51 protein-coding genes and 1 pseudogene are annotated in these 56,276 nt (G+C 69.6%); 26 read left to right on the top strand and 26 right to left on the bottom strand.

Features of this window, described 5'->3' with window-relative positions:
* The first annotated feature begins 76 nt into the window (after window positions 1-76).
* From AB0D48_RS21560 to AB0D48_RS21550, 3 genes are read left to right on the top strand one after another with little or no spacing between them, the layout of a single operon-like run.
* Window positions 77-490 carry a DUF6507 family protein gene (locus tag AB0D48_RS21560; protein WP_362399097.1) on the top strand — a complete coding sequence of 138 codons (414 nt, stop codon included), beginning with the start codon at window positions 77-79 and terminating at the stop codon, window positions 488-490.
* Window positions 487-3,324 (top strand): hypothetical protein, encoded by a 2,838-nt coding sequence (locus tag AB0D48_RS21555; RefSeq protein ID WP_362399093.1) that lies wholly within the window; start codon window positions 487-489, stop codon window positions 3,322-3,324. Before AB0D48_RS21560 ends, AB0D48_RS21555 begins: the two co-directional genes overlap by 4 nt.
* An 11-nt stretch (window positions 3,325-3,335) precedes the next feature.
* On the top strand, window positions 3,336-4,187 hold the full coding sequence (locus tag AB0D48_RS21550; protein WP_362399091.1) for an immunity 49 family protein: 852 nt from the start codon (window positions 3,336-3,338) through the stop codon (window positions 4,185-4,187).
* Between the two features lie 382 nt (window positions 4,188-4,569).
* On the opposite strand, the gene AB0D48_RS21545 is transcribed toward AB0D48_RS21550, so the two are convergent.
* Window positions 4,570-5,142, bottom strand: a complete 573-nt coding sequence (locus tag AB0D48_RS21545; protein WP_362399089.1) for an alpha/beta fold hydrolase — start codon at window positions 5,140-5,142, stop codon at window positions 4,570-4,572.
* Window positions 5,143-5,318: 176 nt separating this feature from the next.
* The gene (locus AB0D48_RS21540) at window positions 5,319-5,858 is read right to left on the bottom strand and encodes a TetR/AcrR family transcriptional regulator (RefSeq protein ID WP_362399086.1); all 540 of its coding nucleotides are present in this window, start codon (window positions 5,856-5,858) and stop codon (window positions 5,319-5,321) included.
* A gap of 94 nt (window positions 5,859-5,952) precedes the next feature.
* Between AB0D48_RS21540 and AB0D48_RS21535 the strand changes: the two genes are divergently transcribed.
* Window positions 5,953-6,375: a nuclear transport factor 2 family protein gene (locus tag AB0D48_RS21535; RefSeq protein ID WP_362399083.1), complete on the top strand. Its 423-nt coding sequence runs from the start codon at window positions 5,953-5,955 to the stop codon at window positions 6,373-6,375.
* Window positions 6,376-6,495: 120 nt separating this feature from the next.
* On the opposite strand, the gene AB0D48_RS21530 is transcribed toward AB0D48_RS21535, so the two are convergent.
* On the bottom strand, window positions 6,496-7,089 hold the full coding sequence (locus AB0D48_RS21530) for a helix-turn-helix domain-containing protein (protein WP_362399080.1): 594 nt from the start codon (window positions 7,087-7,089) through the stop codon (window positions 6,496-6,498).
* Window positions 7,090-7,266: 177 nt separating this feature from the next.
* On the opposite strand from AB0D48_RS21530, the gene AB0D48_RS21525 reads away from it, so the two are divergent.
* From AB0D48_RS21525 to AB0D48_RS21515, 3 genes are all read left to right on the top strand, one after another.
* A complete protein-coding gene (locus tag AB0D48_RS21525) occupies window positions 7,267-8,883 on the top strand; it encodes an MDR family MFS transporter (protein ID WP_362399077.1) in 1,617 nt (538 codons plus the stop codon).
* A gap of 270 nt (window positions 8,884-9,153) precedes the next feature.
* The gene (locus tag AB0D48_RS21520) at window positions 9,154-9,996 is read left to right on the top strand and encodes a polysaccharide deacetylase family protein (protein WP_362399074.1); all 843 of its coding nucleotides are present in this window, start codon (window positions 9,154-9,156) and stop codon (window positions 9,994-9,996) included.
* Between the two features lie 150 nt (window positions 9,997-10,146).
* On the top strand, window positions 10,147-10,473 hold the full coding sequence (locus AB0D48_RS21515) for a nuclear transport factor 2 family protein (protein WP_362399071.1): 327 nt from the start codon (window positions 10,147-10,149) through the stop codon (window positions 10,471-10,473).
* Window positions 10,474-10,491: 18 nt separating this feature from the next.
* On the opposite strand, the gene AB0D48_RS21510 is transcribed toward AB0D48_RS21515, so the two are convergent.
* Window positions 10,492-11,010 carry a serine hydrolase gene (locus AB0D48_RS21510; RefSeq protein ID WP_362399288.1) on the bottom strand — a complete coding sequence of 173 codons (519 nt, stop codon included), beginning with the start codon at window positions 11,008-11,010 and terminating at the stop codon, window positions 10,492-10,494.
* A gap of 394 nt (window positions 11,011-11,404) precedes the next feature.
* Between AB0D48_RS21510 and AB0D48_RS21505 the strand changes: the two genes are divergently transcribed.
* Window positions 11,405-12,040, top strand: a complete 636-nt coding sequence (locus AB0D48_RS21505) for a hypothetical protein (protein WP_362399067.1) — start codon at window positions 11,405-11,407, stop codon at window positions 12,038-12,040.
* 165 nt (window positions 12,041-12,205) lie between these two features.
* Here the strand turns inward: AB0D48_RS21505 and AB0D48_RS21500 are convergent, their stop codons facing one another.
* The 3 genes from AB0D48_RS21500 to AB0D48_RS21490 all read right to left on the bottom strand — a co-directional run bounded on the left by AB0D48_RS21500 (window position 12,206) and on the right by AB0D48_RS21490 (window position 14,831).
* Window positions 12,206-13,492, bottom strand: a complete 1,287-nt coding sequence (locus tag AB0D48_RS21500; protein ID WP_362399064.1) for an extracellular solute-binding protein — start codon at window positions 13,490-13,492, stop codon at window positions 12,206-12,208.
* Window positions 13,493-13,785: 293 nt separating this feature from the next.
* The gene (locus AB0D48_RS21495; RefSeq protein WP_362399061.1) at window positions 13,786-14,403 is read right to left on the bottom strand and encodes an SMI1/KNR4 family protein; all 618 of its coding nucleotides are present in this window, start codon (window positions 14,401-14,403) and stop codon (window positions 13,786-13,788) included.
* A 59-nt stretch (window positions 14,404-14,462) separates the two neighbouring features.
* The gene (locus AB0D48_RS21490) at window positions 14,463-14,831 is read right to left on the bottom strand and encodes a DUF192 domain-containing protein (protein ID WP_362399058.1); all 369 of its coding nucleotides are present in this window, start codon (window positions 14,829-14,831) and stop codon (window positions 14,463-14,465) included.
* Between the two features lie 77 nt (window positions 14,832-14,908).
* On the opposite strand from AB0D48_RS21490, the gene AB0D48_RS21485 reads away from it, so the two are divergent.
* Window positions 14,909-15,727, top strand: coding sequence for an A24 family peptidase (locus AB0D48_RS21485; RefSeq protein ID WP_362399055.1), 819 nt, complete (start codon window positions 14,909-14,911; stop codon window positions 15,725-15,727).
* 131 nt (window positions 15,728-15,858) lie between these two features.
* Here AB0D48_RS21485 and mgrA read toward each other — a convergent pair whose 3' ends face one another.
* Window positions 15,859-16,896 carry an L-glyceraldehyde 3-phosphate reductase gene (gene mgrA / locus AB0D48_RS21480; RefSeq protein WP_362399052.1) on the bottom strand — a complete coding sequence of 346 codons (1,038 nt, stop codon included), beginning with the start codon at window positions 16,894-16,896 and terminating at the stop codon, window positions 15,859-15,861.
* Window positions 16,897-17,023: 127 nt separating this feature from the next.
* On the opposite strand from mgrA, the gene AB0D48_RS21475 reads away from it, so the two are divergent.
* From AB0D48_RS21475 to AB0D48_RS21455, 5 genes are all read left to right on the top strand, one after another.
* Window positions 17,024-17,785, top strand: a complete 762-nt coding sequence (locus AB0D48_RS21475) for an isoprenyl transferase (RefSeq protein WP_362399049.1) — start codon at window positions 17,024-17,026, stop codon at window positions 17,783-17,785.
* Between the two features lie 457 nt (window positions 17,786-18,242).
* Window positions 18,243-19,559 (top strand): PhoH family protein, encoded by a 1,317-nt coding sequence (locus tag AB0D48_RS21470; protein ID WP_362399046.1) that lies wholly within the window; start codon window positions 18,243-18,245, stop codon window positions 19,557-19,559.
* 424 nt (window positions 19,560-19,983) lie between these two features.
* Window positions 19,984-20,688, top strand: coding sequence for a transglycosylase SLT domain-containing protein (locus AB0D48_RS21465; RefSeq protein ID WP_362399043.1), 705 nt, complete (start codon window positions 19,984-19,986; stop codon window positions 20,686-20,688).
* Window positions 20,689-20,832: 144 nt separating this feature from the next.
* Window positions 20,833-22,167: an AI-2E family transporter gene (locus tag AB0D48_RS21460; RefSeq protein WP_362399040.1), complete on the top strand. Its 1,335-nt coding sequence runs from the start codon at window positions 20,833-20,835 to the stop codon at window positions 22,165-22,167.
* Complete coding sequence (locus AB0D48_RS21455) at window positions 22,164-22,850, top strand: hypothetical protein (protein WP_362399037.1); 687 nt, start codon at window positions 22,164-22,166, stop codon at window positions 22,848-22,850. The genes AB0D48_RS21460 and AB0D48_RS21455 overlap by 4 nt, the downstream gene beginning before the upstream one ends.
* A 59-nt stretch (window positions 22,851-22,909) precedes the next feature.
* Here the strand turns inward: AB0D48_RS21455 and AB0D48_RS21450 are convergent, their stop codons facing one another.
* Window positions 22,910-23,446, bottom strand: a complete 537-nt coding sequence (locus AB0D48_RS21450) for an alkyl hydroperoxide reductase (RefSeq protein WP_362399034.1) — start codon at window positions 23,444-23,446, stop codon at window positions 22,910-22,912.
* A 3-nt stretch (window positions 23,447-23,449) separates the two neighbouring features.
* A complete protein-coding gene (locus AB0D48_RS21445) occupies window positions 23,450-24,004 on the bottom strand; it encodes a peroxiredoxin (protein ID WP_362399031.1) in 555 nt (184 codons plus the stop codon).
* Window positions 24,005-24,139: 135 nt separating this feature from the next.
* On the opposite strand from AB0D48_RS21445, the gene AB0D48_RS21440 reads away from it, so the two are divergent.
* Entirely contained in the window at window positions 24,140-25,087 is a 948-nt protein-coding gene (locus AB0D48_RS21440; protein ID WP_362399028.1) for a hydrogen peroxide-inducible genes activator, read from the top strand.
* A gap of 47 nt (window positions 25,088-25,134) precedes the next feature.
* Here AB0D48_RS21440 and AB0D48_RS21435 read toward each other — a convergent pair whose 3' ends face one another.
* From AB0D48_RS21435 to AB0D48_RS21410, 6 genes are all read right to left on the bottom strand, one after another.
* The gene (locus AB0D48_RS21435) at window positions 25,135-27,474 is read right to left on the bottom strand and encodes an FtsX-like permease family protein (protein WP_362399025.1); all 2,340 of its coding nucleotides are present in this window, start codon (window positions 27,472-27,474) and stop codon (window positions 25,135-25,137) included.
* The gene (locus AB0D48_RS21430; RefSeq protein ID WP_362399022.1) at window positions 27,471-28,157 is read right to left on the bottom strand and encodes an ABC transporter ATP-binding protein; all 687 of its coding nucleotides are present in this window, start codon (window positions 28,155-28,157) and stop codon (window positions 27,471-27,473) included. Before AB0D48_RS21430 ends, AB0D48_RS21435 begins: the two co-directional genes overlap by 4 nt.
* Window positions 28,154-28,678: a PadR family transcriptional regulator gene (locus AB0D48_RS21425; protein WP_362399019.1), complete on the bottom strand. Its 525-nt coding sequence runs from the start codon at window positions 28,676-28,678 to the stop codon at window positions 28,154-28,156. The genes AB0D48_RS21430 and AB0D48_RS21425 overlap by 4 nt, the downstream gene beginning before the upstream one ends.
* A gap of 95 nt (window positions 28,679-28,773) precedes the next feature.
* A complete protein-coding gene (locus AB0D48_RS21420; RefSeq protein ID WP_362399016.1) occupies window positions 28,774-30,087 on the bottom strand; it encodes a serine hydrolase domain-containing protein in 1,314 nt (437 codons plus the stop codon).
* 114 nt (window positions 30,088-30,201) lie between these two features.
* The gene (locus tag AB0D48_RS21415; RefSeq protein ID WP_362399013.1) at window positions 30,202-30,492 is read right to left on the bottom strand and encodes a hypothetical protein; all 291 of its coding nucleotides are present in this window, start codon (window positions 30,490-30,492) and stop codon (window positions 30,202-30,204) included.
* Window positions 30,489-31,406, bottom strand: a complete 918-nt coding sequence (locus AB0D48_RS21410; protein WP_362399010.1) for an SPFH domain-containing protein — start codon at window positions 31,404-31,406, stop codon at window positions 30,489-30,491. Before AB0D48_RS21410 ends, AB0D48_RS21415 begins: the two co-directional genes overlap by 4 nt.
* A gap of 242 nt (window positions 31,407-31,648) precedes the next feature.
* Between AB0D48_RS21410 and AB0D48_RS21405 the strand changes: the two genes are divergently transcribed.
* Entirely contained in the window at window positions 31,649-33,940 is a 2,292-nt protein-coding gene (locus tag AB0D48_RS21405) for a transglycosylase domain-containing protein (RefSeq protein WP_362399007.1), read from the top strand.
* A gap of 87 nt (window positions 33,941-34,027) precedes the next feature.
* Here AB0D48_RS21405 and AB0D48_RS21400 read toward each other — a convergent pair whose 3' ends face one another.
* The 3 genes from AB0D48_RS21400 to AB0D48_RS21390 all read right to left on the bottom strand — a co-directional run bounded on the left by AB0D48_RS21400 (window position 34,028) and on the right by AB0D48_RS21390 (window position 38,811).
* A complete protein-coding gene (locus AB0D48_RS21400) occupies window positions 34,028-36,328 on the bottom strand; it encodes a SpoIIE family protein phosphatase (protein ID WP_362399004.1) in 2,301 nt (766 codons plus the stop codon).
* 256 nt (window positions 36,329-36,584) lie between these two features.
* A complete protein-coding gene (locus AB0D48_RS21395) occupies window positions 36,585-37,295 on the bottom strand; it encodes a DUF402 domain-containing protein (RefSeq protein ID WP_362399001.1) in 711 nt (236 codons plus the stop codon).
* A gap of 112 nt (window positions 37,296-37,407) precedes the next feature.
* Window positions 37,408-38,811 (bottom strand): class II fumarate hydratase, encoded by a 1,404-nt coding sequence (locus tag AB0D48_RS21390; protein ID WP_362398998.1) that lies wholly within the window; start codon window positions 38,809-38,811, stop codon window positions 37,408-37,410.
* A 108-nt stretch (window positions 38,812-38,919) separates the two neighbouring features.
* Here AB0D48_RS21390 and AB0D48_RS21385 point away from each other — a divergent pair, with 108 nt between their 5' ends.
* Window positions 38,920-40,473, top strand: coding sequence for a ricin-type beta-trefoil lectin domain protein (locus AB0D48_RS21385; RefSeq protein ID WP_362398995.1), 1,554 nt, complete (start codon window positions 38,920-38,922; stop codon window positions 40,471-40,473).
* A gap of 56 nt (window positions 40,474-40,529) precedes the next feature.
* Here the strand turns inward: AB0D48_RS21385 and AB0D48_RS21380 are convergent, their stop codons facing one another.
* The gene (locus tag AB0D48_RS21380) at window positions 40,530-41,297 is read right to left on the bottom strand and encodes a glycerophosphodiester phosphodiesterase (RefSeq protein ID WP_362398992.1); all 768 of its coding nucleotides are present in this window, start codon (window positions 41,295-41,297) and stop codon (window positions 40,530-40,532) included.
* Window positions 41,298-41,350: 53 nt separating this feature from the next.
* On the opposite strand from AB0D48_RS21380, the gene AB0D48_RS21375 reads away from it, so the two are divergent.
* Window positions 41,351-41,743: a hypothetical protein gene (locus tag AB0D48_RS21375; RefSeq protein WP_362398990.1), complete on the top strand. Its 393-nt coding sequence runs from the start codon at window positions 41,351-41,353 to the stop codon at window positions 41,741-41,743.
* On the opposite strand, the gene AB0D48_RS21370 is transcribed toward AB0D48_RS21375, so the two are convergent.
* Window positions 41,700-42,308, bottom strand: coding sequence for a hypothetical protein (locus AB0D48_RS21370; RefSeq protein WP_362398987.1), 609 nt, complete (start codon window positions 42,306-42,308; stop codon window positions 41,700-41,702). The two genes, AB0D48_RS21375 and AB0D48_RS21370, sit on opposite strands and share 44 nt — an antisense overlap.
* A 251-nt stretch (window positions 42,309-42,559) precedes the next feature.
* Here AB0D48_RS21370 and AB0D48_RS21365 point away from each other — a divergent pair, with 251 nt between their 5' ends.
* A complete protein-coding gene (locus AB0D48_RS21365; RefSeq protein WP_362398984.1) occupies window positions 42,560-44,128 on the top strand; it encodes a recombinase family protein in 1,569 nt (522 codons plus the stop codon).
* Between the two features lie 1,530 nt (window positions 44,129-45,658).
* On the opposite strand, the gene AB0D48_RS21360 is transcribed toward AB0D48_RS21365, so the two are convergent.
* The 3 genes from AB0D48_RS21360 to AB0D48_RS21350 form a co-directional block, all read right to left on the bottom strand.
* The gene (locus tag AB0D48_RS21360; RefSeq protein WP_362398981.1) at window positions 45,659-46,495 is read right to left on the bottom strand and encodes an ETEC_3214 domain-containing protein; all 837 of its coding nucleotides are present in this window, start codon (window positions 46,493-46,495) and stop codon (window positions 45,659-45,661) included.
* Window positions 46,496-46,739: 244 nt separating this feature from the next.
* Window positions 46,740-47,747 (bottom strand): methyltransferase domain-containing protein, encoded by a 1,008-nt coding sequence (locus AB0D48_RS21355; RefSeq protein ID WP_362398978.1) that lies wholly within the window; start codon window positions 47,745-47,747, stop codon window positions 46,740-46,742.
* A 175-nt stretch (window positions 47,748-47,922) separates the two neighbouring features.
* Entirely contained in the window at window positions 47,923-48,072 is a 150-nt protein-coding gene (locus AB0D48_RS21350) for a hypothetical protein (RefSeq protein WP_266996804.1), read from the bottom strand.
* 795 nt (window positions 48,073-48,867) lie between these two features.
* Here AB0D48_RS21350 and AB0D48_RS21345 point away from each other — a divergent pair.
* The 3 genes from AB0D48_RS21345 to AB0D48_RS21335 are packed head-to-tail and all read left to right on the top strand — an operon-like array spanning window position 48,868 to window position 50,472.
* Complete coding sequence (locus AB0D48_RS21345) at window positions 48,868-49,122, top strand: hypothetical protein (RefSeq protein WP_362398975.1); 255 nt, start codon at window positions 48,868-48,870, stop codon at window positions 49,120-49,122.
* Window positions 49,094-49,609 carry a DUF6879 family protein gene (locus AB0D48_RS21340; RefSeq protein WP_362398972.1) on the top strand — a complete coding sequence of 172 codons (516 nt, stop codon included), beginning with the start codon at window positions 49,094-49,096 and terminating at the stop codon, window positions 49,607-49,609. The genes AB0D48_RS21345 and AB0D48_RS21340 overlap by 29 nt, the downstream gene beginning before the upstream one ends.
* Before the next feature lie 14 nt (window positions 49,610-49,623).
* Entirely contained in the window at window positions 49,624-50,472 is an 849-nt protein-coding gene (locus tag AB0D48_RS21335) for a helix-turn-helix transcriptional regulator (RefSeq protein ID WP_362398969.1), read from the top strand.
* Window positions 50,473-50,564: 92 nt separating this feature from the next.
* Here AB0D48_RS21335 and AB0D48_RS21330 read toward each other — a convergent pair whose 3' ends face one another.
* Window positions 50,565-52,244 carry a fumarate hydratase gene (locus tag AB0D48_RS21330; RefSeq protein WP_362398966.1) on the bottom strand — a complete coding sequence of 560 codons (1,680 nt, stop codon included), beginning with the start codon at window positions 52,242-52,244 and terminating at the stop codon, window positions 50,565-50,567.
* Window positions 52,245-52,392: 148 nt separating this feature from the next.
* Between AB0D48_RS21330 and AB0D48_RS21325 the strand changes: the two genes are divergently transcribed.
* The 3 genes from AB0D48_RS21325 to AB0D48_RS21315 all read left to right on the top strand — a co-directional run bounded on the left by AB0D48_RS21325 (window position 52,393) and on the right by AB0D48_RS21315 (window position 54,282).
* The gene (locus tag AB0D48_RS21325; protein ID WP_362398963.1) at window positions 52,393-53,043 is read left to right on the top strand and encodes a DUF1707 domain-containing protein; all 651 of its coding nucleotides are present in this window, start codon (window positions 52,393-52,395) and stop codon (window positions 53,041-53,043) included.
* Window positions 53,044-53,105: 62 nt separating this feature from the next.
* Window positions 53,106-53,705 (top strand): TIGR03086 family metal-binding protein, encoded by a 600-nt coding sequence (locus AB0D48_RS21320; RefSeq protein ID WP_362398960.1) that lies wholly within the window; start codon window positions 53,106-53,108, stop codon window positions 53,703-53,705.
* Window positions 53,706-53,952: 247 nt separating this feature from the next.
* Entirely contained in the window at window positions 53,953-54,282 is a 330-nt protein-coding gene (locus AB0D48_RS21315; RefSeq protein ID WP_362399285.1) for a WhiB family transcriptional regulator, read from the top strand.
* A 136-nt stretch (window positions 54,283-54,418) separates the two neighbouring features.
* Here the strand turns inward: AB0D48_RS21315 and glpX are convergent, their stop codons facing one another.
* Window positions 54,419-55,450: a class II fructose-bisphosphatase gene (gene glpX / locus AB0D48_RS21310; RefSeq protein WP_054221849.1), complete on the bottom strand. Its 1,032-nt coding sequence runs from the start codon at window positions 55,448-55,450 to the stop codon at window positions 54,419-54,421.
* A 199-nt stretch (window positions 55,451-55,649) separates the two neighbouring features.
* Between glpX and AB0D48_RS21305 the strand changes: the two are divergent.
* Window positions 55,650-56,162 (top strand): annotated as a pseudogene (locus tag AB0D48_RS21305) (DUF4245 domain-containing protein); the annotation flags it as partial.
* Between the last annotated feature and the right edge of the window lie 114 nt (window positions 56,163-56,276).

The following is a 56,276-nucleotide window of genomic DNA, read 5'->3' as shown; positions in this document are numbered from 1 at the left end:
CAGTAGGCCAGTAGGCAAGCAGGGCAGTAGCGCAGTAGGGCCGTAGGGCAGTGGGGCACACGGGGGTGGATCGCCGATGACGTCGTGGGACATCAAGCCGCAGGGCGTGCAAGGGCAGTTGAAGACCGTCGGCGGGCACGCCGGTGATCTGGAGAAGGCTTTGAACGCCCTCCTGGCGGACATGTCGCAGGCGGCGCAGTACGCGGGCACGGCGGTACCGGGATCGGCGGCGAAGTTCGTCGGCCCGCTGGCCCCCGGCCAGGCACGCAACGCCATGGGTCCGGTGGCGGCCGCTCTGGGTGAGTACCTGAAGGGCCGCGAGAAGGAACTCAAGTCGATGACGGAGCGCATCGAGGCTTGCATGCGTGGTGCCGCGACGGCGACCAACGAGTACCTGGAAGGCGATCTGGACCAGGCCAAGGCGGCCCAGGACGCCGCCCGCTCGGTGAACCTTCAGTATCTGCGCGAGCACTCGGGGGAGAAGAAGTGAGCGGGAACGCGCCGGTCGATCCGGCCGAGGTGCCTGTCTTCACGGGGGACTTCGCGTTGCTGGACGTGAAGGTGAAGGCGATCTCATCGGGCGGGGCGACGATCTCGACCGCGGCGAGCGACGTCCACAGCAGCTTCGGCGGGCTCCAGGCGTTCTACCAGGCGCCGGAGGCCGATCAGCTCTTCGCGACGACGAAGCCGGTCTCCGACCTGGGCCTGAAGATCAGCACCGACATGTGCACCATAGCGGGCGCCCTCGGTACGTACGCGCGGGATGCGGAGCCGATCGCGAAGCGGCTGGACTCGCTGAAGAAGGAAGCCGAGGCGTTCCGCGCCAAGGTCGCCGACGACGAGGACTGGATCGAGGACGGCGATCTGATCGACGAGAACCTCGAGCGCCGCAACAAGATCGCCGAGGTCTGGGCCCAGTTCCAGGACGTCGAAACGGCCGCCCACGCCAAGATCGTCGCCCTGGTGGGCGGCAAGCCGCTCAAGAAGGACGACGGCTCGCACGGCGAGGGCATGTACGGCTACGACGCCGAGGCCCTGAAGCAGGCGAAGTCCCTGCCGTGGGGCGACGCGGTCGAGGAGTCGATCCCCGCCTGGCAGGTGTGGGAACACGCGTGGGAGTTCACCAAGGGCTTCTTCGTCGACGGCGTCTGGGGCACCCTCAAGGGTTTGGGCGGCCTCGTGGGCCTTCAGGGCTGGGACACCTTCAAGCAGTCGTGGACCGGCCTCGCCAAGCTGGCGACCGGCCTCGCGATCGTCTCCATCCCTGGAGCCGGCCCTCTCTTCATGGCGGTCCCGGACGACAAACTTCCCTCCTGGCTGCGTGATTCGCGTACCGCGATGAAGGAGACCGGCAAGGCACTGCTGGCGTGGGACCAGTGGGGCTCCAACCCGGGCCGCGCGGCGGGTGCGGTCACCTTCAACGTGATCACCACCATCGCCACGGGTGGCACGGGCGGTGCGGTCTCGGGCGCGGGCAAGGCCGGCGCGGTCGCCAAGGCACTGTCGGTCGCGGGCAAGGCGGGCAGGATCGTCGACCCCATGACCTACGTCTTCAAGGGTGCGGGCGCGGGCATCTCGAAGATCGGCGACGTGATGGCCGGCCTCAAGAACCTCGGCAAGGTCGAAGTCCCCAGTATCAACATCGACAACGCCATCGCCCTCCCCGAGGGCGCGGTCCACCTTCCCGACGGCGCGATCCACCTCCCGCCGGGCACAGCGGTCCCGGACGGCGCGATCAAGCTCCCGGACGGCAACATCAAGCTGCCCGAGGGCACCGTGCAGCTTCCGGAGGGCTCGGTGAAGGTCCCGGGCGACGGCCCGGCGCAGTTCATGGACCCCGAGGGGAACATCTACGACGAAGCTGGCAAGACCATCCAGAAGGCGGACGAGGCCCCGAAGGACATCGTGGACACCCCGAAGGCGGACGTCCCGAAGGTGGACACCCCGGCCCCGGTGAAGGTCCCGGAGATGGCGGGCGCGGGCGCCCGCGGCGGCGACAACGCGATCCACCTCGGCTCCGACATCTCCGACCCGCTCCACACGATCGACAACGGCGCCCACGGCCCGCACGGCTTCGACAACACCCCCACGGGTCGCGCCGGCGACCACGGCACCCCCGGCGGCCATGCCCCGGACAACATGCCGCGCAACGACCTGGACAACACCCCCCGCGGCGGCTCCCACCCGGACTCCCCGTCCACCCACGGCACCGACACCCCGAGCGGAGGCGGCACCCACCCGGACAGCCCCGGCGGAGGCGGCTCCCACCCGGACACCCCGAGCACCGGCGGCACCCACCCCGACGGCTCCGGCACAGGCGGCCACGGCGGCACCAACGGCCCCTCCGGCCCGGGCGGCGGCCACCAGCCGCAGCCCTCGCACGGCCTTGACGAGGCGACCCGTGCGGCCCACCGAGCGGAGTACGAAGCTGCCCGCGAGGTTCCGGCCAAGGACCGCACTGCGGCGGAAATCTCAGCCATCGAACGGGAGCACGTCCGGCTGGTCAACGAAGATCCGGTCTGGCGGGCAGAGCACTACGACAAGTGGGGGCCCGGCAAGCGCAACAACGCCGAGGAACTGGTCGACGGTCAGCTCCTCCCGAAGCTCGTCAAGCAGTCGGACGGGAGCTGGGTGGCTGCGGATTCGATACCGCATGCCCATCCTGGCGGCTTCCACCTCACCCCCCTGGAGCGGGGCGCGGACACGGTTCCTCCCGAAAACCTGAAGCACCTCAACGAGGTTGCAGCCAAGCGGTTCGCCGGTATGGAGCTGAACAAGTGGGAGAAGGCCTTCGACGAAAGCCCGACCTACGAGAACGCGCACGACCTGGCCCACGCGCAGGAGCACTACAACCAGACGGTTGGCAAAGACGTCTCGAACAACACCAAGCTGGGCGAAGACCTCGGCGAAGAGGCCGCACGCCGGCACATGCTCCTGCAGAAGGAGTTCGAAGGCGCACACGAGATCACCGACCTGCCGGACACCCCCAACGGGTCGAAGAGGTTCGACCAGCTCTGGCGCGACAAGGACGGCAACCTCATCATCGTGGAGGCCAAGAGCCCCAACGGAGTCTTGGAGTGGCGCCAGAGCAATGGCCGCCCCGACATAGTGAAGGTGAAGCAAGGCAGTATCGACTACGTTCGCACGATTGTGGCCGATATGAAGCAGCGGGCCTTTGTGTCACCGGACGACGCCAAGTACGCCAAGGAGATCGAGGACGCCCTCGACGGCGTCGACGGCAAGAGCCTGCGCTACGTCCTCGTCCAGGCCAATGAAAACGCGGGTCAGTATGCTGGCGCCGTGCTCAAGTACTTCAAGCTTTAAGGAGAAAAGCGTTGGTCGCGATCATCCCCCGTCACCCCTTTCCCACAGGGAACGCGGAAGCTGGCCTCGCCTTTCTCGAGGAGAGCGCGGAGGCGTGGATCGGCCGTCTGGAAGGACGCTCCACCGCTCTCGGTGAGGCCCTGGACAGCACGTTCATCGTTGCCCAGGCGCGCTGCCTGATGGATCCGAGGGGTGCGATCTACCCCACCTGGGACGCCTGGGTGACCGCGATGCAGATCGGCTCCGCGGTGTTCGCCGCAGCGACCACGACCGAGCCCCACATCCAGTGCCGCATCGCGCACAAGGACCGCACGCTCGAAGCGACCGGTCCGCAGCCCTACGTGACCCCGGCGGCCTGGCTCACCGCCTTCTATCTGGCCGTGGTGTGCCGGGAGCGGGACCGGATCACCGCGCTGTGCCGGGTGCCGCTGTCGCTGCTGCGGGAGAACGGCGGCGTCACCCAGGAATTCGAGTACGCCTGGATCGACACCCTCCAGACCTACTGGCTCGGTGGCCCCGACCTCGGTCAGAAGCTGGTGGCCGCGATCGACGGGACCGATCCGGAGACGGCATCGGACCCGGAGACGGTGGGCCGGCTGTTCTACCCGCCCATGGAGATGTTCCACCGCATCATTCGCGACGACCACGCGGGGTTCAACCGTGCCCTCACGGCCGCCCTGCAGTGGCACCAGGAGTACTGGACTCAGGAGGACCGGTCACAGCTGATCTCGGGTCTCGTCGCGCTCGCTCCGCTCGCCATGACCTGCTTCGCCCGAGAAGCAGGCATCCCGATCGAAGTCGAGTCCGAGTACGTGCCCGCGGTACTGCTGAAAGGCAACTGGCTCGGTGAGTTCCCCACGTGACGAGCTCCGCCCTGTATAGGCAGCACAGGGCGCTGAACGTGCCGCGCCAGGACTACCCGAAGGACGCGATGGCGGCGGTCGTTCCCGTCATGGAGGGGTCTCTGTCCTCTCGCTGGAGAACATCCCCTCCAGAGCTTCTGGCTCCACCGTGACGACCTGCGCACGCACACGCCTGGAAAACGTCGGCGTACCCCTGGATGTGCTCACGCCGGTACAGGGGAACGTGCTCAGGAGAGGTCGGTCGTGGACGCGAGGAAGGATTTGACCGCGAGGTTGAAGAGCTCCGTGTCCTCGAGGTTGACCATGTGGGCTGCCGAGGGCGAACCGCTGATGCCTGGCACCGGGAACGGTTTGGGCGATGGCCTGGGCGTTTGACGTGATGTCACCGCTGTCGAGTTCTCCGTCGAGAACCAGGGTGGGCACGCCGATGGCGGCCAGCCGGTCCGCTGCTCCGATTTCCTTCGGTATCCCCGCCCCGAGCCCGCGGGCGTGCCGCACGACATTGGCGGACGCCGAAGAACGCATCCGGTCGCGCAGTTTGGGACGGTTCGCGGTGCGGCCCGTCCACCCACATCCGCAGAAAGTGCTCCACGAACCGCTGCGCGCCGCCGTCCGGGTCGCCCATCGCGGCCATCTGCTGTGCGGTGTGGTGCGCGACGTAGGGGTCGTTGAAGGGCCGGCCGCTCACCCCGGGTGAGGCAAGGACCAGTGCCGACACGGACTCCGGATGAGCGAGCGCCGTATCGACGGCGGTCCGCGCCCCGAGGGAAAGCCCTACGAGCGTGGCGCAAGGGACATCGAGGTGGGTGAGCAGAGCGTGTAGATCGTCGTGGTGGGCGTAGTCCCTGACCACGGTGGAGGAACGCCCGTGCATGCGGGCGTCATAGCGGATGACGCGGTACCCCAGCTCCGCGAGCCATGAGAACTGCTCGTCCCACATGTTCAGGTCGAGCATGCCGCATGCATCAGTACGACGGTGGGTCCTTCGCCGGCCGACTCGTAGAAGAGCTCGCCCGCCTCGACGGGTACGGTGGCGGCTGTGACGGCGTGTGTGCGCATGCGTCATACGCGCTGTCACCGCGGCCCCGGTCCACCGGCGGCAGCCGCCGAGTCCGCCCGGGCCGATCCCGTTCAGTGGCCGGACAGCAGCCGTTGCGCGGCCTCGCGGGCCGCGTGGGCCGGTTCCGGGCCTGGGTCCAGGGCGGCGACCACCGTGGCGCCCTCGACCAGGATCAGGAGCTGGTCCGCCAGGTCCTCGCGGTGCGGGCCGGCCAAGTCGGCCAGCAAGGCTCGTAGTTCCGCCTTGTGGCGGCGCACGACGTCCAGCACCCCGGCGTGGGCAGCGCCGAGTTCGCCGAAGGCGTTCAGGAACGCGCAGCCCCGGAAGTCCGGCTCGGAGAACCAGTCCGCGAGCCAGTCGAACACGGCGGCGACGGGATCTGCGGCCCCGGCCGTCACCGCTTCGCGCAGGCTCGTCATCCAGCGGTGGTCACGGCGTTCCAGGTACGCCGTGACCAGGGCTTCCTTCGCAGGGAAGATCCGGTAGAGCCGTTTGAGGGGAACCCCCGACCCGGCGCGGATGCGGTCCATGCCGACGGCCTGGATGCCTTCGGCGTAGAACAGCGCCTCCGCCGTGTCCAGGAGCCGGGTGCGGGCCTCTTCGTCGTCCATGGGGGCAGCGTAGTCGAGATCCTGTTGCGGGGAGAACGGGCGTTCTCTAGGGTGAGAACGATCGTTCTTCAGTGAGATCGCGAGAGGGTCCGTCATGAACGAAAGCGTGGTCCGTCCGCCGCTGCCGCCCTTCACGGAGGAGTCGGCCCGGGCCAAGGTGCAGGCCGCCGAGGATGCCTGGAACAGCCGTGACCCCGAGCGTGTGGTGCTCGCGTACACGGAGGACTCGCAGTGGCGCAACCGCGACCGGTTCCTCACCGGCCGCGCCGAGATCCGCGACTTCCTCGCCGCGAAGTGGGAACGTGAGCTCGATTACCGGCTCCGCAAGGAGCTCTGGGCGTACACAGGCAACCGCATCTCGGTCCGCTTCGAGTACGAGTGGCACGACACCGCCGGCCAGTGGTGGCGCAGCCATGGCAACGAGCAGTGGGAGTTCACTCCGGACGGTCTGATGAGCCGCCGCGAGGCCAGCATCAACGACATCCCGATCGCGGCCGCGGACCGCCGGCTCGCCTGATCCGGACGGGTGGGCTTCCGGTCGGGGCCAGCCCGGGTCGGGGCCGACCCGGCCCCGACCCGGCCCGGAGCCGGCCCGGCCGGCTCGGCCTGGTGGCTCCGGGCAGGACCCCGCCCGCGATCAGGTGGCGTCGTGATGGTGGGCCTGGGTGATGAGGTCCGTCGCGACGGCAAGGGCCGCCTGGCGGGTCTCCTCCGGGTCGCCCTCGACGTGCTGGAGGAACATCATCCCGGCGTGCAGCGTGAACAGGGCGCTCACGCAGCGGACCTGGTCCGTCAGCGGCCCGTCCTCCGTACGCAGCAGCTCCACCAGCTGGAAGAGCCGCTTCTTGACCGTCTCGCCGATGCTCAGCTCCCGCATCGTCGCCTGGTTCTCCTGCATGAAGCGGTACAGCGAGGCGCCCGCCGCCATCGCCTCGCTGTAGCGGCGCAGCACTTCGCACTTGGTCTCCAAGGTGCGCGGCTGCTCCTCCGCCCACGCGATCAGCTCGTCGATCGGCCGCGTCAGGTCCTCGAAGAGGCTGATGATGATGTCTTCCTTGGTCTTGAAGTGGTAGTACAGCGCCGCCTTCGTGACCTCCAGCCGCTCCGCGATCTCGCGCAGCGACGTCTTCTCGTACCCCTGTTCGGCGAACAGCTCCAGCGCGACGTCCTGGATGCGCTGGCGCGTGTTGCCACGGCGCGGCTGCGGACGGCCGCTGGAGCTGGTCGTCATGGTCGGTTCTCCCCAAAATTTACTTACTTGACGCCCGGCTAGTGACGGGTCTACCGTCCCCAGTGTAGTGAACTAGCCGGTCGGCAAGTAAGAGCCGGGCTCGAAGAGCACCAGAGCCGCCGATCAGCGGGTCGGCAAGCGGTAGAACAGCAGAGCAGAAGTGCCAGGGGAGTGGACATGGGCGAGACAGTCAAAACTGCCGGAACCTCGGAGGAGGTGAAGCCGCGCAGCGTGCGCGTCGTCCTCATGGCGCTCATGATCGCGATGCTGCTGGCCATGCTCGACAACATGATCATCGGTACCGCGATGCCGACCATCGTCGGCGAGCTCGGCGGCCTGGAACACCTCTCCTGGGTGGTCACCGCCTATACGCTGGCCACGGCGGCCTCCACCCCCATCTGGGGCAAGATCGGCGACATGTACGGGCGGAAGGGCTCCTTCCTCACCTCGATCGTCATCTTCCTGATCGGCTCCGCGCTCAGCGGCATGGCCCAGGACATGGGTCAGCTGATCGGCTTCCGCGCGATCCAGGGCCTCGGCGCCGGCGGTCTGATGGTCGGCGTCATGGCGATCATCGGCGACCTCATCCCGCCCCGTGAGCGCGGCAAGTACCAGGGCATGATGGCCGGCGTGATGGCCCTCGCCATGATCGGCGGACCGCTGGTCGGCGGCACCATCACCGACCACATGGGCTGGCGCTGGTCGTTCTACATCAACCTGCCGCTCGGTGCGGTCGCGCTCGCGATGGTCACCGCCGTCCTGCACCTGCCCAAGAAGACCGGGGAGGGCGAACGCCCGAAGATCGACTACCTGGGTGCGGCACTCCTCACCGTCGCCATCACCTCCACCGTGCTGGTCACGACGTGGGGCGGCACCGAGTACGCCTGGGGCTCCGGCCAGATCATCGGCCTGATCATCGTCGGCCTGGTCTCGATCGCCGCGTTCCTCTACGCCGAGACCAAGGCGGCCGAGCCGGTCATGCCGCTGCACATCTTCCGCAGCCGCAACTTCACCCTGATGTCCGTGATCGGCTTCCTCGTCGGCTTCGCGATGTTCGGCGGCGTGCTCTACCTCCCGCTGTTCCAGCAGGCGGTCCAAGGCGCCTCCGCCACCAACTCGGGCCTGCTCCTGCTGCCCATGCTGCTCTCGATGATGGTCGTCTCGCTGATCGCGGGCCGCATCACCACCAACAGCGGCAAGTACAAGGCCTTCCCGATCGCCGGCGGCGCGCTCATGGTCGTCGGGCTCTTCCTGCTCGCGACGATGGACACCGGCACCTCGCGCCTCGTCTCCGGCCTGTACATGGCCGTCCTCGGCGCCGGGCTCGGCTTCCTGATGCAGATCACCATGCTGGTCGCGCAGAACAGCGTCGAGATGAAGGACATGGGCGTCGCGTCCTCCTCGGCGACCCTGTTCCGTACGCTCGGCGGCTCCTTCGGCGTGGCCCTGATGGGCTCCCTCTTCACCGCCCGGGTCACGGACACGATGTCCGAGCGCCTGGGCCCGGAGGCCGCCGGAGCAGCGGGCTCCGCCCAGCTGGACGCGGCGAGCCTGGCCAAGCTGCCCGAGGCCGTGCGCGACGCCTACCAGCACGCGGTGGCCGCCGGTACGCACTCCGCGTTCCTGCTCGGCGCGGCCATCGCCGTACTGGGCTTCGCGGCAGCCTGGTTCGTCAAGGAGGTCCCGCTGCGGGGCGCGGGCCCGGCCCCGGCCGGCGACGCGGACGACAGCACGGACGGCGGTGCGGACAACGGCAAGGCGGCCCCGGCTCCGCAGGAGTCCCTCGCGCACTGACGCACGACGCACGACGCACGACGCACGACGCACGGTGCACGACGGCCCGGCCCTGGTGGATGAACGGATCCACCAGTGCCGGGCCTTTTCTGTGCATGCGTCAACCGCGCCGCCGTGTCAGGCAGTTCAGCGACTTCAGCAACTCGCGTAACTCCGGCAACTCAGACCAAAGTCCTATTACATGGAATTTATAGGCTAATTGGCTGGAACCCCCCGGCGGCGGCGCACGTCCTGATCCACAGAACGCTCACAGGCGGATGGGGAGTGGACATGGGTTTCTTGGCGCGCGTCAACGAGAAGGGCATCCGGGCCCGCGCAGCCGTCGCGGCGTCGGCCGTCGCCGTCGCGGCGACGATCTGGGGAGTGGCGACCCTGGTGGAGTCGGGACACGCGACCCCCGGCCAGAACGCGTCACGGCAGCAGGACGCCGACCACTCCGCGCGCAGGCCGCAGCAGCAACCGGAGCGGATACCCGAGGGCATAGCCCACGCCTCGGAGAGCGGCGGGAACGCGGTCAACATCACCGTCGACGACGGCCCCGACCCCCGGTGGACCCCGAAGGTCCTCGACGTACTGAAGAAGTACGACGTGAAGGCCACCTTCTGCATGATCGGGCCGCAGGCCGAGGCCCACCCCGACCTCGTCAAGAAGGTCGTCGCCGCCGGCCACCGGCTCTGCGACCACACCATGAACCACGACACGGCCATGGACAAGAAGCCCGTCGCCTACCAGGAACAGCAGATCCTCGACGCGAAGCGGCTGATCGAGGAAGCCGCGGGCGGCACGGCGAAGGTCGAGTACTACCGGGCCCCCGGCGGCGCCTTCACTCCCGACAGCCGGCGCCTGGCCGCCGCGAACGGCATGCGCCCGCTCGGCTGGAACGTCGACACCAAGGACTTCGGCAAGCCGGGGGCGCCCGCCATCGTCGACGCCGTCAAGCGCGAGATCGGCAACGGCCCGACGGTGCTCTTCCACGACGGGGGCGGCAACCGTGCGCAGACCGTGGAGGCGCTCGACCAGGTGCTGTCCTGGCTGAAGGAGCAGGGCCGGCCGACCGGCTTCCCGGTGCGCACCGACCCCGACCCCGCCGACGCGGGCCGACACCCCGGCTGACACGCCGTGCGGCGGGCGAACGGGTGAGGGTCGCCGCCCCGGCCCGCCCCGCGGTGTTCCCTGGTCACGCACGTACGGGCGTACGGGCGGGCGTACGGACGTACGCGCGACCCGCTCGACCGGCCCGACCACCCCGATCAGGAGGCCCCCGTGACCATCAGCCCCGGCGAACTCTCCGACCCCGCCGTCGGCGCCTTCGTCGCCGCCGTCAACGCGCACGACAAGGACGCCTTCCTCGCCCTGCTGACCCCCGACGCGACCATGTCGGACGACGGCTCGGACCGCGACCTCCAGGAGTGGATCGACCGGGAGGTCTTCGACTCCGGCGGCCACATGGACGTCCAGAAGGAGTCCGACGGCGGCCGCTCCCTCATCGTCGCCTACCGCAACGACACATGGGGCGAGATGCGCACCGCCTGGCGCTTCGACGTCACTCCCGGTGGCAAGATCAGCCGCTTCGAGACCGGCCAGGCCTGAGCCGGCGGCCCGGCCCGGTCACAGCCCCCGCGCCACCCCCAGCACCGCCGCCGTCAGGCGCTCGTTCTCCGGCGCCGACCCGCCCGGGAAGGCGAAACGGCGGCGCGTGTACCCGTACGCGATGCCCGTGACCGGGTCCGCGAAGCCCTGGGCGCCCGCAACCGCGCCGCTGTGCCCGAAGGCCTCGGGGCCCACCGCGGGCTGCCGCGCGAAGCCCAGCGCGAAACGGTCCGCGTCGGTGGTCACCAGGTCCGCGCCCCGGGTGTGCTGCTTCGCGCACTCCGCCAGGGTCTCCGGCTTCAGCAGCGGAGCCCGGCCGTCCAGCTCGCCGATCGCCGCCGCGTACATGCCGGCGATCCCGCGCGCCGTGCCGGTGCCGCCCGCCGAGGCCGGGCCGGGCGCCCCTACCTTCGAGTGGTTGGCGAAGGCGATCAGGTCCATCGGCTCGTCCCGGTGCGTGTTGAAGGCGACCGCCAGCAGCTCGGGCCCCGGCCCGGCCGCGGCCCGCGCCGCCGGCTGCTCCGCCGTCGGCAGCATCTCCAGCACCGGCTTCCACCGGCTCTCCTCGGCGGCCGGCAGCCCCAGGTAGTCCTCGCCCGGCCCACAGGTCCACCACGCGCCGGCCCCGGTGGTGCACCACGAACTGCGCCTCGGGCGAGTGCGGTTCGCCCGCCACCACCGCCGCGAACTCCTCCCGTACCGGCTCCCAGCCCGCCGCCACCGTCCCGTTCACGGCCACACTCACGCCCACGCTCATCGGCTCCCCCGTGGCGCGTCTCGTCGTATCCGCCTGTGCACAACGGGAGTTGATCAGGTGGTATTCCGGCTCCGCGCGCGGGTTCGGCCGGCCCTCCCGTGCGGAGCCCTCCCGTACGGGTGAAAGCGTGCCCGGCGACGTTCCGGCCCGCCGCGGGGCCCCGTTGGTCCGGGCATGAAGCGCACCCGCATCGCCGCCCTCGCCCTCGTGACCACCGCCGCCGCCCTCGCCCCCGCCCTCGGCCAGGCGGCCACCGCCGCGGAGGGGATGGCGTACCTCCAGGACCCGGCAGGCGGCGAGAAGACCATGAAGTCGATGTGGACCAAGGACGAGATGCACAAGGTGGAAGGGCAGTTCCGTTTCCACCCCGGAATCGTGTACAGGACGGTCACCCGCCCCGGCCCCTCGGGAGCCCCGGACTACGAGCGGCAGGTGCCCGACCCCAGGACGCTGGCGTGGCAGCCCTCCTACGAGTTCGCCTGGGCGGTGTCGGAATCGAAGGGCGTGAAGAGGGTACTGACGACCAAGGACGGTACGCACCCGCTCGTCGTGCACGCCGTACTGCGCACCGCCGAGGGGGCCACGGCGGGGGAGGTGCGCCAGAAGCTGGCCGGGAAGCCGGCGACGGGGCGCGAGAAGGTCGCGGGCGGCAAGCGGATCGCGTGCGACACCGGGGAGTACACGGTGGAGTGGTCGGTGACCCGCTCCGGCTACGGGACGCTCACGGGCACGCTGCGCTGGGACTCCAGCTGCGAGCAGCACCGGACGGCGTTCGCCGCGGACCACGGGCGGCAGGGGCAGCAGGGATAGGTCATCGGGGGCAGAGCTGAGGCCGGCCGCCCCGCGCACCTTGTGGGTGCTCGGCGGGCGACTGGGCCGGCGGCCTTGGATCAAGTGCCGCAGTGGCCATGGTGCCGCATGGGGTGGGCTGCGGCGCGGGGCGAAGGTCCCGTGTCACGGGGGAACTCCGTTTTTTCAGTGGTTCTTGGAGGCCTGGTTCGCCTTGGCGGCGATCTCCTCCAGGACGCCCTTGGCGTCTCCGTTCGGTTCCACCGCGCGTCCGACGTTGCGCTTGATGGTGTCGCTGACCGTCACCCAGGACGGGTCGTTCACCGGGTAGAGCTGGGCACCGTAGAGCGCCGTCAGGAACTGCTGGTCGTTCTTGTCGAGGCCGCCGCCGGACTGGGGGCGCGAGGCGGTGACGGTGGACGGCAGCAGGTGGTAGCGGTTGGCGAAGTCCGACAGGTTCTTGTCCTGGTAGAGGAACTCCAGGAACTTGCCGATCTCGGAGCGGTTGCCGTTCTGCCTGAAGGCCATCATCCAGTCGGCCACGCCCACGGTCGGCGGGGTCTCCCCGGAGCCGAGGGTGTCCGAGACCGGCATGGTGACGGCGCCGACGCCGATGCCCTTGGCGCGCGCCTCGTGGAGCAGCGAGGGGTAGCCGTTGACCATGCCGACCTCGCCCTTCAGGAAGGCGGCGAAGGCGTCGGCGCGGTTGAGCTGGGAGGGCGGGGTGGGGCCGGTGAGCCCGGGGGCGACCAGCTGGTCCTTGACCCAGCGCCAGGTGTAGATGTTCTGGTCGGAGGCCAGGCTGTAGTTCCCGCTGCTGTCGGCGTATCCGCCTCCGTTGCTCAGCTCCCAGATCAACGCCTCGGCGTGGGCCTCCTCAGGGCCCAGGGGCAGGGCGTACGGGAACTTCACCCCCTTGTCCTTGAGCTTGCCGGCCGCGGACTTGAGGTCGGACCAGGTCTTGGGGGGAGCGCTGACGCCGGCCTGCTTGAACAGCGTCTCGTTGTAGAAGAGGAGGCGGCTGCTCGCCACGAAGGGCAGGCCGTAGAGGGTGTTGCCGACGGTTCCGGCCTCGGCGAGGGGCTGGAGGAAGTTCGCCTCGGCACTGACCGAGAGCAGTTCGTCCGCGGAATACAGCTTGTCCTGGGCGGCGAAGTCCGAATAAGCGCCCATGAGCGCCATGTCCGGTGCTTTTCCGGCCTTGACCATACGGGAGACCTCGCGGTCGATGTCGGCCCACGGCAGGAGCTTGACCTCGACCTTGATACCGGGGTGGGCGGCGGTGAAATCACCGGTCACCTTGTCCCAGAAGGCCTTCGAGCTGGTGGCCGGACTATCGCCGTATTCCGCCGCGATGAGGTGCAGCGTGCCTTCGCCACCTGTGCCGTCGCCGGAACCGCCGCATGCGGCCAGAGGTATCAGCAGACCGAGCACGACCGTGGTGGAGGCCGCACCGAAGATTCTTCGTCGCACGGGTGTATTCCCCTGATTTTCTTTTGGATCCCGTTATTACTTATGAGTTGCTCCGGGCGGGGGTGTCCATCCGTGGCCCGTTGGCCGGAATTCTCTCCTGGCCGCGGGCGGTTGATTCCATTGGGGCCACACTTGTGGGCAATGCTCCAACCGCGGCTTTTCCGGCTGGTGTTTTCCGATATGTGATCAGCAGATGGGACGCGCGTAGACATGCCGAAAAGCCCGTTTCCGGTCACGGAACGGGCTCGGCGGGTGTTCGGCTGGTCTTCGGCAGGTGTTCGGTTCTACGGGGGCTAGTCGGCGAACTCGCCCGCGTACGGGTCGGGCTCGCCCGTCTCGGGGTTGCGGCCCTCCTGCCAACGGCGCTGGGCCTTGCGCCAGTGGACGAAGCTGAGGTGGCCGCCGTCCCAGAAGGTGATGCTGACCGGGCTCACGTCGAACTCGTCGGAGCAGAGCCGGTAGAGGAACTCGGCCATACCGTACGGATACACCGCGAACGAATCGGCGGTGTGCCGTCCGCACACCAGAACGGGCCATCGGTCCGGGTCGGGGCCCGACGTGAGCCAGCACAGGATGTCGGACCCGCCGGTGACGCCCCACGCGATGATCGACTCCGGGTCCACGTCGAAGGCGGACCTGCCGCCCTCCGCCTCCCAGACCTGGCGGGCGTTGTCGGTCTCCTCGGCCATCCCGGCCGGGTCCCACTGCAGACCGGGCTTGGGCAGCGGCAGCAGGATGGTGGCCTCACCGTTGATGGACCCGGCCCCGAAGCGCCCCATGAAGGCGATGAAATCGGCCGGGAACCGGGTGCCCCAGGCCGACTCGGCCGCCTGCCAGTCGATGTCCTCGTCGGCGCCGTGCGTCGCCGGCATGATCTGCTCCAGCGCCTTGATGTGCGCGTTCTCCGTCATGCCGCTCCCCTGCCACCCCAGCTCAACCGCCCCAACCTACCGCCGGTGAGGGGCCCCGCCTACTCGCGCGTGAGACGCCCTGGTACGTCCGCCTTCAGGATGGCCCCGGCCCGCAGCCCCCAGCCGGCCATCGCCCCGGCCCCGGCCTCCAGGACGTGCCGCGACCGGAGCCGGGGCAGCCCGAGGCGGCCGGGAGGCATCGTGACGACGGCCAGCACGTCGAGGTCCTTGCCGAGGTACGCCACGTCGATGGCGAACCGCATCCGGAAGGTGTGCACGCTCGCCGCCGGGGTGAGCAGCAAGGCCCCGTCGATCCCGTCCCGCCCGAGCAGTCCGCGCGTCCGCGCCTTGTACGAGGCGGCGACCTCCAGCGGAACCGCCACCTCCCCGACCCACAGCGTGCCCTCGCCGTCCCGCCAGTTCGCCATGGCCGGAGCTTAGGTGAAGGGGCCGGGGAGGAGGTGGGGTGTTGGCCACGGCCGCCGAGCGGCCCTACCGTCGGCGGATGGACGTCGTCGTGATCGTTCTTGCCGCCGGGTACGGGGTGGCCGCAGGGCTGGTGCTGCCGCGTGCCGCCTACCGGCTCTCCGTCGAGCCGGGGGAGCCCTGGCGGCAACGCTGCCCGCGGGGCCACCGGCTGTCGGGCTGGCTCGGCCCGGCCCGCTGCCGCGTCCCCGCAGGAGCCGCGAGCCCGGGCGCCCCGCCGCCCGCGCCGGTTCCCCCAGGGGTCGCGCTGCCCGGCCCGGACGTCCCGTCGCCCGCGTGCGCGGCCCCGCACGCGTACGGCCTTCGCCCCCTCCCCGTCGCCGCCCTCACCGGAGCCGTCTGTGCCGCCCTCGGGGCAGCCGTCGGTGCCCGACCCGAGGTCCTGGCCTACGTCGGCCTGGCCCCGGCGCTCGTGCTGCTCGCCCTCGTCGACCGCGCCGTGCACCGGCTCCCCGACGTACTGACCCTCCCGCTCGCCGCAGCCGTCGCCGCCGGCCTCGGCTCGGCCGCCCTCCTGCCCCGCGCCGGAGGCGACTGGCGGCACGCGCTGCTCGGAGGCGGTCTGCTCGCCGCCGGGTACCTCGTGCTGTTCCTGATCAACCCCGCCGGGATGGGCTTCGGCGACGTCAAGCTGGCGCTCTCGCTGGGGGTCGCTCTTGGGTGGTACGGGTGGGGGGTATGGGCCGCCGGGGCCTTCCTAGGCCTCCTCTACGGGGCCCTGTACGGCCTGTCCCTTGTGCTGCGTGGCCCCGCGACCCGCAAGCAGAGCTTCGCCTTCGGCCCCTTCATGGCCGCCGGAGCACTCACCGGAGTGCTGCTGGGCGGTTTCGGAGCGTAATCGTGTTGCGCCAATGCACGCATCACGCTTTACGAAGGGTTATGGTGGAACCCCCCCCTCGGGCCGGTCCGTATCCCCCCCACGGACCGGCCCGTTTTTTGTTCTCCGCACCCCTCGGACAAACGCGCAGGTCAGCCGCGCTGGGCCCAGAGGTTGGTGCCGGGGGTGGACACCGCGAAGGAATCGATCTCCTCCAACTCGGCCTCGGAGAGCGGATCTCCGCCCAGCGCGGCCACGTTCTCCTCCAGCTGCCTCACGCTCGACGCGCCGATCAGCGCCGACGTCATCCGGTCGTCGCGGAGCACCCACTTCAGCGCCAGCTGCGCCAGCGACTGACCCCGCCGCGCGGCGATGTCGTTCAGTCCGTTCAGCCGGCGGAGCACCTCGTCCGACAGCAGGTCCGGGTTGAGGGACTTGCCCTGAGTGGCCCGCGAGCCCGCCGGGATCTCCTTGAGGTACTTGCCCGTCAGCAGCCCCTGCGCGAGCGGCGCGAAGGAGATGCAGCCCATGCCGGCGTCCTCCAGCGTGTCCAGCAGCCCGTCCTCCTCCGTCCAGCGGTTGATCATGGAGTACGAGGGCTGGTGGATCAGCGGACGCACCCCCATCCCGCGCAGGATCCGTACCGCCTCTGCAGTCTGCTCCGCGGTGTACGAGGACACGCCGACGTAGAGCGCCTTGCCCTGCTGGACCGCGGACGCCAGGGCGCCCATGGTCTCCTCCAGCGGGGTGTCCGGGTCGAAGCGGTGCGAGTAGAAGACGTCGACGTAGTCCACGCCCATCCGCTTCAGCGAGGCGTCCAGCGAGCTGAGCAGGTATTTGCGGCTGCCCCATTCGCCGTAAGGCCCCGGGTGCATCAGGTAGCCGGCCTTGGTGGAGAGGATCAGCTCGTCGCGGTAGGACGCGAAGTCCTGCGAAAAGATCTTGCCGAAGTTCAGCTCGGCCGAGCCGGGCGGCGGACCGTAGTTGTTCGCCAGGTCGAAGTGGGTGATGCCCAGGTCGAAGGCCCGGCGAAGGATCGCCCGCTGGGACTCCAGCGACTTGTCGTCGCCGAAGTTGTGCCAGAGGCCGAGGGAGATCGCGGGGAGCCTGAGGCCGCTGTGGCCGGTGCGCCGGTACTCCATGGAGTCGTAGCGCGAGGGCTCTGCCCGATAGGGATTGGTATCAGTCACGTTGTCCTTGCTATCACGGACTTGTGACAGACCGAGTTGGGTACCCCATCCCACCGCGCAGTAATGTGGCGGCCTCGGGGGAGACCGCAATTCGCACGGGGGCATTGCACGGAGGGGCTGGAAGATCGTGAAGCTGCGCGACCTGGTGTACAGGCTCTACGCACGCCGGGTGGAAGGCCGCCTCGACCATGACGCGGCGCCCAAGCACATCGGTGTCATCCTGGACGGGAACCGGCGCTGGGCGAAGGCGTCCGGAGGTACGACGGAACAGGGCCACCAGGCCGGAGCCGACAAGATCTCCGAGATGCTGGGCTGGTGCACCGAGACCGACGTCGAGGTCGTCACCCTGTGGATGCTCTCCACGGACAACCTGGACCGTCCGGAGGTCGAGCTCCGCCCCTTGCTCAACATCATCGAGAACACCGTGCGGGGCCTCGCCGCGGACGGCCGCTGGCGCGTCCACCACGTCGGCAACCTCGACATCCTGCCCGCGCGGACGCAGACCGTGCTGAAGGAGGCCGAGCAGGCCACGCACGACGTCGACGGGATACTCGTCAACGTCGCCGTCGGCTACGGCGGCCGCCAGGAGATCGCCGACGCGGTCCGCTCGCTGCTCCTGGAGCACGCGCAGAAGGGGACCTCCTTCGAGGAGCTCGCCGAGATCCTGGACATCGACCACATCGCCGAGCACCTCTACACGCGCGGCCAGCCCGACCCGGACCTCGTGATCCGCACCAGCGGCGAGCAGCGGCTGTCCGGATTCATGCTGTGGCAGAGCGCGCATTCCGAGTACTACTTCTGCGAGGTCTTCTGGCCGGCCTTCCGCAAGGTCGACTTCCTCCGGGCCCTGCGCGACTACGCCGCCCGCCACCGGCGCTACGGCACCTGATCGGCCCCGGACCGGCATCTGATCCGGGTCTGATCTGCTCCGGACCGGCCTCGGACCGGCCTCGGACCGGCATCTGATCCGGGCCCGATCTGGGCCTGATCTGCCGCGGACCGGTATCCGATCGGCCACTGGTCCACCCGGGGCGTCCTCTGACGCCCCTTCGGTCACTGCCGCCCCTCCCTCCCAAGCCTTCACCAGGGATTCACCGAGCGTCCGTCATATGCCATGGCATGGCCTGGCCTGATCTGGGAATACCCCTTTCAGGTCGATGCCCGATCCACGGGTGTCGAGTCTCAGCGGACGGCATGGGGTCGTCCGCCCGGGAGGCCCTTTGCACCAGGACGCACGTGCGGTTCGCACGGACGAAGTGGGAGGGCCGGAAATCGGCCCTGGCATGGGTGCCGATGACCGGTCCGGTCTTCATGGCCCGACCTCTTCCGAGGGGGTACGTCCTTCCGTGGTGACCAGCACAAAGCGCCGCCTGCCCGACAGGCGGACCTACGTCCTCGACACCAGCGTCCTGCTGGCAGACCCCAACGCGACCACCCGTTTCGACGAGCACGAGGTCGTGCTCCCGATCGTGGTGATCACCGAGCTGGAGGCAAAGAGGCACCATCCCGAACTCGGCTACTTCGCGCGCCAGGCCCTGCGCCTGCTCGACGACTTCCGGGTCCGGTACGGCCGCCTCGACGCCCCCATCCCGCTGGGCGATCTGGGTGGCACCCTGCGTGTCGAGCTCAACCACTCCGACCCGGGTGTCCTGCCCGCCGGCTTCCGATTGGGGGACAACGACTCGCGGATCCTCGCGGTCGCCCGCAATCTCCAGGCCGAGGGCTACGACGTCACGGTGGTCTCGAAGGATCTCCCGCTGCGCATCAAGGCCTCCTCCGTGGGCCTGCTGGCCGAGGAGTACCGGGCGGAGCTCGCCATTACGGACGCCGGCTGGACCGGCATGAGCGAACTCGCCCTCTCCGGGGAACAGGTCGACCTCCTCTACTCGGAGGAGCGGCTGTACGTCCCGGAGGCCGCCGAGATGCCCGTGCACACCGGACTGGTCCTGCAGTCCGAGCGCGGCAAGGCGCTCGGCCGGGTCACGGCGGACGGCAACGTGAAGCTCGTACGGGGCGACCGTGAGGCCTTCGGGCTGCACGGACGCAGCGCCGAGCAGCGCATCGCCCTCGACCTCCTCCTCGACCCGGAGATCGGGATCATCTCGATGGGCGGCCGGGCCGGCACCGGAAAGTCGGCGCTGGCGCTCTGCGCGGGCCTGGAGGCCGTGTTGGAGCGGCGGCAGCACCAGAAGGTGATGGTCTTCCGGCCGCTGTACGCGGTGGGCGGGCAGGAGCTCGGCTATCTGCCCGGGGACCAGTCCGAGAAGATGAGCCCCTGGGCGCAGGCGGTCTTCGACACCCTCTCCTCGGTCGCCGGGCGCGAGGTCATCGAGGAGGTGCTGAACCGCGGGATGCTGGAGGTCCTGCCGCTCACGCACATCCGCGGCCGCTCGCTGCACGACGCCTTCGTGATCGTGGACGAGGCCCAGTCGCTGGAACGGAACGTCCTGCTGACCGTTCTGTCCCGAATCGGCGCGAATTCGAGGGTTGTTCTGACCCATGACGTCGCCCAGCGGGACAACCTGCGGGTCGGCCGGTACGACGGAGTCGTCGCCGTGGTCGAGAAGTTGAAGGGGCACCCCCTCTTCGCCCACGTCACGCTCACCCGTTCCGAGCGCTCCCCGATCGCCGCACTCGTCACCGAGATGCTCGAATCGCTGTAGTGACCACAGCGGGCAAAACGCCCATAGCGGGAAGGTGAGTTGGCGCCGCCCGGCAAAGGCCCGAGAGCCTAGCCGGGCGGCGTCGTGCTGCACAGTCCTTTCACCGAATCAACGGCGGCATCCCAGGTGTGACCTTTCCCACGCAACACAGAATTGCCCCGCGGCGTCGCCGTCCGGCAGAGTCTGTTTTCCGTCAGGCCCCGCATACGGCACATGTGTATCTCCGGTCACTCCGTGAGGTACGCGCAGCACCACAACTCCACAGTCGATCGCCGTATGCCGCCCGGAGTTTCACGCGGCGGTCCCCGCAAGGGGAGCTGCCCACGGGCCCGCGTCTCCAGTGACCGCAGAACCACGGAGGCCAGTGTCGAGGGGCACTCTTGCGCCCGCGCGGTCACTGCGGACGTTGCTGGAAGGACATCATGTGAGCCGGATCTCGGTCCGGGGGTTCGCAGTGGCTTCGGCCACCGCGGTCACCACCGTCGGCGCAGTCGTTGGCGTTGCCACTGGCGACCCCACGAACGATCTCGAAACGACAGCGTCCGGCGCGACTCTTCTCACTGACATCCCGGTCGGCGACCAGGCAGAGGTCCAGAGCGGGTCCCTGACCCAGCAGGCCGACGCCATCGCCCACGCCGCCGACGCCGATGCCAAGCGCTCGGCCGAGGAGGCAGCCCGTATCCAGGCCGCCGAGGACGCCAAGTCCAAGAAGGCGGAAGCGGAGAAGGCCAAGGCGGAGGCGGACGTAAAGGCCAAGGCGGACCGCGAGGAGAAGGAGCAGGCCGCCAGCCGCTCCGCCGCCCGCGACGCCGGAGACTTCGCGGTCCAGAGCTCCTACACGGTCGCGCAGGTCAAGGCCATCGCCCAGCAGATGGTCCCGTCCGGCCAGTTCCAGTGCTTCTCGAACATCATCAACCAGGAATCCACCTGGAACTACAAGGCCGTCAACTCGTCCTCGGGTGCCTACGGTCTGGTCCAGGCGCTCCCGGGCTCGAAGATGGCCTCCGCCGGTGCCGACTGGCGCACCAACCCCGCCACGCAGATCAAGTGGGGCCTGAACTACATGAACGACCGCTACGGCAGCCCGTGCGGAGCCTGGAGCTTCCACCAGGCCAACGGCTGGTACTAGCCGACCACACGGCCGGCAGCCCACCGGAAGCCGCCGTCGCACCCCCGCTCAACCCCGGAGAGCCCCACACCGTCATACGGTGCGGGGCTCCTCGCGTGTACGGTCTTCCGAGGTGTGACCAGTGGGCGGGGGGAAGGGAACGACATGGCGATGAGGGCAGGCTGGCTCGGCCGGCTCGGGAGCAAGCTGAACCGGATGGAGGAGCGGCTCAGCGAGCGGCGCGCCGAGGTCGAGGCCGAGAGCAGAGGCGACCTGCCGCGACCGGTCGCGTCCGACCGTGCGCTGGCCGCGGCCGCGGCGACGGGATCCTCCGGTCCGGCTGTCGTGCCGGTGGTCCCCGAACGCCCCGACCCGGTGAGCGTGGTCCCGTGGGGCATGCGGGTCGCCGCCGAGGTCAGCTGGCGGCTCCTGCTCCTGGCCGGGATGCTCTGGGTGCTGATGAAGGTGATCAGCGAAGTCCGCCTGGTCGTCCTCGCCTTCGCCGCCGCCATGCTCGTCACCGCGCTGCTCCAGCCCTTCGTGGTCCGCCTGCGCCGTCTCGGCCTGCCGCGCGGCCTCGCCACCGCCGTCACCGCGATCCTCGGCTTCGTGGTCATCGGGCTGGTCGGGTGGTTCGTGGTCTGGCAGGTCATGGAGAACCTCGACGACCTCTCCGACCGGGTCCGCGACGGCATCAACGAACTGAAACTCTGGGCACTGGACAGTCCGTTCCACGTGACCGAGAAGCAGATCACCGACATCGCGAAGAACCTCAGCGAGACCATCGGCACCAACACCGAGCAGATCACCTCCGCGGGCCTGCAAGGCGTGACGGTGCTCGTCGAGGTCCTGACCGGGATACTGCTCGCGATGTTCTCGACGCTGTTCCTGCTCTACGACGGCAAGCGCATCTGGACCTGGACGCTCGGACTGGTCCCGGCCGCCGCCCGGCCCGGCGTGGCGGGTGCCGGTCCGCGTGCCTGGCGCACGCTGACCGCGTACGTGCGCGGCACCGTCCTCGTCGCGCTCATCGACGCCATCTTCATCGGCCTCGGCCTCTACTTCCTCAACGTGCCGATGGCCGTGCCGCTGGCCGTCTTCATCTTCCTGTTCGCCTTCATCCCGCTCGTGGGCGCGGTGGTCTCGGGCGCCCTCGCGGTGGTCGTGTCGCTCGTGACCCAGGGCGTGTTCACCGCGCTGATGGTGCTGCTGGTGGTGCTGGCGGTGCAGCAGATCGAGGGGCACGTGCTCCAGCCCTTCATTCTGGGCCGGGCGGTACGGGTGCACCCGCTCGCGGTGGTGCTCGCGGTGGCCGCCGGCGGGATGATCGCGGGCATCGGCGGAGCGGTGGTCGCCGTACCGCTGGTCGCCGTCACCAACACGGTGGTGGGCTACCTGAGGGCGTACTCGCGCGAACAGCTCCTGCACGACGCCGACTCGGTCGGTCCGTCGCCGCACGGCGCAACGGCCCTGGGCCAGGCGGAGCCGGGGCAGAAGTGATCGGCGAGCCGGAGCTCGACGGGGAGTGGGAGCCGGGCTCCCGGCCCGCCGGCCAGGCGCGGCCGGAGGCGCCGGGTGAGCCCGTACGACGGCCCGCGCGGCCGTGGCTGTGGGCCGTCGGCGGGGCGCTGCTGGCCTCGGCGGTGTGGGCCGGGACGCTGGCCGTGTCGAAGGATCGATTCAGCAGTGCGCCGAGGATCGCGTACCGGCACTCTGCGGACCTGTGCAAGGAGGCGCCGCTGACATCGGTCTCCGGGGCCGCCGTGAAGCTCGTCAGGGACGTCCCGCGCCGTGGTGAGCACGCCGCGCTGGACTGGTCGTCCTGCGCGTACAGCGCGGACTCCACCCAGGAGGGCCGGCTGTTCTTCCAGGCCCAAGCCGTGGTCCAGCTGCACAAGCGGACGGATCCCGGGGCGGAGTTCGGCGCCAGTCCCGGACTCGGCACGTCGCTGTGGGAGGGCGTCCCCACCGGGGAGCAGGAGCAGGTGCCCGGGCTGGGCGAGCGGGCGGTGTTCACCCGGCAGGCCAAGGGCCCCCGGCTCCAAGTGCTCGACGGCGGCGCGGTCTTCACGATCCTGGTCGGGTGGTTCGGGGAGCCGGATGCCCCCGACCCCGACGAGGACGCGATCAAGGCGGCGATGATCGAAGACATGCGCACGCTGATGGCCGCGCTGAAGAAGTGAACGCACAGGGCCCCGCGGCCGTTCCCGGCTGCGGGGCCCTGTCTTCGTACGAGGCGGTGCTACTCGGCGGCGAGTGCGGCCTCGGCGTCGAGGGTGACGGCCACGGCCTGGATCACCGAGGCGATCTTGAAGGCCTCCTGGACCGTCTCCCGGTCGACACCGGCCTTGCGCAGGACCTGCTCGTGCGAGTCGAGGCACTGACCGCAGCCGTTGATCGCGGAGACCGCGAGCGACCACAGCTCGAAGTCGACCTTCTCCACGCCCGGGTTGCCGATGACGTTCATCCGCAGGCCGGCGCGCAGGGTGCCGTACTCCGGGTCGGAGAGCAGGTGGCGGGTGCGGTAGAAGACGTTGTTCATCGCCATGACCGCGGCGGCGGACTTGGCGGCGGTGTACGCCTCCGGCGACAGGTTCGCCTTCGCCTCGGGCTCCAGCTCACGCAGGACGCGCGGGGAGCGGGCGGCGATCGCGCAGGACAGGACGGTGCCCCACAGCTGCTGCTGCGGGAGGTCGCTGTTGCCGATGACCGAACCGAGGTTGAGCTTCAGATCCTTGGCGAAGTCCGGAAGGGCGGACTTCAGGGAGTCGAGGGACATCCGTCACTCACCGGCCAGCAGGGCGCCGGCGTCGAGGGTGCTCTCGCCCTTGGTCCAGTTGCAGGGGCACAGCTCGTCGGTCTGCAGCGCGTCGAGGACCCGCAGGACCTCCTTGGGGTTGCGGCCCACGGAACCGGCGGTCACCATCGAGAACTGGATCTCGTTGTTCGGGTCCACGATGAAGACGGCGCGCATCGGGAGGCCGTCCTCGCCGAGGATGCCCAGGTCGGCCGACAGCTCGCGCTTGATGTCGGACATCATCGGGAAGGGCAGGTCACGCAGGTCGGCGTGGTCCTTGCGCCAGGCGTGGTGGACGTACTCGGAGTCCAGCGAGAAGCCGAGGATCTGCGCGTCGCGGTCGGCGAACTCGTCGTTCAGCTTGCCGAAGGCGGCGATCTCGGTCGGGCACACGAAGGTGAAGTCGAGGGGCCAGGCGAAGACGACCTTCCACTTGCCCTCGTAGGTCTTGTGGTCGATCTGCGCGAACTCGCTGCCGGCCTCGAGCGAGACGCAGGCGGTCAGGTCGAAGGCAGGGAACTTGTCACCAACAGTGAGCACGGCTCTCCTTGAAGAATGGAAAATAGCCCCTTTTGGGGGTTTTCCGAGGGGGTTGGACGTATCTCACATGCTGGCACACCTGCATTGATTGCGGAAATAGCTAGTCTTGTGGCGGGTGATCGGAGGTACCTATCAGTGGCCGTGGGTAATAAGGGAGCGAAGCAGCCGACCCTCGCACAGTTGCGGGCGTTCACGGCCGTTGCCGAGCATCTGCACTTCCGGGACGCCGCCGCGGCCATCGGGATGAGCCAGCCCGCGCTGTCGGGGGCCGTGTCCGCGCTGGAGGAGGCCCTCGGCGTGCAACTGCTGGAGCGCACCACCCGTAAGGTGCTGCTCTCCCCGGCCGGGGAGCGGATCGCGGCACGGGCGCAGGTGGTGCTCGACGCGATGGGCGGGCTGCTGGAGGAGGCCGAGGCCGTACGGGCCCCCTTCACCGGCGTGCTGCGGTTCGGGGTGATCCCCACGGTGGCGCCGTACCTGCTGCCGACCGTGCTCGGGCTGTTCCACCGGCGCTATCCGCGGATGGACCTCCAGGTACACGAGGAGCAGACGGCCTCGCTGCTGGAGGGGCTCGCCGGAGGACGGCTGGACCTGCTGCTGCTCGCCGTGCCGCTCGGCGTTCCCGGGGTCACCGAACTGCCCGTCTTCGACGAGGACTTCGTCCTCCTGGCGCCCCGGGAGCATCCGCTGGCCGGGCGCAAGGACATCCCGCGCGAGGAACTGCGCGGCCTGCAGCTGCTGTTGCTCGACGAGGGGCACTGCCTGCGCGACCAGGCCCTGGACATCTGCCGGGAGGCCGGCCGCGCCGAGGGGGCGGACGTCACCACGACGGCCGCCGGGCTGTCCACCCTCGTCCAGCTGGTCGCCGGGGGCCTGGGCGTGACGCTGCTGCCGCGCAGCGCGCTGCGGCTGGAGACCGCCCGCAACGAGCACCTCGCCACCGGGCACTTCGCCGAACCCGCCCCGTCCCGCCGGATCGCGCTGGCCATGCGTACGGGGACGGCCCGGCAGGAGGAGTTCCGGGCGATCGCGGCCGCGCTGCGCGAAGCCGTGCGCCCGCTCCCGGTGTGGCCCACCGACTGACGGGCGGGCCTGACGGGAACGGGCGTACCGGGGGAACGCGGGGCGGGCTACTCCGTCCGCAGGCCGTCCGGGCGCATCATGCGCAGCAGTGGCGGCAGGCTGAGCAGGGTGACCGCCAGGGCCACCCCGGTGCCGATGCCGGACATCATCGCGACCGAGGACCAGTCGATCCGGACCGGAACGTTGCTCATCCGCATCAGCACCGCGCCGAGGGAGAGGCCGACGGCCGTGGCCAGGGCCAGGCCGAGCGAGATCGGCAGGGCCGTCTGCCACAGCACCGAAAGGCTCAGCGTGGAGCGTTTGGTGCCGAAGGCGACCAGGGCCGACAGCAGCTTCTTGCGCTCTCGCAGCTGCTCCAGCTGCGAGACCAGCAGGCTGGCGCCGATCAGCACCAGCACCAGGGTGGCGCCGACGAACAGGCCGGTCCGGATGGAGCCGAACTGACCGGTCGTCCGGGTCGACCGCAAGGTCATGGCGGTGGCCAGCGGGTCGGCCTTGTAGGCCGCGGTCCGGGCCAGCTCCAGTGCGTCCGGCACCTTCGGGTCCAGCTGGACGTACACCTGGGCGGAGCCGTGGCCGCTCACGTTCTTGGGAGCGGCCGCCGGGGTGACCAGCAGGCCGGTGCGCAGGGTGCCGTTCGGGTCCTTGCGCGCCGGCGCCGGCCGGGCGCCGGCGGGCACGGTCCAGACGGTCGGCTCGGGGCCCTCCGGGTCGTGGAGGTTCCCGGTGAACAGCCTCTCGCCCGGCCCCGCGGCTGCGGGGCGCGCCGCGGCGGGGCCGCCGGTCAGGACGAAGGCGTCACCGTCCTTGCAGGAGGGCAGCTGTGCGACCTCGCGCAGCGCCTCGCACGTCCCGATGGTGAGTTCGATCGAACCGCCCTCGGGGTCCGGGGTGCGGGAGGCCGAAGTGGACGCCAGCGGAACGGCCTTGGCGATGCCCTTGGTGCCGGCCACCGCCTTGCCGAGGGCGTCCACCCGGTCCTCGGTGCCGGAGCGGGTCAGGATGGACATGGAGGCCCGGGAGGGGTCCTGGCCGGTGTCCCGGGTGTAGTCGCCCTCGACGCCCGCGAACAGCATCTGCAGGGCGATGGCCCCGGCGACCGCGACCGCGATGCCGTTGACCAGCCGGGCGGCGGTTCCGCTGGTGAGCTGGAGCCGGCGCACGGCCAGCTGCCAGGAAACCGCGCCGACGCCGCCGAGCCGGCCCACGACCCGCTCCAGCAGCCAGGGGAGCAGGACGGTGATGCCGACCAGGAGCAGCACCACACCGCCGGAAACCTGCCATTGGTTGAACCGCCCGCTGTTGTTGCCGCGGCCCATCAGAGGGGCCAGCAGGCCGAGACCGGCCAGCGGCAGCAGCAGCCGCCACCAGATCCGGCGCCTGCGCGGGGTCGCCGTGCGGACCACGCCGAGCGGCTCGATGACCACGCCGCGCAGGGCGAACAGGGTCACGGCGACGGCGGCGGCCGGGACGCAGACCGCGACGAGCGCGGCCAGCGGGAGGCGCGGGTCGAGGTCGGCGGGGAAGACGCTGCGCCCCTGAAGGTGCAGGTACGGTGCGAGCCGGCGGGCGATCAGGAAGAAGCCGGCCCCCACCCCCAGGCCGATCAGTGAGCCGGCGAGCGCCTCGCCCGCGGCGATCCGGCGGACCATCCGGCCGTCGGCGCCGACCAGGCGCAGGGCCGCGAGCCTGCGGTCGCGGCGGTCCCCGCCGAAGCGGACGGCGGCTGCGATGAACACGGCGACCGGCATCAGCAGCGCGACGAACACCAGCAGTACGAGGAGGGCGAGGACGGGGTCGAGCGGCGGGGCCTCGACGGTGTTCTCGAAGGCGGTGATCCGCTGGACGTACGGGCCGTCCGTCTGCGCGGCGAGGCGGTCCGTCCCGGCGTAGTAGTAGAGATCGCCCGGACCGACCAGGCCCGCGTCGCCGATGATCGACACGATCTTCCCGTCGAGGCGCTCGCGGAGCAGCTTGCCCTCGTCGGTCTTCATCAGCCGGTCGAGGGCCGGGGAGACGGCCAGTTCGCCAGGGCCGGGGTACTTCTTCAAGCCGGGCGGCAGGGGGGCGTCCGGTCCCTCGGGCTGGACGAGGCGGCCGTCGATGTCGTCCGAGTGGTACGACATGTTCCCGTGGGCGATCAGCAGGGTGTCGCGCCCCGGCTGCTCGGCGGTCGCCGAGGTGATCGTCTCGCGCGCGGCGCCGCGCTCGTCGCGGGCGGCCAGCGCGCTCGGCACGGCGCTGGTGACCAGCAGCAGGGCCACGCCGAGGCCGACGCCCATGCCGGTGAGGAGGGTGCGGGTCCAGCCCTCGCGGCCGCCGCCGAGGGCGAACCGGGCGCCGAGGGCGAGGTCCCGGACCCAGACCCGGAGCGTGCCCTGACTCATATGGCGCGCTCCATGTCGCGGGACTTGCCGTCGCGTACGACGATCTCGCGGTCGGAGTACGCGGCCACGCGGGCCTCGTGCGTGACGAGGACGACGGCGGCGTTCGCGGACCGGGCGGCCTCGGTGAGGAGCTGCATGACGAGTTCGCCGTTGAGGGAGTCGAGGGCGCCGGTGGGCTCGTCGGCGAAGACGACGCGGGGGCCGGTGACGAGGGCGCGGGCGACGGCGACGCGCTGGCCCTGGCCGCCGGAGACCTCGCCGGGGCGCTTGCCGCCGAGGTCGGCGACCTCCAGCCGGGCCATCCACTCCAGGGCGGTGCGCTCGGCCTGCTTGCGCTTCACGCCGGTGAGGCGCAACGGCAGGGCGACGTTCTCGACGCAGGTCAGCTCGGGGACGAGCTGGCCGAACTGGAACACGAAGCCGAACTCGCTGCGGCGCAGGGCGCTGCGCTCGGCGTCGTTCATGGCCGACAGCTCGCGGCCGGCGTACGTGATGGTGCCGGAGTCGGGCGTCACGATCCCGGCGAGACAGTGCAGCAGGGTCGACTTGCCGGAGCCCGAGGGGCCCATGACGGCGACGACCTCGCCGGGGTGGATGGAGAACTCCGCGCCGTCGAGCGCGGGGGTGGACCCGTACGTCTTGCGGAGGTCCGTGGCGGAGAGCAGCGTGCCGGCCGGGGTCATCGCCGTACCTCCTGGGCGAGCCGGTCGAGGCGGGCGGCGGCGAGTTCCAGCCACCGCAGGTCCGCTTCGAGGTGGAACAGGGCGTGGTCGCACACGAGTTGGTCGGCGAGGTCGCCCTTGCGCTTGCGCTGGGTCAGGATGCGCATGAGCCGCAGGTGCTCGGCCCGCTGGGTGTCCAGCAGTTCGGCGGCGCTGCGCCCGGTGAGCAGGGCGAGGACGACCTTGGTGTAGAGCGTCGACTGGAGGTAGGGCTCGGGCTTCTCGGGCTGGGCGAGCCAGCTGTCGACGTCGGTGATGCCGGCGTCGGTGATGGCGTAGCGCTTGCGGTCGGGGCCGCCGCCGCTTTCTATCCCGTCGACCTCGACGAGGCCGTTCCTGAGGAGGCGGGACATGGTCGAGTAGACCTGCCCGTAGGCGAGGGGGCGGTCGTGGCCGAACTTCTCGTCGAAGGCGCGCTTGAGGTCGTAACCGTGGCGTGGACCGGCCTCGAGGAGGCCGAGGAGCGTGTGACCGATGGACATGCCCAGGACTATACATGCGGTGTATACGCGCGGTGTATACGCACGGGGTAGAGCTGGCCCTCCTCTGCCTTCGCCGGGCGCCCGTAGGGGCAGGCCTAGGCGGTGGGGAGGGCGAGACCGGCGTAGATCTGGTTGAGGAGGGTGGGCAGCAGGGCCTGGGCCGTGGTGCGGCCGTCGGGGGACAGGGTCAGGTTCGTCCAGACCACCAGGGTGACGTCGTTGTCCGGGTCGTGGCCGATGAAGGAGTTGAAGCCCGGGAGTTCACCGCCGTGGTAGTACATCGCGGCGTTCGGGCCGAAGCGCTGGTAGGCGATGCCGTAGCCGTACTTCTGGCCGTCCGGGGCCGCCGGGTCCTCGGCCTGCGGGCTGCGGAGCCATTGCTGCTGGGACGCGGGGTTCAGGACCTTGCCCGTCACCAGTGCCTTGATCCATGTGGCCAGGTCGTCCGCGGTGGAGACGACTCCTCCGGCGGCGGTGGCGTAGGAGGGGTTCTGGTGCGTGTAGTCGACGGGCGCCAGCTTCCCCGCCCGTGCCGCCTCGCGCATCTCGGCGGGGTAGGGCTCGTCGACCAGCGCGTACGACGTGCCGCCGTACATGTAGCCGTGCGAGTAGGGCGCGGGGAGTGAGCGGTCGTGGAGGTCCGGGAGCGAGGTCCCCTTCAATCCGAGCGGGGTGAACAGCCGGTCCCGGAACTGCTGGGCCAGGGGGCGGCCGCCGGCCTTCTCGGCGACCAGGCCCAGCAGGGCGTAGTTGGTGTTGCTGTACTCGTAGGAGGCGTCGGGAGCGAAGTTCGGCGGGTGGCGGAACGCCATGGCCAGGACGTCCTGCGGGGTGTAGGCCTTCCCGGGGTCGGCGTCCAGGGCTGCCGAGAGTTCGGGGGCCATGGTGTAGTTGTAGAGCCCGCTGCGCATCTTCAGCAGCTCGGCGACGGTGATGTTCCCGCCGCCCGGCACCCCCGCGACGTAGGCGGACACCGGATCGGTCAGCCGGAGCTTGCCGTCCTGGGCGAGGAGGGCGATCAGCGCCGCCGTCATGGTCTTCGTGTTGGAGGCGATCCGGAAGCGGTCGCCGGTGTCCGGCGGCTCGGCCGTGCCCCGTTCCGTCGTGCCGACGATCGCACGGAAGGTCCCTTGCGGGGTGCGGAGCAGGACCACCGCGCCGGGCACCATGAGCTTCTTCGCCGCGCTGTCCACGGTGGCCTGGAAGGCGGCCGGGTCGATCGGCTTCAGCGCCGACGGAACGCGGGTCGCTGACGGTGGCGCCGTCGCCGTCGCTGCGGGCGGGGCCGACGGGCCGTCGAGCGCCATGGCCGTCGCGCCGAGGGGTAGGGGGCCGCCCGCGATCAGGAGGGCTGCGAAGGGTGCCAGCAGAGCCGTGCGGGGGGCAGTAACCGCCCGGAAGGACCTCATTCATCCAGTGTGGGCAGGATCGCCGTTTTTGGCAGGTCCGGGCAACCTCCTGCGGGCCGGGCCGGCCGGATCCGCAGGAGGGACGTACCCGACAGGGGTTTGCTGGGGAGCCGGTCAGGAATCGGGCGAGGTCCGGGGGCGGCCGCGCGGGGGGATCGGGGCGGCCCCGCCCGGCAGGCGGCCCGTCTCGGAGAGGGCCCGCCGCAGCAGGAACTCGATCTGCGCGTTGGCGCTGCGCAGTTCCTCGCCCGCCCAGCGGGCGAGGGCGTCGTACACCTGCGGGTCGAGCCGCAGGAGCACCTGCTTGCGCACCTGCCGCCCCCCGCGCGCGGCCCGCTCCTGGCCCTGGCCCTGGGCCTTGTCCTGGCCCGGTTCCGGGTCCTGCGGCTCGCCGGCGGACCTCACTGGTAGAGCGTGCCCGTGTTGACGACCGGCTGGGCCGCGCGGTCCCCGCAGAGGACCACCATCAGGTTCGAGACCATGGCGGCCTTGCGCTCCGGGTCCAGTTCCACGATGTCCTCCTCCTGGAGCCGGGTCAGGGCCAGCTCGACCATGCCCACGGCGCCCTCCACGATCTGCTTGCGGGCCGCCACGACCGCGCCCGCCTGCTGGCGCTGGAGCATCGCGGAGGCGATCTCCGGAGCGTACGCGAGATGCGTGAAGCGGGACTCGATGATGTGCACCCCGGCCGCGTCCACCCGCGCGTGCAGTTCGACGGCCAGCTTCTCGGTGATCTCCTCGGCGTTCCCGCGCAGCGACAGGCCGCCCTCCTCGTGCGCGTCATACGGGTATTCGATCGCGATGTGCCGCACCGCCGCCTCGGTCTGGGTCTCGACGAACTCCGTGAAGTCCTCGACCTCGAAGGTGGCCCGCGCCGTGTCCTCGACCCGCCACACGACGACCGCCGCCAGCTCGATGGGGTTGCCGTAGGCGTCGTTGACCTTCAGGACGGCCGTCTCGTGGTTGCGTACCCGGGTGGAGATCTTCTCCCGAGAGGTCAGCGGATTGACCCAGCGCAGCCCGTCCGTGCGGATGGTCCCCCGGTAGCGGCCGAACAGCTGGACCACCCGGGCCTCACCCGGTGCGATCGTGTTGAGCCCGCTCATCGCGATGAGGGCGGCGAGGACCAGCAGGATGCCGGCCGCTATCAGCGAGGCCTTTGCGGCGGCGGCAGTCAGCACCGCGCCGGTCGCGATCAGGCCCGCCCCACCCGCGACGCCGGCCAGCCCGAGCAGCAGCGCCAGGCCGCCGCCCACGCTGCGCGCGGTGAACTCGCGCACCCCGGCCGGTGTGGTCTCCGCGCTCATCGTGTTCGTCATGATCTGCCCCGTTTCTGTGGTCGCGGCCGGTCCAGCCGGTTAGCAAAGTGATATCACTTTTCTTTCCGGATCGCACGGGACGGCAACCCTTGGGCCTTGGCGTGCGTCGGTTCCTGTGGCGTGGGTGCTGATTCTCACGTCCGAATTGACCGGTATTGGCCATGGTTGGCCAACCTTTGTCACAGCCTGCGGTGTTAGCTTTCTGAGCTGACGTCGGGGGGATATCGAGCGGAGCGGGAGCGATGGGCCGAGCAGAAGCGCGTAAGGCGCAGCAGCAGCGCAGTGCGCGGCGGGCGCCGAGCGGACGCGCGCAGGGCACCAAAGGCAAGGGGAGCACCGGCAAACGCTCCGGCATACGTCGCTTCTTCACCTGGAAGAAGATCCTCGGGACCTTCCTCGGGGGGATCCTGCTCCTCATGGCCGCGGCGATCATCCTCTACTTCTCGGTGAACGAACCCACCGACCCGAACAAGCAGGCCACGCTCCAGAGCAACACCTACCGGTACTCCGACGGCTCGGTCATGGCCCGCACCGGTGAGATGAACCGCGAGATCGTGCCGATCGACAAGATCCCCGAGGACGTCCGCACCGCCTTCATCGCCATCGAGAACAAGTCCTTCTACAAGGACCGCGGCATCGACGTGATGGGCGTGGCCCGAGGGCTGTTCAACACGGTCAGGGGCAAGGGCACTGCCGGTGGCTCGACGATCACTCAGCAGTACGTCAAGAACTACTACCTGACGCAGGACCAGTCGCCGACGCGCAAGCTCCGGGAGCTGGTGATCTCCCTCAAGGTCGACCAGCGCATGGAGAAGGACGACATCCTCGTCGGCTACCTGAACACGAACTTCTACGGCCGCAACGCGTACGGGATCCAGGCCGCGGCCCGGGCCTTCTACGGGGTCGACGCCGACAAGCTCACGCTGGAGCAGGGCGCCTACCTGGCCGCCGTCATCCAGGCCCCCAGCCAGTACGACCTGGCGACGGCCGGCCCGAACGGCACGAGGCTGGTCAACATCCGCTTCAACGCAGTCCTCGACAACATGGTCGAGATGGGCAAGCTGGACCCGGCCAAGCGCAAGACCATGACCCTCCCGCCGCCGATCAAGCCCAAGCCCCGCCCGGGCATGGACGGGCAGAAGGGCTACCTGGTCCAGGCCGCCACCGAAGAGATGAACAAGCAGGGCATCACCGACGCCCAGATCATCGCCGGCGGCTGGAACATCACGCTCAACGTCGACAAGGCGAAGCAGGCGGCGCTGGAGAAGGCGGTCCAGGACGAGCTCGAGTCCAAGCTCGACCGCAAGGACACCAAGGGCAAGCCCCAGGACCAGAGCGTCCAGGCCGGCGCGACCTCCGTGGACCCGAAGACCGGTGCGATCGTCGCGATGTACGGCGGTCAGGGCCTGGAGGAGAAGTCCGAGAGCAACGCCCTGCGCACCGACTACCAGCCGGGCTCGACCTTCAAGCCGATCGTGCTCGCCTCCGCCCTGGAGAACGGGTCGAAGACCCAGGACGGCAAGCCGATCACCCCGAACACCCTCTACGACGGCACGAGCAAGCGCCAGGTCGTCGGCAGCAAGATCCCGTTCAACCCGCAGAACCAGGACAACCGGAACTTCGGCGACCCGATGATGACGGTCCAGGACGCGACCAACTTCTCGGTGAACTCCGTCTACGCGCAGATGATCGTGGACGTGAAGCCTCCCGTCGTGAAGAAGACGGCCCTGGAACTCGGCATGAAGGACCGCGACGGCTGGCCCGAGGACAGGCCGGCCATGGCGCTCGGCACCATGACCGCGAGCACCGTGGAGATGGCCGGCGTCTACGCCACCTTCGACAACCACGGCAAGAAGGTCACGCCGACCATCATCAAGAGCGCCGAGCACAAGGACCGCGAGTTCAAGTCCGAACCCGCCGTCGGCAGTCAGGCCATCAGCCGCAAGACCGCCGACACCGTCACCAAGGTGCTCACGGGCGTGGTCAACGACGAAGGCGGCTCCGGCAACAAGGTTCGGAGCAGCGCCTACGAGGCGGCCGGCAAGACCGGTACCAGCGAGTCGAACTTCTCCGGCTGGTTCACCGGTTACACGCCGGAGCTGGTCACCGTCGTCGCCATGTTCGGCGAGGAGCCGGGCACCCACACCCAGGTCACCCTGACCGGCACCGCCGGCCTGGGTCGCGCGGGCGGTTCCAGCTTCCCGGCCTCGATCTGGAAGGCGTACACCCTTGCCGTGCTCAAGGGCGAGGACACCGGCCAGTTCGACCTGAAGGAGGCCGAGATGGGTGCCGTGCAGGCGCCGTCCCGCAGCACCTCCCCGTCGCCCACGCCCAGCACCTCCAGCCAGCCGCCGGTCACGACCAGCCCGTCGCAGAACTCCCCGGACCCGACGAAGAGCACGACCAAGTCGCCGGATCCGACCAACACGCCGACGAAGCCGGTCACCCCGACGCCGACCCCGACGCCGACCGCGACCAAGACCGGCGGCCCCAGGCCCCCGGACCCGCTGTTCCCGCAGTCGGACGGACACTGACGGACCGTTGAAGAAAGACCGCCGCCCCGCAGCCTTCACGCTGCGGGGCGGCGGTCTGTCGTACGGGGCCTCAGCCGCACGGGACGGTCAACGCCGCTCGTGCGCCGCCGGCAACGGGAGCTCGAACCAGACCACCTTGCCGCTGCTCAGCCGGGTGGCACCCCACCGGCGGGCCATCCGGTTGACCAGGAACAGGCCGCGGCCGCCCTCGTCGGTGTCCCGGGCCCGGCGCTGGCGCGGCAGCTGCGGGGAGTCGTCGCCGACCTCGCAGCGCAGTACGTCCGTACGCAGCAGGCGCAGCGTCACGGGCCGCTCCGCGTACCGGACGGCATTGGTGACCACCTCGCTCACCAGCAGCTCCAGCGAGTCGCTCAGCTCCTCCAGGCCCCACCGGGTCAGGGCGCGGCGGGCGAACCGGCGGGCCCGGCCCGGAGCGGTCTCCTCCGGGTCCAGGAACCAGTACGCGACGTCACTGGGCGCGATCCCGTCGAAGCGGGCCGCGAGCAGCGCGATGTCGTCGTCCCGGTCGCCCGGGCCGAGCATGTCCAGGACGTCGTCGCACAGGGCTTCCAGCGGCGGCGGGTGGTCCAGACCGGTCAGCTGCGCGGTGTTCGCCAGACGCTCGCGGAGCTGCTCGATGCCGGTCCACACGTCCCGCAGGCGGGACTCCACCAGGCCGTCGGTGTACAGCAGCAGGGTGGCCCCGGCGGGCGCGTCCAGCTCCACGGCCTCGAAGTCCACGCCACCGACGCCGATCGGGGCGCCCGGGGGTACGCGGAGCACCTCGGCGCGGCCGCCCAGGTGCAGCAGCACCGGCGGCGGGTGGCCGGCGTTGGCGATGGTGATCCGGTGCGCGACGGGGTCGTAGACGGCGTACAGGCAGGTGGCCATGCGGTCGGAGCCCAGCCGCTGCGCCTGCTCGTCCAGGTGGTGCAGCACCTCGGCGGGCGGCAGGTCCAGCTGGGCGAGGGTCTGGGCGGTGGTGCGCAGCTGGCCCATGATCGCGGCGGAGGTCATGGAGTGTCCCATGACGTCACCGACGACGAGCGCGACCCGGCTGCCCGGCAGGGGTATGGCGTCGTACCAGTCGCCGCCGACCCGCGCCGTCTCGGCGGCGGGCAGGTAGCGCGAGGCGAGCCGCACCCCGGTGGGCTGGGGCAGGCTGTCGGGCAGCATGGTGCGCTGGAGTTCGTCGGCGATGTACGCCTCACGGCCGTACAGGACCGCCTTGTCGATGCCGAGCGCCGTATGGGTGGCCAGCTGGGCGGCGACCAGGAGGTCGTTCTGCTCGAAGGCGGGCCGCTCGGGGCTGCGCAGGAACACGGCCGCGCCGATCACCCGGCGGCGCCCGCGCAGCGGCGCGAGGACGGCCCGGTTGCCGCGCGGCAGCGGATGGTCCAAGCCCAGCAGCTCCGGCAGCGCGGCCTTGGCGGCGGCGGAGGACCCGAAGACGGGCCGTACGCCGCGCAGTACCTCGGCGAGGGCGCCGCCGGGCCGGATCTCGCACAACTCGGCCGCGGGCAGGTCACCCTGAGGGCCGACCAGCGGCAGCTGGCTGAAGTCGAGTTCGCCGGTGGCCCCCGCGGCCCCGGCGAAGTCCATGCCCGCGACGAGGGTGCCGCTCGGCGCGGCGTCGGTGAGATCGTCGATCGGCCGGAGCCGGTCGGTGCGGCGCAGCCTTAAAACGACCGGGCCGACGGGGCGTTCGTCGCCGACCGGGAGCGGATCGCGCAGGTAGACGAGGATCGCGTCCGAGAAGGTGGGCACGGTGGCGCGGCACAGGCCGAGGACGATCTCGTCGAGGTCGATGCCGCGGGCGATCCGCCGGGTCGCGGCGCCGACGAAGCGCAGCCGGTCCCCTTCGCGGCGCGCCGCGCCGGCTTCCGCGGCAGGTATCCCGCCCCCGCCGAGCCGGTCCGCCCCGCCGGCCGCGCTCGCGCTCAGGTCACCGGTGCCGTTCCCGGCCGGGGCGGCGCCTTCGACGCGCGGACGGGGGGAGACGGCGGGGCCGCCGTGCCCGGCGGCGGCGGCGCTCGCGGAGTCGGGGGCGGGTCCGCCGGGTCGCGGGCGGGCTGCACCCTCGCCGGGGTCCGCCGGGCCCGTCACGCTGCCCGTCACGTTGCCCGGCGCGGCTGCCTTGCGGCGGGGCCGGGGGAGTCCGGCGGCCGAGCCGCCGGACGCCGCGGAGCGGGCCGCGCGGACGTCGGAAGCCGCCGCGGCCGCGCCGCCCGGCTCCGCGACGGGACCAGGGCCGGAGCCGGCGCCGGCGACATGCGTGCGTACGGCCTCGGCGGCGGCGATGGGCGCCTTGCCGTGGCCGGCCTCGTCCGTACCTCCGCCGGAGGCGACGGGCTGCGGGCCCTCCTGAGAGGTGGGGTACTCCGTCACGCGTGGAATTCCGTCCGTTTGCGCTCGATGTGCGCTGCACTCAACTCGGTCAGTCGCGGTATACCCGCTCAGCGGCCGGGGCACCATCACCCCGGATTCCGCGTCCCCCTCGTTACCTCTCGCCCTGCGTCGACCTCCGGTCAAGTTCCGTGTACGGCACGACACTTGCGGGTGCACGGTACGACCGCACCGCCTCGCGCGCGCGACCTTCCGGAGGACGATCCTACGGTTGAACCCCGGGGGCGCATCAAGGGTCTCATGAGGTCATATGCGCCGGAGTGCGGTCCCAGTCCTCGGGCAGGACCGGAACAGTCCAGGCCGGATCCGGCCGCCAGTCCTGCCAGCCTCCGGAGAACGGCGTCCCCCATTCCTCGATCACCTCGACCGCTGCCCGCCCGGCTTCCCGGACCCGCCGTGCCTGCTCCCGGTCCATCAGGCCGGACCTCTGCGCCTGGCCGAACTCGTCCTCGTCCAGCCACTTCCAGCTGCGGTCCGGGTAAACGGCGATGTCGAGGAAGTGGTCCTCGGAGTCGACCCCGCGGGACCACCGCGACCGCGGCTCCTCCAGGTTCACGTACCAGTTCTTGAACCGCCAGCCGTGCTCCCAGAACAGCCACACCGACCACGGGTCGCCCGGCCGGGCCAGCTTCAGCACCCCGGCGCCGAACCAGCGCGACCGTGCGGTGGTCCGCGGCACGGTGTAGCGGGTGGCGAGCGGCTCCGCGTGGACGGGCGTGCCGTCGGCGAGGACCGGCTTGACGCACTCGGTGCCCGGCGCCATCCAGACGGCCAGCAACTCCTCGGTGTCCTGTACGACGGTCACCGGGCGGCAGATGTGCACCGGGCCCTTCAGCCCCGGGGCGTGGTCGCGGTAGCGCCAGAGGATCTGATCCCCGGGCGCCCAGCGCGTGCCCTGCGCGCCGCCGCGTTGCGCCGCGCCGTTCCCGGGCCGGAAGGTACCTGTCATGCGCAGATCTTAGGGCGGGGGCCCGCGCGCCCGCTGCGGTGCAGGTCACCGAGGTGTTCGGGGACGGGAATCGACCGGATCCGGCCCCCGTCGGGGGCCGGGTCCCGGCCGCTCAGGGCCGTGTCATGCGCAGGACGTCCAGGGCCTCGTCCAGTTGCTCCAGGGTCAGGGCGCCCCGGTCGACGTATCCGGACTCCAGGACGACCTCCCTGATCGTCTTCCGCTCGGCGAGGGCCTTCTTGGCGACCTTGGCGGCCTCCTCGTAGCCGATGTAGCGGTTGAGCGGGGTGACGACGGAGGGCGAGGACTCGGCGTACTCCCTGGCCCGGGCGGTGTTGGCGGTGATCCCGTCGACGGTGCGGTCGGCCAGCAGGCGGCTCGCGTTGGCGAGCAGCCGGATCGATTCGAGGAGGTTCCTGGCCATCACCGGGAGCATCACGTTGAGTTCGAAGTTGCCGGCCGCGCCCGCCACCGCCACCGCGGCGTCGTTCCCCATCACCTGTGCGGCGACCATCAGTACGGCTTCCGGGACGACCGGATTGACCTTCCCCGGCATGATCGAGGAGCCCGGCTGGAGATCCGGGAGATTGATTTCGGCCAATCCGGCGCGCGGTCCGGAGCCCATCCAGCGCAGATCGTTGGAGATCTTGGTGAGCGAGACGGCGACCGTACGGAGCATGCCCGAGGTCTCCACCAGCGCGTCCCGCGCCCCCTGGGCCTCGAAGTGGTTGCGGGCCTCGGTCAGCGGCAGCCCGGTGTCCGCGGCCACTTCGGCGATCACGGCGGCGGAGAATCCGGGCGGGGTGTTGATCCCGGTGCCCACCGCCGTGCCGCCCAGCGGCAGTTCGGCGAGGCGGGGCAGGGCCGCGCGCAGCCGCTCGACGCCGTAGCGGATCTGGACCGCGTACCCGCCGAACTCCTGGCCGAGGGTGACCGGGGTGGCGTCCATCAGGTGCGTCCGCCCGGCCTTGACCACCTGGTCGAACTCGGCGGACTTGCGCTCCATCGCGGCGGCCAGGTGCTCCAGGGCCGGGACCAGGTCGCGGGTGACTGCGGCGGTGGCGGCGATGTGGATGGAGGACGGGAAGACGTCGTTGGAGCTCTGCGAGGCGTTGACGTGGTCGTTGGGGTGGACCTCGCGGCCCAGCCGCTCGGTGGCCAGGGTGGCGATCACCTCGTTGGTGTTCATGTTGGACGAGGTGCCGGACCCCGTCTGGAAGACGTCGACCGGGAAGTGGTCGTCCCAGCGGCCCTCCGCGACCTCGGCGGCGGCGGAGCGGATGGCGTCGGCGAGGTCCTGCTCCACGACGCCGAGGCGGGCGTTGACCACGGCCGCCGCCGCCTTGACGCGGGCGAGCGCCTCGATGTGGGCGCGCTCCAGCCGCTGCCCGGAGATGGGGAAGTTCTCGACCGCGCGCTGGGTCTGGGCACGCCATTTGGCGTGCGCGGGCACCCGTACGTCGCCCATGGAGTCGTGCTCGGTCCGGAACGCTTCGGCCTGCTGATGGTCGGTCATGTTCGTGGCCTCCTCAAAAAGTTGAGCAATTGTCTTGTTCGAAGTGTTCCCAACTCCCCTACTGACCAGTAAATACCGTGGGTAACACCGGCATTCGGGGAGGCGTTCATGGCACGTGCACACGCGAAATCCAGGTTCAGATGTACCTTCGCCGCCGTCGCGGCGGTCGCGGCCGCCCTCGGGGGCGTCACCGCCATCACCCCCATGGCCCAGGCGGCGACCCTTGCGGGTACCCCGGCGACGGCCACCGGCGGGGCCGTCACGCCCCTCTCGCCCGAACTGGAGGCGATCCGCGCGGCGGAGGCCACCAAAATCTACGGCGATGCGGCGATCCGCCCGCTGAACGAGCGCAAGACCGGGCTGATCTCGCTGGGCGACAGCGAGATATCGGGCGAGGGCGTCGGCAACTACGACCCCGCGACCAACACCTCGTCCAACCAGTGCCACCGCTCGCCGGACTCGGCGATCCACCGCACCGGCATCCCGGCCGACCTCACCTTCAACGTCGCCTGCTCCGGCGGGTACACCGGCAACATCAGGATCGGCGGCAGCAAGCAGTACGCCGACGAGCTGGTGCAGAGCGACAACCTGGCCATCAAAGCACGGAACACGAAGATCAAGATGGTGCTGCTGGTCGCCGGAGCCAACGACGACCTGCAGTTCGGCCCGGTCATGACCGATTGCGTCACCCGCTGGGTGCTCAGCCAGGGCACCTGCGAGCCCAAGTACGGCCCCGGCTGGCAGGCGCGCGTCGACGGCCTGAAGCCCAAGGTGGAGGCGACCGTCGCCGACCTGAAGACGGTCATGCGCGACGCCGGGTACGCCGACTCGGACTACAAGCTCGTCGTGATGGGCTACCCCAGCCCCATCGGCCCCGACTTCTACGACAACCCGAACTTCCCCGGCAAGCTGCCCGGAGGCTGCGCCGGCTACGACTCCGACGCCACCTGGGGCCGCAACTACGCGGTCCCCACCTTCGAGAAGGGCATGCGCGCCGCGGCCCTCGCCTCCGGCGCGACCTACCTGGACAACTCCCGGCTCTTCCACGGCCACGAGGTGTGCATGGAGGACACCTGGGCCCGCGGGCTCTACCTGGACCTCGGGGACCACTTCCCGTGGGACGAGAACACCGCCCGCCAGTCCTTCCACCCCAACTACAAGGGCCACGGCGCGTTCGCGTCCTGCCTGACCCAGCTCTACAACTCGGGCCTGCGCGAGGCCTCCTGCGCCGACCCCGCGAGCACGGGCACCCCGGTGCTCCAGGCCGGAGCCTGGGACTCCCTCTACGCACCCCTGAAGAACGAGGCGACCGGCAACTGCCTCGACGCGAAGGGCGGCTCCAGCGCCAATGAAACGGCGGTCCTGGGCTGGGACTGCCACGGCGGCCGCAACCAGGACTGGTGGTACGACTCCGCCAAGAAGTCCGTCCACATCGGGCTGACCCACGACCGCTGCGTCGACGCCCCCGGCGCCCACTACGGAGCCGGCACCGGCTTGATCCTGTGGAACTGCCACGGCGGAGCGAACCAGCAGTTCGTCCGCGACGGCGCCACCATCCGCCCCGCGGCCTCCCCGGGCATGTGCCTGACGGTGGCCGCCGCCCACGACCCGCTGCGCCTGCAGACCTGCAACGGCGCCGTGAACCAGCGCTTCACGTCGTAACCGCCCCGCTCGACCGACAACCCCCCCACACCCGGCCGGCGCACCCCGGCCGGGTGTCACATGTCGAGGAGCAGTTTGCGGATGTCCCGCGGCCGGTTGGTGATGATCGTGTCCACGCCGAGGCGCACGCACAGTTCCAGGTCTTCGGGTTCGTCCACCGTCCAGACGCGGACCCGCAGCCCTTTGGCCCGGAGCCGGGCCACCAGTCCCGGGTCGCGGCGTACGAGGTCGATGCCCGGGCCCGCGTGGGTCGCGTACGGGGGGCGCACCGGGCGGAGCCTGCGCTCGATGAGGAACACCGTGGGCAGGCCGGGCGCGAGGCGGTGCATGCGGGTCAGGGCGTTGCGGGAGAAGCTCATCACCTCGACGCGGCCGGCGGAGCCGTCGGCCAGCCCGTACTCCCTGAGCATCCGCACCAGCTCGGCCTCCAGCCGGCCGCCCGCGCGGGTCGGGTGCTTCGTCTCGACCGCGAGCCCGACCGGACGCGGCGCCGCCAGGGCCTCCCGGAGCAGGTCCTCGAAGAGCAGCACCCGGGATCCGGTGTGGGCGGTCCCCTTCCACGCCCCGAAGTCGAGGGCGCGCAGCTCCTCGTACGTCATCTCGGAGACGACCCCCTTCCCGTCGGAGGTCCGCTCGACGCGCCGGTCGTGCACGCAGACCAGCTTGTGGTCGGCGGTCAGCCGTACGTCGCATTCGAGCGCGTCGGCCCCGTCGTCGATGGCCTGCCGGTAGGCGGCGAGGGTGTGCTCGGGGTGCTGGTGGGAGGCCCCGCGGTGGGCGACCACGCGGATGGCGCGGGCGGTGGGGAGCTGCGTCTGCGTCATGCCCCAGACGTTATCCGGATGCGTGGGCCACCCCGGTACCGCATCCTGCCCGGATGGCCGAACAGCAGATGTACGCGACCTTGCACTGCGAGCCCTGCGCGGAGTGCGTCCAGGAGCAGTGGCAGTCCATCGGCGACGGCCGGCTCCGCTGGGAGGGGTACGCGTACTGCCCGCGCTACGCCGTCCAGGCGTGCGAACGCGGCCGGGGCGTACCGCCACCGTGGATCCGGGAGCGCATCATCGCCCGGGAGGGCGCCGTCCACCTGCCGGTCGGCGGGGCCGACGGCGTGCCGATCGCGCTGCTGCGCCGGGTGTACGGGCTGACCCTGGCCGAGGTCGTCGCCGCGCGGACGACGGGGTGGCAGGCCACCCCGGTCGAGGCGCGGCTGCTCATGGAGTCGGTCAGGACGCCGGCTCGGGCCGGGGGGCCAGCGGGGCCGGGGTGACCTTGAAGCCGCCCTTCGTGACCTCCGTGAAGGGGGCCGGAGCCATGCACGTGCCCACGCGGGGCTCGGCGGCCGAGCCGTCGGGCTTCACGTCGACGTTGGCGATGGCCCACGAGAAGCCCACCCGGTCGGGGCCACCGCGTTCGCCGTCCTGGACGCTGATCCCGATCCGCTTGCCCTCCCAGCCGACGTTCGAGGACGTGACCACCGCGGTGATCGTGGCGGTCTTGCCGCCGGTGACCATGCAGTCCACCTCCGCCTCGGCGACACCGGTGGAGCCTGTCTCCGGCCAGTAGTGGTAGACGGTCACCCGGCCGCGCGCGTCCGTCGGCAGCCCCTTCTCGCCGCCCTGGGCCGGGAAGGGCCTGGTCCACGGGTCCGACTCGGCGTCGACCGTGAAGCGGATGTCGTCCTTGGGGGAGTAGGGGAAGAAGATCGCGCCTCCCCCGTGCACGGAGGCGAGCTTCGCCGCGGCCGGGGCCGCCGGGGCGGGGGCCGCCGCGACCAGGGTCGCCACCAGGGCGGCCGATCCGGCGAGGGCGAGGGCGCGCGTGCGGTTCTTCATCGTGAACTCCCGTATCGGGTGGGCCGTTTGGGTACGGGAACAGCCTCGCCCGGAGCCCGCCGGTGATCCATCTGCCGATCGGAGGACATGCGCGAGGGCCCCTCCCCCGAACGGGGGAGGGGCCCTCAGGCTGTCGCGCTACAGGCCCGGACCGCGCACCGGGATGTGGGTGAACGTCGGCTCCGGGGCCGGGTTCTGGAAGAAGTCGTTCGGCTTGTTCTGGTCACGGGAACTCCAGTAACCTCCGGGCCATGCTCAAGCATCCGAGGGTCCTGGGGAACGTCCGCCTGTCCATCCTGAAGGACGACACCACCAGCCCCGAGAAGCAGCGCCATGCCGTGGAGCACTGGGCTGCCGGTCCGGCCGTCGGCGGCCGGATAGTGGGCTGGGCGGAAGATCTGGACGTGTCCGGGGCGATGCATCCGTTCAAGCGTCCCGGCCTGGGTCCCTGGTTCACGGAGCGGGCGGACGAGTGGGATGTCTTGGCTGTCTGGAAGCTCGACCGGCTCTCCCGCCGTGCTGGCCATTTCGCCGAGATTGTTGATTGGTGCCGTGAGCACGGCAAAGCGATCGTCTCGGTCAGCGAGAGCATCGACATGAGCACCCCCATGGGGAAGATGTTCGCCCAGATCATCGCGGCGTTCGCCGAGGGTGAGCTGGACACCATCCGCGCCCGCGCGCTCTCAGGCTCTCAAGCCCGTAAGGCCAAGGGTGTTTGGATCGGTGGTGTGGAGCCGTTCGGATACCACTTCGAGCGGCAGGAAGGTGGCGGGAAGAAGCTCGTTCAGGACCCCACCTACGCGGAACTGTTCCGTGAGATTGTGGAGCGCCTGAAGGGTGACTGGTCTTCCTACAAGATTGCGGTTGATCTGAATAAGCGCGGTGTCCCTACGTGGAGGGATCATCTGCGCATCGTGAAGGGCGAAGAGCCGAGGGCTGTCGCCTGGACGGCAAACGCTATTCGCGCCATAGTGATGAATCCTACGGTGGCCGGTATTTACACGCACAAGGGCGAGAATGTCGTAGATGAGAACGGCGAGAACGTTCGCATCACCGATGACGCCCTAATGGAGTTTGCGGAATGGTCCGACTTTGTTGCGGCGCTCAAGAGCGACCGCCAGGTTAGGCGCGCTACGCCTTCGCGGTCGATGCTCGGTGGTGTGGCTATCTGTCAGAGTTGCGGTGCGCGAATGTCTTCCAACAAAAAGGTGAAGCCGAATGGCACCGTGCACCACTACTACGGCTGCAACAATGTCAATACCGGTACGTGTTCTACCCCTAGCCGTATCCGTAGGGATGACCTCGACACGGCTGTTGGATCGTTTGTGAAACTCACCCTCGGGCCGCTGCCTGTCATGGAGCGTGCCGGAAATTTCATCAGTGAGGCCAAGACTGAACTCGCCGAGACCGAGGCTACCCTGGATCGCCTCGAATCTGATTACCTCGCCGGACGTCTCAAGACCGATGTTCAGATTGAGCGGTACTGGGGGCAGCATGAATTCCAGTCGAAGAAGGTAGAGCGACTGAGGGAAGAAATCAAAGCAGCCGAGAGTGTCCCGGCCTGGAAGGAAACAGGGCGCACCTACTCTGAGGAGTGGGCCACCAAGGATGATGAGCAGAAGCGCGTATTCCTGCAACGCCACGCGATTGCCGTGACCGTAGGAAGTGCGGAGGACGGTTCCCGTCGCGTACTCGTCCGCGTACCTGAGGTGGCCGAGATCGCCGATGAAACGGGCCTCCACGTCCCTGAGGGATACGAATGGACCTCCCCGGAGGCCGAGTTCATTCTTCCGGCCCGGAGGGCGTACACACGGAAGTAGCTAGATCGATCCATCGCAGCTCCACTGAACCCCGTTGCGTGTAAACGCTACGGGGTCTCTTCATGCCCTCGGTGTTTAAACGGCCTTCCTTGAGTCCGCCACCCCTTCGGGAGTACAACTCAGTCACCAGCCAAACCCGGAGAGGACACTTCGGTACCCGCATGACTAATCGCTCCGATGCCGCTAAGGCACGACACGGCCAATGGGTCTTCATCCTGGCCACGGCCGAGGCTCCCGTGGCCGACGCTCTCAGGACTCACAGGCTCACGCGCAAAGATGCGTGGCCCAACTTCACTCGCTTCCTCATAGCCGTCGGTACCCGCTGGGGAACCTGGGGAGAGGAGATACGGCCTTCCCTCGACCGAATCCAAGAGGCAACCGGTATCGACAGGTCGAAGGCCAGTCGATGGCTTCACACTGCTGTATACCTCGGCTTCCTTGACGTGACCTTTAAAGGCTCCCGTGGAGTCGCCACGACCTATCGAATCGCCATCCCTGGCGAAAAGGCAGAGAAGGCAACTCAGGCCCTCTTCCGCGCCCCTCGGGTGCCCAGGCCGGCTGAGGATGGGGAAAGGCGCCCTGCGAGCATTCCAGGGCCGCCTAGGGAGCCCGTTCCGAACGAGACCCGCACGCTCAATTGGGATGACCTGAGCGGAGATGCTCAGGCAGTGTTCCTGTCGGCTCCGGCCGAGCGGCAGCAGCATTGGAAGCCCGAATACGGCTGCTACGACACCGCCGCTACGGCGGCCGTGGCGCATAACCCGTATCTCCCTGTGTAACCCCCCTGTCTCTCAGGGGGTGCCCTATGGGATGGAGAAGTAGTGCCACTGTTTCATAACGGTGGTGCTGCTGTCTCGCGGCTACAGCTTTGCTGTTTCACACTCCCGGGCTTTCTGATACGTAACTAGTAACTAGGAACTACAGACCCCTACGGGGTCTGTTAGCTACTCGCAAGCTCGTAGCTATCCCCTGGCCGTTCGAAGAGCGGGCGGGAAGCCAGGCTCCCTAACGGGGCCTGACTCGGCCAAGGCTGAAAACTCGCAGTCTGCGAGAGCAGAGCGAAGAGCTCAGTAAGAGACTCCTTCGGCCTAGGAGCCTCAGGAGCCTTCAACAGCCAAGGCAAGCGAACGACTCCCGATAAGGAGTCGGAGTTGAAAAGGGTGCACCCCCCTTTCGGTAGGGCACCCCAGACGGCCGAGGAGTGGCTTAGGCGGCCCGTGGAGGCCGCAGGCACTCGGCATTCACCCAACTCCGCTTCAGTCTGCTCTCAACTCCTCTAGCGGCCGCTTAGGGCCGCAGCGGCTTCCTCCTGCCCGGGGTGGGTCGGAAACTCTGAGGCTGACGACTTCTGCACCCGCCGCCTTCCCTCGGCGTGCGAGCGCGGGGGTTCGCCTGGGTTCGTGGGAATCCGGAGGGCTTCGGATACAGACGCGGGCGGCCGCCCAGGCCGCTGACCAGCATGGATACCGCCGCGCGAATCACAGAACTGATTCGAGCAATTAACTATGGCGGTCGTAATCGGGACAACGCTTAAACAAGGTTGTTCCGATCAATTCCAGGGATGACTGGATAGTAAGTGACGAGTTTTTGGTCGAGGGCGGTCTCAACGAAGGTGTTCACCACCGTCGCGGACAGAAGAGCAAGCCCTTGCTTGTCGACCTTTTCCATCTCGACCGAGGGGAATCCGTTGAGGTACTCAGCTTCCGCCTGACGTCCCTGCCAACCACCCCATGCACGTTCAAGTTCCTGCCCGGGTGGACGAGAGTGGATAGGGCAGCTCGTATTCATACCCCAGGCAAACTCTCGAAAGTAGCTTGCGGTACCTGCCTTCGCAACCTGGAGCACGGCCGAGGTCCAGGAGCCGGTCATAGTGATGTTCGACCTCAGAGTCCCGCCCTGCTCGCCAGAGGGAACGACGTCCTTCATGGAAGTTTTGTTGAGCACAACGGGAAGGTCAACCTTCCGCCGCACAGTGAATGTTGGGTTGAAATCCTTGCTGCACGAAATAACCATGTACGTCATCGCGACTTGCGACGAATCGGAAATAACTTCCACCCAGTATTCCTCGCGCGGATGGAAGATGGACTTCACGAATTTTGACTCGTCAGTCTTAGGCCTGTAGACGGGATTCCCCAGCTTCTCCTTAAAACGCTCAAGCGTCTGTCCGGCTCGGAGTTCGCGCAGCTTCCGGTACTCCGCAGGTCGCCAATCGGTAACCTGTTCCCTAACTACCACGGTGGCCGTTACCAGCGTGCTCACCGCTGTGACCAAACTCGACAGAAATAGCAAAGCTACGAGGAGGATGTTCCGCTTCGTGAACTTCTGGAACCGCTCCGCCGTGTTCTCGCGCTCATCGTTACTGCTCATGTCAGTCGACGCTAACTGAGCAAGCCCGGGGCCGCCTCTCCATTGGGCCGATAGGAGGGCGAGCAGCCTGCATGAAGCGGCGGCCAACAGCACTCAGACAAGCCTTAAGAGAGGTTCCAGCTATGCCCGGACCGCCCCCGACCCCTTCGAGGCTGGTCGAGCTGAGGGGGGAATCCTTCGAAGAAGAAGCTCACTGAAGACCCCCCAATGCCTGCTGGAGGATTCTTTTTACGTTTGTCCTCCGCTATTGAGAGTGGTGAACCGATACGGGGTTGCTCGGGGAGTCGAGCCACGCCCGTCGGCCGTTGCTGTCTGCTGTCAGGCCGAAGCGATCGAATCCGGGTCGCCCTTGCTCTCCCCACCAGCGGTAGGCGGCTTCTGTCTCGTCCCACAGCTTGCGAGGGCCGGACTGGACTACGTCGTACTCCTGCCGCTCAGGCTCATAGTCGGCCGAGGCCCACGACTGCATGTCGGTGCTGTACGTCCACAGCGTGTAGGCGCCACCGTCGTAGCGCTCTGCCGTCCAGAACGCCCCGGGCACGCGGAGCCCGATCACGAACTGTTCCACCCATCCGCCGACCTCGGCGGGGGAGAGCGCCGTCGTGCTCCTGTCGCCGTCCGCGGGCCATTCCTGGCCCTTGAGGTACTCGTCATGCGGGGGCTTGTTCTGGCGCTGCTGTCGCAGGCGCATGAAGGCGCTGGAGCGGGTGAAGTGGCCGCTCGCCGTGCCGTCGTCGTTCACGATGAGTCGGACGATCGCCTCGCCCCCGTACTCCGTCCCCCAGGGGGTGACGACGACCCCGCCGGTAACGGTCTGCTCGACCCATGCGGAGGGAACCTCACCGATTGAGCACGTCGCGATGACGCGGTCGTACGGCTCACTTCCCGCGTAGCCCAGCCGGCCGTCTCCTACGATCACCAGGGGGGAGAGGCCAGCGGCCCGAAGGTTTCTGCCCGCCCCCTTGGCTACTTCGGGGTCGAACTCGATGGAGACCACGTTCCCGCGCCCGAGCCGGTGTGAGAGGAGACCTGCGTTCCAGCCCGTGCCCGTACCGATCTCTAGGACCCGATGACCGTGCCTGACGTCGAGATCGGCCAGCATCGAGAACACCATGTGTGGTTGGGAACTGGAGCTGCTCGGGGTCGTGCCGAGGCCGTCACCCGCATGGTTGCCGTCGTCCCACTGGGTCGTGAGGGGGATGTTGGAGAACACCGTGCGGAACCAGGCATGGGGGTCCGTGGTGCGGTCCACCAAAGGGTTCTGTCGGGCGCCGTCAGGGATGCCCGGCCAAATGCGGTCGGGCACGAACAGGTCTCGGGGCACTGCCTTGTATGTCGGCAGCCAATCGGAGTGCAGAGCGCCCGACTGGACGAGCGCGGAGGCGAGCCCCTGGGGCCCGCCTCTTCTGTGCGCGCGGTCATCTGACCTACTTCTTCGCGGGGCCGGAGCCGTCGGAGGAGTTTCCGCCGCTACCGGTGTCGGTGCCGCCGCCTCCGTGTCCGCGCCCGCTGCTGCCGTCGTCCTGCTGACTGCCGCCCTGGCCGCTGCCCGTACCGCCGCCGTGCTTTCCGCTCACTGGTTCCTCCTCGGCAATCGGTTTGATGAACGTGCGACCCGCCCGGTGAGGAGCGGGGGTCTGTGCTGGACTGTGCGCCGTCAGGCGCGTGCTCCTCGGGCGACTATCAGCGCCGCGGTTCAGGTCCACGCGACCGCTCCGAGGGGGACCAGGACGGCAGGAAAGCGCGAGGGCTGCGCGCTGCCGTCCCTCACTCGTCCACCCGCAGGACGAGTGCCACGTCCGTGAACTTCCGGGTGAATTTGTCGTGCCCGGTCAGTCCGGTGTGGGCCATGCATTGACGGTCGACGTCGGCTACATCCGAACTCTCGGATGCCTGCCAGCAGCATTCACGCCGCTGGCAGGACGCAGCCGCGTTCACTTGGCCCTCGGGGTGCCTGATGATCCGGTGCTGCGCGTACCGGAGAACGCGTCTCACCGGCGGGCCCCCTCGGGCACGCAGCTGGTGTGCCAGTAGGCAACGGCGGGACTCCCGTCCGACCGCCCGAGCATCCCCCGCCGGGCAGGCCGATCGAGCCGGATGGGCTTCTTGCATGCGGGGCACGTCTCACGCTTCGCCGTGTAGGTCACGTACTCCCACGCCTGTTCCGCCGTCTGCCCGGTGCCCGCCATGGCGTCCTCCCGATCGCTTCCGAAGTCGACGGAACGAACCTAGGCGGCGGCTGGAACGAGACTCCATAAACTTGCATGACCTTGCACGGCAATTCGCATGGCTGGTAGCGCTATTGACGTCGTATCGGCTGCTCAGAGAGGCTCATGCAAGCCCGAGCAAGCACCTAGACCAGGGAGCCGGCCATGGCCGTACAGTTCGTCGGCATCGACCCGAACACGGACCGGGACCACTGCCCCACCGTGTGGGCGGACGCGGAAGCTCAGGAGATCTTGTTGCAGGGATGGAAGCCGAGCGTCGAGACTCAGGCGGAGTGCGAGGCGAGCAGCCCCGCGAACGGGCCGGTCCCCGACAGCGAAGCCATCGTGAGGATTCCGGCCCGGATGATCCCGATGATCAGGGAGGCGTGTGATGCCGTCGAGCGTGCCCAGCTTCGCTGAGCTGCTTGGCCAGTGCGTGCGATCCGCTGTCCATCTGGAGCTGCGCGACTCCTACGCCTCGACTGATCGGTTCGAGGCGTGGAAGCGCGGTGAACGGATCAACTGGGAGGACCGCGAGTCCTGGTGGCATCCCTACGATCAGTTGATCAAGGACACCGTGGCCCGTGGCGTAACTGTCCGCCGAGCCCGGGTGGTCTCCGAGCCAGTATCGGATTACATCCGCTGGGAGCACTACGTCACCCACGCCAACGTCACGGCGGGCGAGGCAGTCCGGTGGCTGCCACGCCGCCGGGCAACGAGCATCCCCCTGCCGGGAAATGACTTCTGGCTGTTCGATGGCGCTCTTCTCCGTGTGCACCACTTCTCCGGCGACGGAGCAGCGGTCGAGGACGAGATCACGTCCGACCCGGAGACCGTGAAGCTGTGCTCCGCTGCCTTCGAAGCAGTCTGGGAGCGAGCGATTCCGCACCACCAGTACGAGATCTGACGAAAGCCAGCTCCATGCCCCCACACCCGTCCTCAAGCGTGCAGAAGGCCCGCGAAGACCTCGCCGGCCATCTGCGCGAGATCCGAAGGGATGCGGGCATCAGCGGGCGGGAGCTGGCCGTCAGGTGCGGCTGGTCAGAGTCGAAGTCGTCCCGGATCGAGAACGCCAAGACACCACCCTCGGACGCAGACATCAGGGCGTGGTGCCGAGCCTGCTCCGCCGACCATCAGGTCCCCGACCTGATAGCGGCAAACAGACAATCAGCCGATGCGCACGTTCAGTGGAGACGACTTCAGCGGAGTGGTCTCCGCCGCCTGCAAGAGTCCACGGGGGACCTGTATCAGCAGACCAAGGTGTTCCGGGTCTACGTCTCGGACGTGATCCCCGGATTCCTCCAGACACCTGGATACGCCAGTGCTCTGCTGTCATCCATCGCAGACTTCCGGGGAACCCCGGACGACGTGAGTGACGCCGTGGCGGCCCGCATACGACGAAACGCGGTGCTGAACAATGGCGCCCGACGGTTTTCCTTCGTGCTGGAGGAAGCCGTACTGCGGTACCGGATGCGCAGTCCGGAAACCATGGCAGCCCAACTTGGTCACCTGCTCGGGGTGATGGATCTCCAGAACGTCGCCGTGGGCGTCATCCCGTTCTCGGCGCAACGGACCGTATGGCCCATGCCGACCTTCACGATCTTCGATGACACCAGGGTGCACGCGGACACGCTGGACGCCGCTTCCACGCTCACTCAGCCGAGTCAGGTCGAGCTGTACGCCCGGGCCTTCGACCGGCTCTCACAAGGGGCTGTGCGGGGCGCTGCGGCACGTTCTCTCGTAGCGGGTGCGTTGGCAGCCCTGGACTGAGCGCGGTCGCATCCAGCCGGGCGCGTGACCGCTGATCAAGCAGAGAGCCCCCGGCGGGTGCCAGGGGCTCTCAACAGGTGTTGCTACCGGGATCAGCCGAGGCCCGGACCCCGGACGGGGATGCTGGTGAACGTCGGCTGCTCGGGTTCACGCGAAGTGAAGAAGTCGTTGCCCTTGTCGTCGACGACGATGAAGGCCGGGAAGTCCTCGACCTCGATCTTCCAGACCGCCTCCATGCCGAGCTCCTCGTACTCCAGGACCTCGACCTTCTTGATGCAGTCCTGGGCCAGCCGCGCCGCCGGGCCGCCGATCGAGCCCAGGTAGAAGCCGCCGTGCGAGCCGCACGCGTCGGTCACCTGCTGCGAGCGGTTGCCCTTGGCCAGCATGACCTTGGAGCCGCCCGCAGCCTGGAACTGCTCGACGTAACTGTCCATGCGGCCGGCCGTCGTCGGGCCGAAGGAGCCGGAGGCGTAGCCCTCGGGGGTCTTCGCGGGGCCCGCGTAGTAGACCGGGTGGTCCTTCAGGTACTGCGGCATGCCCTCGCCCGCGTCCAGCCGCTCCTTGATCTTGGCGTGCGCGATGTCGCGCGCCACGACCAGCGGGCCGGTCAGCGACAGGCGGGTCTTGACCGGGTGCTCGGTCAGCGTCGCCAGGATCTCGTCCATCGGCTGGTTCAGGTCGATCGAGACGACGTCCGAGGCCTCGCTGAGGTGCTCGTCGGTCGTCTCGGGGAGGAAGCGCGCCGGGTCCGTCTCCAGCTGCTCCAGGAAGACGCCCTCGGCGGTGATCTTCGCGGTGGCCTGGCGGTCCGCCGAGCAGGACACGGCGATGGCGACCGGCAGGGACGCGCCGTGGCGCGGCAGGCGCACGACGCGGACGTCGTGGCAGAAGTACTTGCCGCCGAACTGCGCGCCGATGCCGATCTTCTGGGTGAGTTCGAAGACCTGCTGCTCCAGGTCGAGGTCGCGGAAGCCGTGGCCCAGGGCTGAGCCCTCCGTCGGCAGCTCGTCCAGGTAGTGCGCGGAGGCGTACTTCGCGGTCTTCAGCGCGTGCTCGGCCGAGGTGCCGCCGACCACGATCGCCAGGTGGTAGGGCGGGCAGGCCGCCGTACCGAGCGAGCGGATCTTCTCCTCCAGGAACTTCATCATGGAGGCCTCGTTGAGGACCGCCTTGGTCTCCTGGTAGAGGAAGGACTTGTTGGCCGAGCCGCCGCCCTTGGCCATGAAGAGGAACTTGTACGCGCCGCCGTCGGTCGCGTACAGCTCGATCTGCGCGGGCAGGTTCGAGCCGGTGTTCTTCTCCTCCCACATGGTGATCGGGGCCATCTGCGAGTACCGCAGGTTCAGGCGGGTGTACGCGTCGTAGATGCCGCGCGAGAGCGCCGCCTCGTCGCCGCCCTCCGTCAGGACGTTCTGGCCGCGCTTGCCCATGACGATCGCCGTGCCCGTGTCCTGGCACATCGGCAGGACGCCGGCCGCCGCGATGTTCGCGTTCTTGAGGAGGTCGAGCGCGACGAACTTGTCGTTCGACGAGGCCTCGGGGTCGTCGGTGATGCGGCGCAGCTGTGCGAGGTGGGCGGGGCGCAGGAAGTGCTGGATGTCGTGGATGGCTTCTTCGGCGAGCTTGCGCAGCGCCTCGGGCTCGACCTTGAGGAACGTACGGCCGTCCGCCTCGAAGACGGACACGCCCTCGGCGGTCACCAGCCGGTAGGGGGTGGTGTCCTCGCCCAGGGGCAGCAGGTCGGTGTACGCGAACTCCGGCATTGGGGCCATTCCTCACTCGGCAGACAGCACTGACGACCAATTGGCAGCGCAGTCCACCAGCGTAGAACCTCCCGCCGTGCCCGTGGTTGTGAGGTAAGGCTCACTCGGCTTCGCGTGGGAGTATCGCGATCTATCGTGTCTCGCTATGCTGGGTGCCGTGGACCTGGAAAAGCACCCCGCCGCCCCCGCGCCGGCCCCCGCCGAGCTGCGCGCCTCCGACGCCGACCGGGACCGGATCGCGCAGATCCTGGCCGACGCCCTGGCCGAGGGCCGGCTGACCTCCGAGGAGCACTCGGAGCGCCTGGATTCGCTGTATGCCGTCAAGACGGTGGGCGAGCTGGAAGTGCTCGTACGGGACCTTCCCGCGCCCGGCTCCGGCCACACCTCGCCCGCGTACGCCCCGGGGACCGGCGGGCCCGTCGACACGGTGGTCGCGGTGTGCAGCAGCGCCGCCCGCAAGGGCCGCTGGCGGCCGGGGGCCCACACCCGCGCGGTCTCGGTCATGGGCGACATCACCATCGACCTCACCGAGGCCGTCTTCGAGCAGCAGGTCACCGAGGTCAACGTGACCTGCGTCCTCGGCAACGTCGAGGTCCTGGTACCGGAGAACGTCACCCTGCGCGGCTACGGCAGCGGGGTCCTCGGCAACTTCGAGGTGCGCGGCGAGGGCCGCGGGGAGACCGACCCGCAGGCCCCGGTGGTGATCGTCCGCGGCTTCGCGCTGCTGGGCAACATCGAGGCACGGCCGAAGCCCGGCGCCCGCCTGGTCGATCTGGCCAACAAGCTGCGCAAGCGGCTGGAAGGCTGACCGGCGCGCCCGACGGCCCGGAGCCGAAGGCAAGTGGCCGGAGAGTCCCTAGGATCCGGCCCATGACCGCATCCAAGTGGGACCTGCTCGACCGCGCGCACGAAGCCCTGCGCATCGCCGTCATCGGTGTGCCCGCCGACGGCTGGGACCGGCCGACGCCGTGCGAGCAGTGGAACGTCACCCAGGTGTTCCAGCACGCGGCCGGCGACCAGCTCGCGTACGCCGCCCGCCTCACCGGCGGTCCCGGCCCCTCCGAGGATCCCTTCGCGCCCTCCGGTGCCCTGGCGGGACCCCCGGCGCAGTTGCTGGAGCCGGCGCTCGCCGCCGCGGCCGAGGCCTTCGCCGGGGTCGCGCCGCGGACCGCGGAGGTCGCCGTACCGCTTCCCCCGTTCACCGTGTCCGCCGAGACGGCCGTCGGCGCGGCGGCCCTCGACGCGGCCGTGCACGCCTGGGACATCGCCGTCGCCACCGGCCAGGGGTCACCGCTGTCCGCCGGTCTCGCCGCAGCCCTGCGTCCCGCCGCCAACGCGCTCGCCGAGCCCTTGCGCGGCTTCGCCTACGGCCCCGCGCTGATTACCGGGCCCGGGGCCGGTGCCGGTCCGGACGCCTCGCTGCTCGCCTTCCTGGGCCGGGATCCGGGCTGGGCGCCGCCCGCGGTCTGACGGCATGGGGGCTGCGTCGCAGGAGGGCCGCGGGCAGGCTCGTGGCAGGGGCCGCTGGCAGGGTCGCGTTTCGGACGAACCCCCGCCGCCCGCTGGCACCCAGTGCATAGGGGCGCGCACAGCGGGTAGGGACAGGTGCATCGTCTCTCGCTCGCGTACCCGTCGTCAGGAGTAGACCGTGCCGCATCCGCCGCATCAGTCCCTGCAGGTTGCCGCCGTCCAGAGTCTTCAGGGGCGCGCGTCCGCCGTGCCGAAGCCGCGGGTGCCGACGAGGGAAGAGGACGGCCCATGGCACGCGGAGGCGGTGTGCCGCCGCGACGAGGCGGGCCTGTTCTTCGCCCCTTCCAAGGAGCCCACCGCGGCCCGGCTGTCCCGCGAGGAGGCCGCCAAGCGCGTCTGTGCCCGCTGCCCGGTCATGGTCGCCTGCCGGGAGCACGCCCTGCTCCAGCCCGAGCCGTACGGAGTGTGGGGCGGCCTCACCGCCGCCGAGCGCCGGGTCGTGCTGGCCCGCATGCGGCGCAGGACCGCGGAACTGCGCCAGGCCCCCGGGGCCGACTCGATAGCCGCCGCGGGCTAGGCGACGGTCTTCGGCCCTGTCGGACGCGTAGTCCGGGCGCGCGCCGCCCGTAGCGAGGTACCGGGACAGGAAACGGCAGAGGGGCGGTCCCCGCCGCACACGGTGACCGCCCCTCTTGTCGTGCCCGCCTCCGCGCCTACTGGGCGCGGTCGAAGTCGATCGCGCTGTACGCGCGCAGCTTCGACAGGCGGTGCGTCGAGTCGATCTGCCGGATCGTGCCCGACTTCGAGCGCATGACCAGCGAGGACGTGGTCGCGGTCTCCGAGCGGTAGTGGACGCCGCGCAGCAGCTCGCCGTCCGTGATGCCGGTGGCGACGAAGAAGACGTTCTCGCCGGACACCAGGTCGTTCGTGTGCAGGACCCGGTCCAGGTCGTGGCCCGCGTCGATGGCCTTCTGGCGCTCGGCCTCGTCCTTCGGCCACAGCTTGCCCTGGATCGTGCCGCCGAGGCACTTGATGGCGCAGGCCGAGATGATGCCCTCGGGGGTGCCGCCGATGCCCAGGAGCAGGTCCACGCCGGTGCCCTCGCGCACCGCCATGACCGAGCCGGCGACGTCGCCGTCCGAGATGAACTTGATCCGGGCGCCCGTCTCGCGGATCTCCTTGACGATGCCCTCGTGGCGGGGGCGGTCCAGGATGACCACGGTGACGTCCTCGACGGCCATGTTCTTGGCCTTGGCGACACGCCGGATGTTGACCGAGACGGGGGCGTTGATGTCGACGAAGTCGGCGGCCTCGGGGCCGGTGACGAGCTTCTCCATGTAGAAGACCGCGGACGGGTCGAACATGGTGCCGCGGTCGGCGGCGGCGAGCACGGCGATGGCGTTCGGCATGCCCTTGGCGTTCAGGGTGGTGCCGTCGATCGGGTCCACGGCGATGTCGACCTCGGCACCGGTGCCGTCGCCGACCCGCTCGCCGTTGAAGAGCATCGGGGCTTCGTCCTTCTCGCCCTCGCCGATGACGACGACGCCGTTCATCGAGACGGTGGAGATCAGGGTCCGCATCGCGTTGACCGCGGCGCCGTCGGCGCCGAGCTTGTCGCCGCGTCCGACCCACCGGCCCGCGGCCATGGCGGCGGCCTCGGTCACCCGGACGAGTTCCAGGGCGAGGTTGCGGTCGGGGGCCTCGGGGGAGACTTCGAGCTGGGGCGGCAGGTTGTGCTCGGTCATCGGAGCGCACCTTTCTGTACGACGACGGCCGGGATGTGAGGGTGACTGGAACTCTATCGGTACGTCGACATATTGAGCAGGGCGGGTCACGTATGAGCGGAATATCGGTCAGTCGATTGGCCTGAGCGGACGTCTTGCGCCCCTCGCCGGCGCGCCGCGTCGCCGCCCGGGCCCACCCCGGCGGAGATCGCTCCCGGCGATGCGGGACGATGGTGCCGTGGCAGGTATGAAAGGCAAGCAGACGATCTGGGACATGGTCCGGTCGCTGGCAGTGATCGGCATCGTGGTCGCGGGGATCTACCTCTTCGTCCCGCACGACGAGGACGCCGATCCGACGCGCACGGTCGACTACCGGGTGGAGACGCTCACGGCCCGGCGCGCCGCCCCCTACCCCGTGGCCGTCCCGGTGGGGCTCCCGGCGGAGTGGCGGGCGACCTCGGTGACGTACCAGCGCAAGAACGCCAACGCCTGGCACCTGGGCTTCCAGGACCCCGACCGGCAGTACGTGTCGGTGGAGCAGTCCAGCGACACCTCCGCCAAGTACCTCGGCGAGGTCACCCGGAAGGCTAAGCCGACGGGGCAGACGCAGCAGGTCGGCGACGCGGCGTGGGAGCGCTGGGAGGGCGAGAAGTACGACGCCCTCGTGAAGCAGGAGCAGGGCTACGTCACGGTGGTCACCGGGACGGCCTCCTTCGAGCAGCTCGGCGCGATGGCGGCGGCGCTGGAGTTCACCGCCGAGACGTGGACGACGTACAAGGGGGCGCCCGCCACCCGCGCGAGCTGGATGGCGCGGTGGGTGGCCTCGGCTTCGAGGAGCACCCTGCGG

The sequence above is a fragment of the Streptomyces sp. NPDC048269 genome (genome assembly GCF_040652395.1).
Classification (GTDB): Bacteria; Actinomycetota; Actinomycetes; order Streptomycetales; family Streptomycetaceae; genus Streptomyces.
Note: the sequence above shows the minus strand (reverse complement) of the source record. Positions and strands in the feature narration are given on the sequence as shown.

Bases quoted from the DNA above. Each gene is read 5' to 3' on its own strand.
- AB0D48_RS21560 (WP_362399097.1), top strand. From the start codon at position 77: ATGACGTCGTGGGACATCAAGCCGCAGGGCGTGCAAGGGCAGTTGAAG.
- AB0D48_RS21545 (WP_362399089.1), bottom strand. From the start codon at position 5,142: ATGCTCGACCTGAACATGTGGGACGAGCAGTTCTCATGGCTCGCGGAG.
- AB0D48_RS21540 (WP_362399086.1), bottom strand. From the start codon at position 5,858: ATGGACGACGAAGAGGCCCGCACCCGGCTCCTGGACACGGCGGAGGCG.
- AB0D48_RS21535 (WP_362399083.1), top strand. From the start codon at position 5,953: ATGAACGAAAGCGTGGTCCGTCCGCCGCTGCCGCCCTTCACGGAGGAG.
- AB0D48_RS21530 (WP_362399080.1), bottom strand. From the start codon at position 7,089: ATGACGACCAGCTCCAGCGGCCGTCCGCAGCCGCGCCGTGGCAACACG.
- AB0D48_RS21525 (WP_362399077.1), top strand. From the start codon at position 7,267: ATGGGCGAGACAGTCAAAACTGCCGGAACCTCGGAGGAGGTGAAGCCG.
- AB0D48_RS21520 (WP_362399074.1), top strand. From the start codon at position 9,154: ATGGGTTTCTTGGCGCGCGTCAACGAGAAGGGCATCCGGGCCCGCGCA.
- AB0D48_RS21510 (WP_362399288.1), bottom strand. From the start codon at position 11,010: ATGCTGCCGACGGCGGAGCAGCCGGCGGCGCGGGCCGCGGCCGGGCCG.
- AB0D48_RS21505 (WP_362399067.1), top strand. From the start codon at position 11,405: ATGAAGCGCACCCGCATCGCCGCCCTCGCCCTCGTGACCACCGCCGCC.
- AB0D48_RS21495 (WP_362399061.1), bottom strand. From the start codon at position 14,403: ATGACGGAGAACGCGCACATCAAGGCGCTGGAGCAGATCATGCCGGCG.
- AB0D48_RS21490 (WP_362399058.1), bottom strand. From the start codon at position 14,831: ATGGCGAACTGGCGGGACGGCGAGGGCACGCTGTGGGTCGGGGAGGTG.
- AB0D48_RS21485 (WP_362399055.1), top strand. From the start codon at position 14,909: ATGGACGTCGTCGTGATCGTTCTTGCCGCCGGGTACGGGGTGGCCGCA.
- AB0D48_RS21460 (WP_362399040.1), top strand. From the start codon at position 20,833: ATGGCGATGAGGGCAGGCTGGCTCGGCCGGCTCGGGAGCAAGCTGAAC.
- AB0D48_RS21450 (WP_362399034.1), bottom strand. From the start codon at position 23,446: ATGTCCCTCGACTCCCTGAAGTCCGCCCTTCCGGACTTCGCCAAGGAT.
- AB0D48_RS21435 (WP_362399025.1), bottom strand. From the start codon at position 27,474: ATGAGTCAGGGCACGCTCCGGGTCTGGGTCCGGGACCTCGCCCTCGGC.
- AB0D48_RS21430 (WP_362399022.1), bottom strand. From the start codon at position 28,157: ATGACCCCGGCCGGCACGCTGCTCTCCGCCACGGACCTCCGCAAGACG.
- AB0D48_RS21425 (WP_362399019.1), bottom strand. From the start codon at position 28,678: ATGTCCATCGGTCACACGCTCCTCGGCCTCCTCGAGGCCGGTCCACGC.
- AB0D48_RS21420 (WP_362399016.1), bottom strand. From the start codon at position 30,087: ATGAGGTCCTTCCGGGCGGTTACTGCCCCCCGCACGGCTCTGCTGGCA.
- AB0D48_RS21410 (WP_362399010.1), bottom strand. From the start codon at position 31,406: ATGACGAACACGATGAGCGCGGAGACCACACCGGCCGGGGTGCGCGAG.
- AB0D48_RS21405 (WP_362399007.1), top strand. From the start codon at position 31,649: ATGGGCCGAGCAGAAGCGCGTAAGGCGCAGCAGCAGCGCAGTGCGCGG.
- AB0D48_RS21395 (WP_362399001.1), bottom strand. From the start codon at position 37,295: ATGACAGGTACCTTCCGGCCCGGGAACGGCGCGGCGCAACGCGGCGGC.
- AB0D48_RS21390 (WP_362398998.1), bottom strand. From the start codon at position 38,811: ATGACCGACCATCAGCAGGCCGAAGCGTTCCGGACCGAGCACGACTCC.
- AB0D48_RS21385 (WP_362398995.1), top strand. From the start codon at position 38,920: ATGGCACGTGCACACGCGAAATCCAGGTTCAGATGTACCTTCGCCGCC.
- AB0D48_RS21380 (WP_362398992.1), bottom strand. From the start codon at position 41,297: ATGACGCAGACGCAGCTCCCCACCGCCCGCGCCATCCGCGTGGTCGCC.
- AB0D48_RS21375 (WP_362398990.1), top strand. From the start codon at position 41,351: ATGGCCGAACAGCAGATGTACGCGACCTTGCACTGCGAGCCCTGCGCG.
- AB0D48_RS21370 (WP_362398987.1), bottom strand. From the start codon at position 42,308: ATGAAGAACCGCACGCGCGCCCTCGCCCTCGCCGGATCGGCCGCCCTG.
- AB0D48_RS21365 (WP_362398984.1), top strand. From the start codon at position 42,560: ATGCTCAAGCATCCGAGGGTCCTGGGGAACGTCCGCCTGTCCATCCTG.
- AB0D48_RS21360 (WP_362398981.1), bottom strand. From the start codon at position 46,495: ATGAGCAGTAACGATGAGCGCGAGAACACGGCGGAGCGGTTCCAGAAG.
- AB0D48_RS21345 (WP_362398975.1), top strand. From the start codon at position 48,868: ATGGCCGTACAGTTCGTCGGCATCGACCCGAACACGGACCGGGACCAC.
- AB0D48_RS21340 (WP_362398972.1), top strand. From the start codon at position 49,094: ATGCCGTCGAGCGTGCCCAGCTTCGCTGAGCTGCTTGGCCAGTGCGTG.
- AB0D48_RS21335 (WP_362398969.1), top strand. From the start codon at position 49,624: ATGCCCCCACACCCGTCCTCAAGCGTGCAGAAGGCCCGCGAAGACCTC.
- AB0D48_RS21330 (WP_362398966.1), bottom strand. From the start codon at position 52,244: ATGGCCCCAATGCCGGAGTTCGCGTACACCGACCTGCTGCCCCTGGGC.
- AB0D48_RS21320 (WP_362398960.1), top strand. From the start codon at position 53,106: ATGACCGCATCCAAGTGGGACCTGCTCGACCGCGCGCACGAAGCCCTG.
- glpX (WP_054221849.1), bottom strand. From the start codon at position 55,450: ATGACCGAGCACAACCTGCCGCCCCAGCTCGAAGTCTCCCCCGAGGCC.